The following is a 57,671-nucleotide window of genomic DNA, read 5'->3' as shown; positions in this document are numbered from 1 at the left end:
AGACCCGATGTATTGCCCACAGGTCGCAATTTTTACTCAGTAGATATCCGCGCCATTCCCACAGAAACCGCCTGGAGAGTTGGCAGAGTTGCTGCTGAAACTTTAATCGAAAGATACACCCAAGAAAACGGGGAATATCCGAAAACTTTGGGTTTGTCAGTGTGGGGAACATCCACCATGCGGACGGGGGGAGACGACATCGCCGAAGCCTTGGCGCTGATAGGAGTTCAACCAGTTTGGGATGGCCCTTCGCGCCGGGTGGTAGATTTTGAAATCTTGCCAGTTTCTGTTTTGGGGCGGCCGCGCGTTGATGTTACTTTGCGAATTTCTGGCTTTTTCCGCGATGCTTTTTTTAATTTAATTGATTTGTTTGACAGTGCGGTAAAAGCTGTGGCAGATTTAGACGAATCTGCAGAAAATAATCCTTTAGCAGCACAAGTTCAAGCAGAGATTCAGTATTGGGAATCTACAGGTTTGAGTCAGGAAGAGGCGCAAGGGCGATCGCAATTTCGAGTGTTTGGCTCAAAACCGGGTGCTTACGGCGCAGGACTTCAAGGCATAATTGAAGCTCAAAACTGGACAGACGACAGCGATTTAGCAAAAGCTTACATTAATTGGAGCAGTTACGCCTATACCTCCTCTAGTTCCTCAAATTTGCCGGGAGATGTAGCAGGAGTTAAACAGAGTGAATGGGGGTGTTCTGCACCCGAAGCATTTGAAAAACGCCTCGGCCAAATGCAAATAGTTCTGCAAAACCAAGACAACCGCGAACACGACATCCTCGACTCCGACGATTATTATCAATTTCAAGGCGGAATGACGGCCGCAATCCGCAATTTGCAAGGCAAAAATCCTGCAACCTATTTCGGAGACAACTCGATTCCTGAGAATCCGAAAGTGCGGCAACTGCGGGAAGAAATTGCGCGGGTTTATCGCAGTAGGGCTGTGAATCCCAAATGGATAGAAGGTGCGATGCGACACGGTTACAAAGGTGCTTTTGAAATTGCAGCAACTGTTGATTTTTTGTTTGCTTACGATGCTACGGCAAATTGTGTAGAGGATTTTATGTATGAAGGAATCGCAGAGGCTTACATTTTTGATGAGAAAGTGCAGGCATTTATTCAAGAAAACAATCCTTGGGCACTGCGAGATATGGCGGAAAGATTGCTAGAAGCCCGCCAGCGGGGGTTGTGGCAGAGTGCGAAGCAGGATACATTGGATAAATTGAGGTCGATCGCCCTGCAAGTCGAAGCAGTCATCGAATCCCATACTGGTTTTTAGTGTGAACGGAGAAATGATAGAATATAGTTAATATGAGAGGAATCCATGTTGCGCGATCTCACCATCCAAAATTATCGCTGTTTTAGAGATTTTCATATCGACGATCTAGCTAGGGTTAATCTGATAGTCGGTCAGAATAATAGTGGTAAAACTACTTTTTTGGAAGCCATTTATTTATTAGTCCAACAACAGAGTATTCAAGCTTTGTTTGATGTACTAAATGGTCGTGGCGAAATGAGTAACATAAAAACTCAACTTGCATCGGGTCAAGCAGTAAACCGCAGCAAGTATCAATTTGAACATATTTTTTACGGACATCAACTAACCCCAGATCGAAGTATTTACATTCAATCCCAGAAAGAAGAACAACTCTCACTCAAAATCCAAGCAAACCCTACAAACCAACAAGAGGTAATTCCGGTAGCTGAAGAACTAGAAACAAGATTTTTAGCATGGGAATTAATTGCTTACTACAATCAAAATTCCCGAGTCAAAATTTCAGTGCTGCGCGATGCGACTATTGCTAATATTAGTAGTTTACTTTCGGTTCAATCAACAGAGATACATGATAACTCTTTGTCGCTGGTTGGAGCCAGCAAAGATAATTATAATTTAATCAAAACTACGGCAATAACTTTTAACAAAATGGCTGGGCTTTGGGATGCTATTACACTGACACCAAAAGAAGAAAGCGTAGTAGCAGCAATGCAAATCTTAGAACCAGATGTAGAACGTATTAGTTTTACCAGTAATCCCACTAATAACAGTGGTATTTTGATTAAAATGAGAGGACAGAATCACCCAATTCCTCTAGGCAGTATGGGAGATGGTATGCAACGAATTCTTAGTATAGCAATGGTAGCAGTCTCATCAGAAAATGGGTTTTTGTTGGTTGATGAAATTGATACAGGTCTTTACTATCAAACCCAAACTGATATGTGGCGATTGATATTTGAAACAGCACAGCGATTGAACCTTCAAGTCTTTGCAACTACCCACAGTTGGGATTGTATAGCCGCATTTCAAGAAGCCTTAGAACAGTCAGAAGATAGTTCTGTTGGGAAATTATTTCGCTTGAGCCGGCGCGGCGAGGATATTCGTGCAGTTGAATACACTCCCGATGAATTGTCCGTTGCAGTGCGCCAAAGTATCGAGGTGCGCTGATGCCAACAGCACGAAAACCTCCTCAACCAAAACCTCAACAGTTATTGGTAGAAGGTAAGAATGATCGGCACGTAATCTGGGCTTTGTGCCAGCAATATCAACTGCCACAAACATTTTCCGTCGAAGTACCGCAAGAAGACGGTACAGAAGGAATTGAAGCGCTGCTAAATGGCTTGCCAGAAAGATTGAAAGCAGAGAATTTACGCACGTTGGGAATTGTGGTTGATGCCGATCGCAATTTAAGTGCGCGGTGGCAATCTCTTAAAGATAAACTGAGTTCGAGCGGCTATCGAGATATCCCCCAATCTCCCCCTCCCGAAGGCTGGGTTTGCACACCTTCAGATCCATACTTGCCTCGCGTCGGAGTTTGGTTGATGCCAGACAATCAACTTCCTGGAATGTTAGAAGATTTTGTCGCCTATCTCATCCCCCCTGGCGACACGCTGCGTCCGAAAGCCGAAGCAATTTTACAAGAGCTCGAACAAGCCCGACTTAACCGCTACACTTTAATTCATCATCCCAAAGCGCTAATCCACACTTGGCTGGCATGGCAAAAAACGCCTGCAATGCCGATGGGACAAGCAATAACAGCGCAGGTGCTTAGCTGCGATTGCCCCATCGCCTTAATTTTTATTGAATGGTTAAAACATCTGTTTGAGCTAATTGCTCCATCCCCCGGATAATTAGTAATATCTAGTAATATTTCGCGATCGCTGAAAGCTTTATGATTCGCCGCTACATTGCTAGCATCAGCACCAGCATCTTAAAACGTACCTGCGCCGCAACTGCCTTGCTAGCCTTTACTTTGGGATGTTCGTCTACCAAGCCGCCCAACACCGCAGCGCCATCGAGTTCGATCGAATCGGCAGTCCTAGCCCAGTCCCCAACGTCTCTGTTAGCCCGAAACCCCAACAAATCCAAAAAATCCGTCAGCGCTGCTTCATGCCCCCAAAACGATGGCTTCACGGAGGCAGTTAACTTTGCCACCCAAGCTTCTAATTTGGCTCAATCAGCCAATTCAAAACAAGACTGGGACGAAGTAGCCGCCCTGTGGGTGCAGGCCGTCGCTTGGATGCAAGCGGTTCCCCCAGGCAGTCCCAGACGGGCGTTTGCGGAGAAAAAAGTAATCGAGTACATGAGAAATCTGGTGTATTCCCAGCAGCAAGCGGGCACAACCAGATCCCAAGCCAGTACAGTCAGCTTCAGCAGCGATTTGCTAAACGAACAACTAGAACTTTACCTCTCCTACGTTGCTGCGGTCGGCCCGCCAGATGTTTTGATTGTCGGCAGTTCCCGGGCATTGCAGGGCGTCGATCCCAAACAGCTAAAACAATCTTTGGCCCAAAGGGGCCGTCCGGGCTTAAAAGTATTTAACTTTTCAGTCAACGGCGCAACTGCACAAGTAGTTGACTTTCAACTGCGGCGACTTTTGAAGCCGGGTCATTTGCCTCAAATGATTGTCTGGGCGGATGGTGTGCGCGGATTTAACAGCGGCCGGGACGATCGCACTTTTAATTCGATCGTCGATTCTGAAGGCAGCCAACTTTTAGCAGCAGGCATTCGCCCCGAACTGCCGTCGGATGAACCCAACGAGATTCCGCTGTGTTATAGATTCCCGCAGCCCTGCGCTAACAACACTTTCCGCAAAGCATTGGCATCTGTCGATCGACCTTTCAGGGGCGGGCAAGATGCCCACCCCACACTCAAATTCCTGTCCAGTGGAACGGGCATCTTGCCCGTTGCTGACACCCACCCCACAATCAAATTCCTGTCTAGTGGAACCGGCATCTTGCCCGTTGCTGAGAATGCTGCAAAATATGAGTTAAAACCGATCGCAGCGAATGCAGCAACTCAAAAAGCACAATTGATTCCAGTCTCGCGACGCACAACAGTAGCCATCAGACAACTCAACCAATTGGCAGATTCGATCGACTCTAACGGATTTATGGCTATATCGGGCACTTACAACCCCAACACTTATTATCGAGAACGCGCTTACGTTTCAGGCCAGTACGATCGCGACTACGAAAACTTCAACCTCGGAGGCAAACAAGCAACAGCCTTTAATTCAGTTGTAGCATTTACCAAAGCTCGCAAAATTCCCCTAATTTTCGTTAATTTACCCCTCACCAACGACTACTTAGACGGAACTCGCCTGTGGGCAGAACAGCAGTTCCGGCAGCGAATGCAGCAACTCTCGCGGCAAAAAGGCTTCGCTTTCCGCGACTTGTCGCAGCGCTGGCCGGGCCGTAACGACTATTTTTTTGACCCCAGCCACCTCAACCGCTTTGGGGCGATCGCAGTTTCTCGCCTACTCGCGGCCGATTCCAGCATTATCTGGCCGCGGCCCAAATCCAGCCGCAGTGACGGGTGAAGGAAGTTCGGCAACGAGCACTGTACAAGATGTAACGGATGTAACGGATGGCAGGAAGAAGGAAGATGTGGAAATGCAGTCATAATAATATTTCTTATTCCCGGCTTTCTTTTTACCAGGCCAATCTTGGTAACGCATATCCACATGCTCTGCCTCGCAATGCTCAAAAATAGTTTAAAATCTAACCTGATGTCCAAAACCAATTTGTGCGATCGAACATTTTAAGATATTTCACTCAGCTTAAAATCTAACAATCAAAAATCCAAAATCGATAGATTGTGAGGTCACTCTAAAATCTAACAATCGAAAATCCAAAATCTAAAATCTAAAATCGATAGGTTGTGCAACTAAAACAAGTAATTATCGCCCACAAAGCCAGAGATACCCTCAGCCAGCGGTGGGCAGAACAGTGTGCCCGCCAATTAGAAAGTCGCGGGTGTCAGGTTTTAATGGGGCCCAGCGGCCCGAAAGATAACCCGTATCCGGTTTTTTTAGCTTCTAGTAACAGCCCAATTGATTTAGCGGTAGTGCTGGGGGGCGATGGTACGGCCCTAGCTGCCGCGCGGAATTTGGCGGCTGACGGCATCCCGATTTTGGCAGCGAATGTGGGGGGACATCTGGGCTTTTTAACCGAGTCTTTTGAGGATTTCCAAAATACTGAGGAGATTTGGGACAGACTTTCGGAAGATAGGTATGCTGTGCAAAAGCGGATGATGTTGCAGGCAACAGTTTTTGAGGGAAACAGAAGCAATCTCGAACCCCAAAGCGATCGATTTTTGGCACTAAATGAAATGTGTGTCAAACCTGCTTCAGCCGATCGAATGCCGAGCTGTATTCTAGAAATGGAAGTTGACGGCGAAGTAGTCGATCAGTATCAAGGCGACGGTTTAATTGTGGCAACTCCCACCGGTTCGACTTGCTACACCGCATCTGCCAACGGGCCGATTATGCACTCGGGAATGGAGGCGATCGCCGTTACTCCGATTTGCCCTTTGAGTTTATCCAGCCGGGCGATCGTACTCCCGCCCGGTTCAGTCGTCAGCATTTGGCCTTTAGCAGATTACGAACTCAGTACCAAACTCTGGACAGACGGCATTTTAGGTACTGCAATTTGGCCAGGACAGCGCGTAGACGTGCGGAGGGCAGACTGCGAAGCCCAGTTTATTATTTTGCGGGAAAACTATTCTTATTTCAACACTTTGAGGGAAAAACTTCACTGGGCAGGAGCCAGAATTCGGTACAGCAACAATCACCGCAATTAATCCGAATCATCCACCAGGAAACTGCATTAACCCCTGGGACACGTAAGGGTGAAAAAACCTGTTATATCAAATCCGTTAGCATCGGAATAGTAAATTCGAGTTCACTGTTCACTGTCAACCGTCAACCGTCAACCGTCAACCCATAATCTCTGTACTTTGTTAAGATCGCTCAATATCTTGACAAACAGCCTGATCTATGCAGATTTTCAAAAAATCAACCCGACCTTTCAACCCTCAAGATACATATCCCTGTCCCGTGTGCCGCACCGGTCAAATTTCCACTCTAGCGCTGATGGACGCCCTAGCTTGCAACTTCTGCCAGCACATTTATACCGCAAGCGTTGAAAGACAATCGCTCCAAATGGCCGATCGCCAACCGCCCGTAACTTGGCACTGGAACGGCAAACAGTGGATAGGAGCACACCTCGAAGGCGTAGAATTCGGATGGCCCTACTTTGCAGCGGCTTTTGGTCTAATTTTCCTTCCCACTACCTTGCTGGGACTTTCAGCTTACTATTTTCCCCCGGTTCCCGGCAGCCGGTTGTCCTGGCTGCCTGTAGCTTGGACAGGCTTAGCTTTTTTGTCGCATTTAGGCATTGTGCTGTGGTTGGTAGGTGAATTTTATCAATTCCCGGTGGTCACTTACTTCAGAGCTTGGGGGCGCAGGATAAGCCGGCGCTAGCTTAAATGCTCTCAAAAACCCGATTGCTCCAGGACGTTGCACCGACATCGATTCAGGTAAAATTAGAGGCGATCGCAAAATTCAATTCCCAATCAGCACTTAAGCAGCTATAATCGTTAGCTATTCTAAATAGTCAGATACAAACGCATTGCGATTTGTGAGGAGACGAATGAACATACTTGGAATCTCGGCGTATTACCACGACAGCGCCGCAGCCTTAATTCGCGACGGAGAAATTATCGCCGCAGCGCAGGAAGAAAGATTTTCCCGCAAAAAACACGACGCCAGATTTCCCAAGAATGCGATCGCTTATTGCTTGAAAGAAGCGAAAATAGATTTGCGGGAACTCGATCACATAGTCTTTTACGACAAACCTTTAGTCAAATTCGAGCGCCTTCTTGAAACCTATTTAGCCTACGCGCCCCAAGGTTTTAGCTCTTTCCTAAAAGCCATGCCGATATGGCTCAAAGAAAAGCTTTACCTCAAAACCATGCTCAAAAAAGATCTGGCAGCAATAGCAAACTGCAAAACGAATAAACTGCCATCTCTGCTATTTACCGAACACCACCAATCGCACGCAGCATCGGCATTTTTTCCCAGCCCCTTTGAAAAAGCAGCCGTTTTGTGCATCGACGGCGTGGGCGAGTGGGCCACAACCTCGGTTTGGTTGGGAGACGGGAACCAACTGACACCTCAGTGGGAAATAGATTTTCCCCACTCCTTGGGTTTGCTTTATTCAGCTTTCACCTATTACACCGGCTTCAAAGTCAACTCTGGTGAATACAAACTCATGGGTTTAGCTCCTTATGGCGAACCCAAGTATGTAGACAAAATTCTCAACTATTTAATCGACCTCAAAGATGACGGAACTTTCCGTTTGAACATGGATTATTTCAACTATGCAGTTGGCTTAACCATGACCAACAAGAAGTTTGACGAACTGTTTGAAGGGCCGCCGCGTCAAGCTGAAGGAAAATTGACTCAGCGAGAAATGGACATTGCAGCTTCCATTCAAGTTGTTACCGAAGAAGTTGTTTTGCGGCTTTGCAGAACAGTTAAAAAAGAATTGAATGTCGATTATCTTTGTCTTGCCGGCGGCGTTGCTCTCAACTGTGTTGCTAACGGCAGACTCTTGCGGGAAGGTATTTTCAAAGATATTTGGATTCAGCCGGCGGCGGGAGATGCTGGCGGTGCATTGGGTGCGGCTTTGGCGATTTGGTACCAATATTGCGAACAAACTCGCACTGTGAGCGCGAATTCGACAGCAAATAGTATAGAATCCCTCAAAACTGAACTGGTCACTACAAACGCAGCGGTTGATGAGAGGACTGAAGTTCTCACTGCAAACCAAGCGGTGGCAACTGTGGCTAAGTCTGTTGCTCATTTAACTTGTCACGATCAAATGCGTGGCTCATATTTGGGGCCGAGATTTACTGACGCAGAAATTCTCGAATATTTGGATGCTGTCAAAGCCAGCTATCACCGATTGGACGATGCCGAATTAATGCCGCAGTTGGCGGAAATTTTGGAACAGGGAAATGTGGTGGGATGGTTCCAGGGGCGGATGGAATTTGGGCCGCGAGCTCTGGGCGGTCGATCGATCATTGGGGATCCCCGCAGTGCTAAAATGCAGTCCGTGATGAACCTGAAAATTAAATATCGGGAATCATTTCGACCTTTTGCGCCGTCAATTTTAGCCGAACGAGTTGCCGATTATTTCGAGATTGACCATTCTAGCCCTTATATGCTATTGGTAGCACCTGTCAAGTCCAGTCTCCGCATTCCGATGACTGCAGAACAAGAGCAGTTGTTTGGCATTGAAAAGCTCAACATTCCGCGATCGGAGATTCCGGCTGTCACCCACGTCGATTACTCGGCTCGCATCCAAACTGTTCACAAAGAAACCAATCCTCGCTACTATGACTTAATCAGCCATTTTGAAGAGCGATCGGGCTGTTCTATTGTGGTAAATACTTCTTTCAACGTCCGAGGCGAACCGATTGTTTGCACTCCAGAAGATGCTTACCGCTGTTTCATGCGAACCGAAATGGACTATCTGGTTTTGGAAAATTACTTGCTTCCCAAGTCCGAACAAATTCCTTGGAAACAAGATGATGCTTGGAAAAATGAATTTGAACTAGATTAGTCATTAGTTATTAGTTATTAGTTATTAGTTGGTACGAATAACTAATAACTAATAACTAATTCCCAATTCCCAACTCCCCATTTCTAATGAGCGACGAAATTAAAAAACTCGACAAAAAAGGCTTGCGCGATTTCGGGCTGCTAATTGGTGGCTTGATTGCAGTGCTGTTCGGTTTAGCAGTACCTTTACTGAGGCGACATTCTCTACCTTGGTGGCCCTGGGCGATCGGCGCAGTCCTAATCGTGCTAGCATTGGTGGCGCCGAAATCGCTGAATCCCGTTTATCACGCGTGGATGCGCTTTGGACTTATTCTTAACAAAATCGAAACGCCGATCGTCCTAGGGATAGTTTTTTACCTGATAATTTGGCCGATGGGAGTTATTAAAAGCCTGTTGGGCGAAGATGCCATGCGGCGAAAACTCAATCCGAAAATGGATACTTACCGCGTCCCAAGTAAAGCAAGAACAAAAGTTAGTATGGAGCGTCCTTTCTAAGTGTTTGAATCAACATTAGACTTTCTCAAAGATTTGTGGGCGTTTATGAGAGAACGCCAAAAGTATTGGCTGTTGCCGTTAATTGTGACTTTAGTCTTTTTGGGAGCTTTGATTGTATTGAGTCACGGTTCTGTGATTGCTCCGTTTATTTACACCCTGTTTTGAAAGAATGAGCAAGTTGAAAAATTTGGGTGTCAATTTAGGTTTGACACTCGGCGGTTTATTTATGGGGGTGGTAATTGGTGAAGTTGGGTTGCGAGTTGCTAGAGTTGAGGGATATCCAAAAATAGGAGATTTCGTAGAGTCGGCGCCAACTCGTTTCCACACTTCCGATCCAAATTTGGGCTGGAAGCTGAAACCGGGTGCGTCGGGGGAGTGGAATGGGGAAGGTGCGAGTTTTGTGCAGGTGAATAGCGAGGGTTTGCGCGATCGCGAACATACAAAAGCAAAACCTCCAAATACTTTGCGGGTGGCGGTTTTGGGCGATTCTTTCACCGAAGCAATTCACGTACCTGTCGAACAAACATTCTGGTCGAAATTGGAACGAAAGTTAGGCAACTGCGAGGCCGTTAAGGGACGCAAAAAAGTTGAGGTCATCAATTTCGGCGTGCAGGGTTACGGTACTGCTCAAGAATTAATTATGCTGCGAAAAAAAGTGTGGGATTACAGTCCTGATATTGTAATTCTTGCTTTTTTTATTGGCAATGATGTGATAAATAATTCTCCGAAACTGGAATACGATCGCTACCGACCATTTTTTGCTTATGATGCTAGCGGCAAGTTAGTACCGGATATGTCTTTTCGCAACCTGGCGCCGATCGATCGCAACGAAAGAGCAGTTTCCTTCGTAGATCGAATGCCCAGTTTGATCGTCAACAATTCGCGAATTTTGCAGGTCATAAAAAAAGTAGACTTAGATCGGAAAAAGCGGGAGTTATCGGGGGACTTTACCACTTTAAGTACCCTGAACCTCAAGGAACCTCAAGATGCAGTTTGGCAAGAGGCTTGGAAGGTGACAGAGGGTTTGATTGTGACGATGCGGAATGAAGTCGTGCAGAAAAATGCTGATTTCTTAGTTGTGACAATCGGCGATCCGATGCAAGTTCGACCGGAGGCCGAGAGGCGAAAAAATTTTATGGAAAAGAACAACATTCAGGATTTGTTTTATCCCGATAAGCGGCTGGAAAAATTGGGCGCACGCGAGGGTTTTCGGGTACTAAATTTATCCGAACAGATCCAAGGTTACACTGAAAAATATCAAGTTTGCGCCCACGGTTTTGAGAATTCTGTACCCTGTGGGGGTCACTGGAATGAACTCGGACACCGACTGGCTAGTATCCTGATCAACCGAAATTTGTGCCAAAATTTGAAGCAGTCTCAACTCCCCAAAAAACAACCGTAAGCCGTCAAATTCAAATTTCATGAAAGATTCAACGATATTCAAAAAAAGCAAAAATATCTTCATTATAATCGCGGTTAATTTGGCGATCGCCTTTATTTGTCTGGAAGCTTTGTCGCTAGCTTTTTATTTTATCAACCAAAAGCAGTTTTTTTATACCAGAACTAAAGCCAAAGAAAAAGTAGTAGAAGATATTGAAAGGATCGGCATTAGACTGGATGAATCTATCGTAGAAAGACTGCACCCACTTTTTGGCTATGTACTCAAACAAGGTGCTTTCACTAATGAAAAATTAAAGTTAAAAGTCAACAAACACGGCTTTTTTTCCCTCTACGAATATCCCTTTGTTAAAAGCAATAAAAATCAAGTTATTATCGGAGTATTTGGCGGTTCAGTTGCGAATAACTTTGCAGTAGATGAATACGTAACTCGTAGATTGTCTAACAAATTGAAAACTTATCCAGAATTTGCGAACAAGGAAATTATTGTTTTAAATTTTGGCAACGGTGGCTACAAACAGCCCCAACAATTATTAATTTTAAATTACTTTCTGGCTTTGGGTCAAGAGTTAGATTTAGTCATCAATATTGACGGTTTTAACGAAGTAGCACTGTCAAATTTAAATAACAAAGCCCAAGTAGAAATAGGAATGCCAAGCGTTCAGCACATACAGCCTCTGACTGGTTTAGCCAACAACAACTTGTCACCGGAAGCTATGAGCTCTATCGTGCAAATTAACGAAAATAAAAAACAGTTGAAAGCAGGTATTGACAAATTGCAAACTTGTCAGCTTGCTTTGTGTCACGCTGTTACCTCGCTACAGGTGCAACAATTAGTCAACAATTACCAGCAAGCCGTTGTCAAGTACGATAGGCAAGTCAAAGAATCCAACCCAAACACGGCAAATAGCGGTATAGTATACATTCCCAAAGCAGACTTTGTTTTGCAGGATGTCGCTGCTTTTGACAAAATGGCATCAATATGGTACGAATCGTCGATCGGGATGAATCAAATTTTATCAAGTAGAAAGATTAAGTATTTTCACGTTATCCAGCCCAACCAGTATTATCCCACTAAGCGAGCGTTTACCGCCAAGGAAAACGAAATTGCGATCGACCAGAATAGCCCTTACATTGAAGGTGTGAAAAAAGGTTACCCGGTGATCTTGTCCAAAGTCGATGATTTGCAAAAAGCTGGGGTTAATGTTTTTAACGCAGTGAATATTTTAGATAATACAAAAGAGACGGTTTACAAAGATGCCTGCTGCCACTATAATTCCGTCGGAGACGAATTATTGGCAAACTATGTTTCTAGTTCCATTATTAAAGTAGTAAGAGAGTCGAAATAGAGGTTTATGAAAGATTTAAAATTACTCAAAAAAGGACAAGAATTTCTCAAGATAACTTTGATTAATTTATTGCTTTTACTGGTTTTCCTCGAGCTTGGCTCCTTGGGATGGTATTTTGTCAAGCACAAGCAATTTTTCTATACTAGAGAAAAGACGCAAGATAAATCTGCCTTGGGAATTAATTTAGAAGGAGTGCGACTCAATGAGTCTATAGTCGAAAGATTTCATCCTTTTTTTGGGTTTATTCAGAAACCAGGCCTTGACTTTCGCCCCGGCTTTAAAAATAACAACTATGGGTTTATCTCACCTTACGATTACCCTTTCAAAAAGACTAAACCCAATCAATTTATTATCGGAGTTTTTGGCGGTTCTGTGGCTTCTAATTATGGAATATTTGAAGTTCAAAATAAAATTTTACCTCAATACCTCAAGCAGCTTCCGGGTTTGAAAGATAAAGAATTTGTAATTTTGTCTTTTGCTACCGGCGGCTACAAACAACCCCAGCAATTATTGATTTTAAACTATTTTTTGGCTTTAGGGCAAGAATTGGATCTGGTCGTCAATATAGATGGTTTTAATGAAGTAGCACTTTCTAACTTAAACAATAAAAATCAAGTCGATTTGGCGATGCCAAGCATTCAGCATATTTTACCGCTGACTAGCTTGGCGAATAATAGCCTTTCTACCAAAGCTATGAAAGCAACTATCAGAATCCAAGAAAATAAAGCTAGGATTAATCAGGGTTTGGAACGTTTGCAAAACTGTTCTTTCGCTGCGTGCGATGCTTTGACTTCTGTTTACGTTCAAAATCTAGTTAATAACTATAAAACCGATGTTATTAAATTTGAAAAAGAACGGAATAAACAAAAAAAAGATGACAGCGGCAGCGTTATTTACATCAATACTAATAAATCGGTTTTACAGGATTCAGTAGCTTTTCAAGAAATGGCGTTAAATTGGGCAAAAAGTTCAATTTTTATGCACAAAGTTCTGTCTGCTAGTAATGTGCCTTATTTTCATGTTCTTCAGCCTAATCAATATTATCAGACGAAAAGAGTGTTTCCTGAAGCCGAAAAGCAGATTGCTTTTAACAAGGATACTCCTTATGCTAAAGCTGTGCAAATTGGATATCCGGCTCTTTTCAAAAAGTTTCCTAATTTGGAAAAAAATAATATTAATCTAGTGAATGCTGTCAATGTTTTTGACAAGACTAAAGAGGCTGTTTATGTAGATAGCTGCTGCCACTACAATCAAGCTGGAGAGGTAGTTTTTAGCAATTATGTGGGCCGTTCTATTCTGGAATCTTTGCGGAAAGATGCGGCTAGAAGCAAAAAGAAGTAGGTCGGAAATATTCGCGGAATGGTCAATGTAGGGTGCGCCTAGCGCACCTTACCGCTGAGTTTAAATTTTAGGTTGTTGGTTGGGTTCTAGATCGATCGCCCGCTGAGTCGATCGGCATTACCAAGATTTTATCAACTCGGTTCCCGTCCATATCGACTACTTCCACGCGCAAACCATTCCACTCAAAATGCTCGGCTGCTGTGGGAATTTTGCCCAAATTAGTAATCACAAAACCGCCCATTGTGTGGTAACTTCCTTTGTGTTCTGCTGACAATTCTTCAATTCCAAACAACTCAAAAAAATCTTCGACTGCTAGCATTCCGTCTAACAGCCAAGAACCGTCTTCGCGCTGCACGGCTTGAGGCTCGTCTGCATCTTCAATAGAGGGAAAGTCCCCCACCAATTCGACTAAAATGTCGTTGACTGTGACCAATCCTTGAATCACCCCGTATTCGTCTACTACCAAGGCAATTTGATTGCTAGATTGTTTGAACAGTTCTAATACTTTTAAACCCCGCGTGCTTTCCGGTACAAATAACGGTCGCCGTAAAGAAGCGCTTAAATCGAGGGGTTGACCAGTTAAAGTCCGCGACAGCATATCAGTAACGTGTACTAAACCGACAACGTTGTCGAGTCCTCCCTGACACACCGGAAACCGAGAATGACCGCTGCCGAGCATTTTTTGGCGATTTTCTTCTACTGAGTCGTCGAGGTCGAGCCAGGTAAGATCGGGACGCGGGGTCATTAAGGCGCTGACTCGCCGATCGCCCAAACGAAAGACTCTTTCCACCATATCTTGTTCGGCTTCTTCAAAGGTTCCGGCTTCGGTTCCTTGCTCGATTAAAACTTTAATTTCCTCTTCTGTAACTTGCGGTTCTGTCGAGGGCGATATCCTCAGCATTCGCATCACCAAGTCAGTGGAATGACTTAACAGATAAACCGCAGGAGCGCCAATTTTTGAGAGCATTCGCATGGGAATGGCGACGCTTGAAGCGATCGGCTCTGGGTTGTTGAGTGCCAGCCGCTTTGGCACCAGTTCGCCGATAATTAAGGTCAGATAAGTGATGGTTAAAACTGCTACTACTGACGCGATCGTCTGAGAGTAGGGCGCCAGGGCCGGAACCAGCCGCAACAAAGGCTCTACCCTTTTAGCAATTGTCGTTTCTCCGAAAGCGCCCGACAGAATGGCCAGCATCGTAATCCCGATTTGAACTGTCGGCAAGAACTGATTGGGGGCATTAGCCAGATCCAAGGCTATGCGGGCATTGGCTGAACCTTGGTTGGCCATCTGTTGCAGTCTCACCTTCCGTACAGAGATGATGGCCATCTCTGACATCACAAACAAGCCATTGAGGAAAATTAGCAAGAGAACAATCAGAATATCGGTACTTGGGGACATTTCTAAAATTTTCGGTAGTAACGGCGAAGCGCTCTGCCCGGTTAAAGGAGAAGCCTGCAAGCTGCGAATCTCGATGGCAAAATCGAAATTTTTTCTAAACCTGTCACTAGATTAACGGAACTGGCTCAATCGCGATCGCAGGATCGAGATATTAAAGCAGAAATCTATCGCCAGTTAAGTTCCCAGGCGTCAACCGCAGAGCGGTACAATCATGGATGTTTGTCGTACAATCTCCTTAACAGGCAAAGGGAAAGAGCCGGAGCCGATCGGGGATTAAAATTAAAAGCGCATGACTTTCTCTTCAATAATTCGTACCCTGGGGCGATCGCCCCTAGCCACAGAACTTCTCAACAAGCTCAAACGGCATCGCTGCTTGCAACTGTCCGGCATCGCCCGTTTGCCTAAAGGTTTAGTAGCTTCCGCCCTCGCACAGCAAGAGGGGCGAAACTTATTGGCAGTAACAGCTACTTTAGAAGAAGCCGGTCGCTGGGTGGCTTCTTTAGAGGCGATGGGCTGGCAAACCGTACATTTTTACCCGACTTCGGAGACCTCACCCTACGAGCTATCTTACTCCGACGAAAATGAAATGACGTGGGGGCAAATGCAGGTGCTGGCGGATTTGGTGGATAAGGAAGAAAAAACCGCCAATCAGTCGAAGCCGATCGCGATTGTAGCTACCGAAAGAGCTCTCCAGTCTCACTTGCCGCCGCCTGCTGCTTTTGAACCCTACTGTCTGACGCTAAAGCGAGGTGCGGTTCAAGACTCGAAGATTTTAGACCGCCAACTTGCTTCAATGGGCTACGATCGGGTGGCTCTGGTGGAAATGGAGGGTCAATGGAGCCGTCGGGGCGATATTGTCGATGTGTTTCCGGTGGCGGCTGAGTTGCCGGTGCGGCTGGAGTGGTTTGGGGATGATTTGGAACAAATTCGGGAGTTTGACCCGTCTTCGCAGCGATCGCTCGATAAGGTCGAGCGATTAGTTTTAACTCCTACTAATTTTAATACAATTATTAAAGCAGTTTTAGCTGAAAAAAATATTGACGAAATCAACCGCGTAGGCTCTATTGACACAGAAGAAAATGAAACCGAAAAATTTGTCCGCCGGCTGTTGGGTTTAGCGTTTGAAAAACCTGCATCTTTGTTGGATTATTTGCCCGAAAATACTTTAGTTGTTATTGACGAGCCGCAAGGGTGCGAAGCTCACAGCGACCGCTGGTTTGAGAATGCACAGGAACAGTGGAATAATTGCAATCGCGAATCGGAAGTTTCTGGTGCGGGAACAGACAACTTGCCAATTGCTAATTTGAAAGTTCCGAAAATTCACCGCACTTTTGCTGAATCTATGGTCGATGTCGCAGCTTTCGACAGGCTAGAACTTTCAGAATTGGCAGAAGATTCTACGGCTAAAAAATTTCAAAGCTCTGCGGAGGGCGACCAACTACCGTCTGCGATTAATTTGGCTTCTCGGCCTGTGCCGGTGATGCCTCACCAATTTGCTAAGCTGTCTCAAATGCTCAGGGAAGAGCGCGATCGGGGTTTTACCATTTTTCTGGTTTCTGCTCAACCGAGCCGATCGGTTTCTCTGCTGTCGGAACACGACTGTCCGGCTCAGTTTGTGGTAAATCCGCGCGATTATTTGGCGATCGATAAGTTGCAATTGCAGCACATTCCGGTTGCTTTGAAGTACAGCGGCTTAGCAGAATTAGAAGGGTTTATTCTGCCGACTTTTCGGATTGTTTTAATTACCGATCGGGAATTTTACGGTCAGCATTCTCTTGCTACTTTTAGCTACGTCCGCAAGCGCCGCCGCGCTGCTTCTAAGCAAGTAGACCCGAATAAATTAAGCCCTGGTGATTATGTGGTTCACCGCCAGCACGGAGTGGGAAAATTTATCAAGTTAGAACGTTTGACTATCGATCGGGAAACTCGCGAATATTTGCTGATACAATACGCTGACGGTACTCTGAGAGTGGCGGCAGATCAATTGGGCGCTTTGTCGAGGTTTCGGACGGTAGGCGATAAAGTACCGGATCTAAACAAGCTGACAGGTCAAACTTGGGAAAAAACTAAAACAAAGGTTCGCAAAGCTGTTAAAAAATTGGCAGTGGATTTGCTGAATCTTTATGCTAAAAGAGCTAAACAAACAGGTTACGCTTTTCCTCCTGATATGCCTTGGCAACAAGAATTAGAGGATTCTTTTCCTTACCAGCCAACGCCGGATCAGTTGAAGGCAACTCAGGATGTGAAACGCGACATGGAGGGCGATCGACCGATGGATCGCTTGGTCTGCGGCGATGTCGGTTTTGGCAAGACAGAAGTTGCTCTGAGAGCGATTTTTAAGGCGGTTACGGCGGGCAAGCAGGTGGCTTTGCTCGCGCCGACGACGATTTTGACCCAACAACACTATCACACGCTCTCGGAGCGTTTTTCCCCTTATCCGATCGAAGTTGGTTTGCTCAATCGCTTTCGCACTGAAACCGAGCGCCGGGAGATTCACAAGCGTTTGGCGACTGGGGAATTAGACGTGATTGTCGGTACTCAAGCTGTTTTGAGCAAAGCGATTAAATTTCGGGATTTGGGTTTGTTGGTGGTGGATGAAGAACAGCGGTTTGGGGTTAAGCAAAAGGAAGCGATTAAAGCTCTCAAAACAGAGGTAGATGTTCTGACTCTGACAGCAACGCCGATTCCCCGGACTTTGTATATGTCGCTGTCGGGGATTCGCGAGATGAGTTTAATTGCGACTCCGCCTCCCAGCAGGCGCCCGATTCAGACGCATTTGGCTCCCTATAACCCGGAAACGGTGCGATCGGCAATTCGTCAAGAGTTGGACAGGGGCGGTCAGGTTTTTTACGTGGTGCCGCGGATTGAGGGGATTGATGAGTTGGCGGATAAGTTGCAGGAGATGGTTCCGGGGGCGAGAATTGCCATCGCCCACGGTCAAATGGAGGCTTCGGAATTAGAATCGATCATGCTGACTTTCAGTGCGGCGGAGTTCGATATTTTGGTGTGTACGACGATTATTGAGTCGGGTTTGGATATTCCGCGAGTCAATACCATTTTAATTGAGGACGCGCAGCGGTTTGGTTTGGGTCAACTGTACCAGTTGCGGGGACGGGTGGGACGCGCGGGGATTCAAGCTCACGCTTGGCTGTTTTATCCCAAGCAGAACCAACTGTCGGATGCTGCAAGGCAGAGGTTGCGGGCAATTCAAGAGTTTGCCCAGTTGGGATCGGGCTATCAGTTGGCCGTCCGAGATATGGAAATTCGCGGTTCGGGTGATGTTTTGGGTACTGAACAGTCTGGCCAAATGGAGGCGATCGGTTTTGATTTGTATGCTGAAATGTTAGAGGAGGCTATTCGGGAAATCAAGGGTCAGGAAATTCCGAAAGTGGAGGACGCGCAAATCGACCTCACTTTGACGGCGTTTATTCCTGCCGATTACATCGCAGATTTGGATCAAAAGATGAGCGCTTACCGGTCTGTGGCTTCTGCTAATACCCCTGAAGAATTACAGCAGATTCAGGCTGATTGGTGCGATCGTTACGGGCCAATTCCTCTTCCCGCCCAGCAACTTATCCGTATTGTCGAACTCAAACAAATCGCTAAAAAAATTGGTTTTTCTCGGATAAAACCGGAGAATAAGCAGCACATTGTGTTGGAAACACCTATGGAGGAGCCTGCTTGGAATTTGCTTAAGGCTAAGTTGCCGGAACATTTGCAAGCTCGTTTTGTCTACAGCAAGGGGAAGGTTACTATTCGAGGTATGGCTGTTTTGACGGCCCAAAAGCAATTGGATAATTTGATTGATTGGCTGGGTAAAATGCAGAACGCTTTGCCGGAAGCAAATCTTTAATTTTGATATATAATCGCCCAATCTAGCGCCCTGCCGAAACCACAGAATTATACCGATAGAACCGGAAAAAATATTACTGCTGTTTTCATGATTGTTTTAGCGACAGAAAGGATTAAAATCGTGAAAAGGTTAGTGAATGTTTTTTTGGCGATCGCCCTACTGCAAGGAGTGCCTATGGCGGTTCAATCTCAAGAAATAATTGACCCGATCGAGCGGGTTGTGAGTGCAGGGTTGATGAATAAAGATGCCAGTGGCAATTTTCATGCTGAGGGTCTTGTCAGTCGCGCTGATTTGGCGGTGATTTTAGTAAAAACTTTTGGTTTGGAACGGCGGAAAACAGCTCAGAAACCGGATCGGGAATTGCCGGACGTACCGAAGAGTTACTCGGCTTACAGTGCTATTCAAACTGTTTTGAAAACGGGAACAATGAGTGGATATCGCGACGGAATGTTTTTCCCAAATCAAAGGGTGACTCGCGCTGAAGCTTTGGCGATTTTTGCTCAAGCTTACGGGGTTTTTCAGTTTCCCGATGCCAGTATTTCCGAGATTTTAGCTAAGTATCCAGATGCAGGGGAAATTCCTAATTGGGCTAGAAAGTCTATTGCTACTGCACTTTATGAAGGGTTTGTTAATGTTGAACTCGGAACTAATAAGATTAATCCTTTGAAGCCGATGACTCGCTGGGATATCGCTTACGCTTTGAGCAAGTATTTGGAGCGGCAGATAAGGCCGACTTCTTTGCCTGTCCCGGACGAGCAGCCTCCCGATCGCGGCGTGGGAAGGTGATAGTGTTGACTTGTGATATTCTTTCCGGTTACACCGGAATGATGTTGACGGTTGACGGTTGACGGTTGACTGTCAACCGTCAACTCGAATTTACTATTCCGATGCTAACGGATTTGATATGAGTTAAAAAGTCGATCGCCCGCCATGCAAAATCCCGGAGATTTGGTGACTGTAAAAGCAGCCATCAAACCCCCAGGATTTAAAGTTTTCCTCTTAAACGAGGCTCAAATTATCCCCAGTGAGCTTTAACTCAATCAGCAGTAGCCAATTCGGTACTGCCACCACCGCGCTTCCGCGTCAGGGTATTGAAAAGCATCTGACCAACTGCTTTAATCAAATTGCCTTCTAACTCCATGAACATCTTCATGTTCATGCCAAAAGCTGCATTAGCTTCGTCAACAATTCGCTCTGCAGTTGCTTCGTCAATCGGCAGTTCATTCATTGCCTGACGGTAGTTAGCCTTGAATTCTTTTTCATCAGGAATATCCTGGAATTCATAGAAAGCAGTGCCTTCTCCATCGGAAAGATTCATCCCGCGCTGGGCAATTCCCTTCAGGATTTGTCCGCCAGATAAATCGCCAAGGTAGCGAGTATAAGAGTGAGCTACTAACAGTTCTGGTGCTGTCGCCGAAATCTCGTGAATTCGCTCCACATAAGCTTTAGCTGCGGCTGACGGAGCTACTTGTTCGCGCCAATTTGCACCGTAGTAGTAAAATAAATCTTGCTCTAAGCTTTGTTTGCGATTCAACTCAGAAAAGTAAATTTTTGAAACAACCGGATGCTGCTTTTGGCGTTCCATTTCCTCTTCGATTGCCGAGTAGACAAAGTAGAGGTTTCCTACTAACTTCCGGTAAGAAGTTTTTTCTACAACGCCTTTTAAAAAACACTTGACAAAACCGACGTTTTCTGCCATTGTGTGGGATTTTTTCGTTCCCTCACGCAATTTGGTCGCTAAATTGATGCTCATGCTATATTTGTCCAACCTTCTATTTTTGTGGTAGCTGATGGATGCGCCAAAAATCTAAAATTTACCTAAGTGTTTACCTTAGATCGATTTGATGAGAGATTGTATTAATTTTTATAACAAAACCTAGAAACATCAAACGGCCCTGATGCCCGATCGCCCGAAAGGGCAGAAGGCATCAGGACCACAAAAGTTTAGTCATTAGTCGTCAGTGGTTAGCTAACAGCTAATAGCTGAGGACTAATGGCTAATTTAGATGTCCAAGTCAAGGAGGTTGAGTTTCGGGCCGTAGGTTTCGATGAATTCCCGGCGGGGGGCGACACGATCGCCCATTAAGATCGTAAAGATGCGATCGGCTTCAGCAGCATCTTCAATTTCCACCCGTTTCAGCGTCCGAGTTTCTGGGTTCATCGTTGTATCCCACAACTGTGTCGGCATCATTTCCCCCAAACCTTTGAACCGCTGAACGGTGTAGTTAGCATTCGCCGGAAATTCGTTGCGGACGAGATTGTTCATTTCGCGATCGCTGTAACAGTAGTAATGATTGCGTCCGCGTTCCACTTTATAGAGAGGAGGACAAGCAATATAGATGTAACCTTGTTCTACAAGTGCGCGCTGGTAGCGGTAGAAGAAAGTCAGCAACAGGGTGCGGATGTGCGCGCCATCTACGTCAGCGTCAGTCATAATTACGATGTGGTGATACCGCAATTGCCCCGGATCGAATTCTTCGCCTTTGATACCCAAACCCAGGGCTGTAATTAACGACTGAATTTCGTTATTTTTATAGATTTTGGCATCGTCTGTTTTCTCAATGTTGAGAATTTTACCGCGCAAAGGCAGGATTGCTTGGAATTGGCGATCGCGCCCTTGTTTCGCCGATCCGCCTGCAGAATCGCCTTCCACCAGGTAGATCTCTGACAGGGCGGGGTCTCTGGAACTACAGTCCGCTAATTTTCCAGGCAAAGGAGACGATTCTAAAACGGATTTTCGGCGCACTAAATCGCGGGCACGGCGGGCGGCTTCAGCGGCCTTAAATGCCTGAATTGCTTTTTCCAAAATAGCGTCAGCTACTTGGGGGCGAAACTCTAAATATTCTGTCAATACTTCGCCTACCAAGGAATCGACAATTCCCCGAACTTCTGTATTTCCTAGCTTAGTTTTAGTTTGACCTTCAAATTCCGGGTCTGGGACTTTGACCGAAATCACTGCTGTCAAACCTTCGCGAACGTTTTCGCCGGCGAGGTTGGGCTCGTTTTCTTTGATTTTGTTACGCTTGCGGGCGAACGAATTCATCGTCCGCGTCAAAACAGCCTTCAAACCTTCTAAGTGCGTGCCTCCGTCGATCGTCCGAATGTTGTTAGCAAAACCGAGAACGTTGTCGCTAAAAGCATCGACGCACCACTGCAAAGCCACTTCTATCTGCACGTTGTTGCGTTCTCCTTGCACGTAGATCACTTCTTCGTGCAGAGGCTGCTTTTCGCGGTTCATGTAGGCGATATATTCCTTGATTCCGCCCTCGTAACAGTAGGTTTCGACGCGCGGTTCGCTACTTTTGAGCAGTTCCAAACGGTGATCGCTAAACGTAATTCTCACGCCCGCATTCAAGTAACCCAATTCTCGCAAGCGCCCGGCGAGTGTAGTGTAATCAAATTCAATGCCAGTGCTAAATATTTGAGTATCTGGCAAGAAAGAAACTGAAGTGCCGGTGCGAGTGCCTTTGTGGGGCTTGACATTAAGTTCCGTAACTGGATTGCCTCTTTCGTAGCGCTGTAAATGTTCTTTTTGGTCGCGCCAAACTGTCACTTCTACCCACTCGGACAGCGCGTTAACAACAGAAATACCTACACCGTGCAATCCTCCAGAAACCTTGTAGCCACCACCGCCAAATTTACCGCCGGCGTGAAGTACAGTCATTACTGTTTCTATTCCTGATTTGCCAGTCTTGGCAACTATGCCGGTCGGAATACCCCGGCCGTCGTCTGTCACGGTAACGGAACCGTCGGCGTTGATGTCAATCTCGATGTGAGTGCAGTGGCCAGCCAGCGCCTCATCTATGGAATTGTCCACAACCTCGTAAACTAGATGGTGGAGTCCTCGCGGGCCGGTGGTACCGATGTACATCCCCGGTCGTTTACGGACTGCTTCGAGACCTTCGAGAACTTGAATCTGGTCGGCGCTGTAGCTGCTGGTCATACAAAAATAGCTCCAATAATGAGGCCTCAAGCCCCGAAAGCTTCTAAAATGATAAAACTTCTAAAATTATAGCACAAAACCGTTAAAGGCGATGCTAGGGCTTTCTGAAGGGAAATTTATCGGGGGGACGGAGGGGAATTGTTTTGAGATTACTCAAAGGCTCCAGGGGCAGATCGCGGTGAATCAGTGGATGGAGAGAGGCGAAAGCCTGGATACGAGAAGATTTGAGAGTTTTTATAGGGAAATTTGCGACAGCTTATGCCTAGATTAATTACGATTTGCGGGGCGACGGCGACGGGGAAGTCTGGAGTGGCTTTGGCTTTGGCGGGGCGACTGCAATCCTCGATCCTGAGTGCGGACTCCCGTCAAGTCTACCGCGAATTTGACATCGGAACCGCAAAACCGACGGCGGTCGATCGCACTTGTGTACCGCATCACTTAATTGACATCTGCGATCCGACAGCAACTCTGACACTAGCAGATTACCAACAGCAAGCTCAAAAACTAATGGCTGATGTCGATTTTCCCCTGTCTCCCCCCCTGTTGTTGGTGGGAGGGACGGGCTTATATATTAAATCTATCGTGCGCGGTTTGAAAATTCCGAGAGTAGCGCCGATGCCCGAATTGCGATCGCAACTTGCAGAACTCGGACAATCTCAATGTTACGCGATGTTGCAGCAGGTCGATCGGTCTGCCGCTGAGAAAATTCACCTCAATGATCCAGTAAGAACTTTAAGAGCACTGGAAGTATTTTATGTCACCGGTCGCCCTATTTCCGAACAGCAGGGCGAAAATCCTCCCAATTATCCTATTTTACAAATTGGGTTGGATTGCGCGATCGATGTTTTGGTCGATCGGATCGAACAGCGCACAGAACAAATGCTAGAACGCGGTTGGATTGCCGAAGTAGAATATTTGTGTAAAAAATACGGCTGCGACTTGCCACTGTTGAACACGCTGGGCTATCAGGAAATGAAACAATATTTGGCGGGGGACATTAAGCTTGAAGAAGCTAAAGAATTAACAATTTTGCACACGAGGCAATTTGCCAAGAGACAGCGGACTTGGTTTCGAGCTTATCCTGAAATTGAATGGTTTGATGTTAGCACGCCAGATTTATTGGAGCGAGTTTGGCAGAGAGTGCAGGAGTTTGTCAATTGATTTTTATCGAGATTAAAGATTTTATTAACCGCAGATGAACGCTAATTAACGCTGATGTAATTTAAATTGATTTGCTAGTTTTTCAACTACAGCAATTCTGATTTTTGCGTTAACTTTGAGTCGGTAAGATTTCTCTAATTCTTTGCCGAAATAAACGCACAGCCGCCCGCTGTCCGATTGTTCTGCTTTGTTCGATGAGACCTGGAATTTCGGCAACGGGTAAAAAGGGAAAAGCTAAACTGCGATCGCACATTTTATATTTTCCATCTACAAGTTGATAAACTTGCAGAGATTCCCGCCGATACCTCCAAAGTTCGGGAACACCAAGAGCAGCATAAATTGTAAACTTATTGATAGAAGAATTTGTGTAATCTGACTCTATTGCTAAATCCGGCGGCGGGTCATTTGGCAAATTGATATTTCTGCCTCTAACTAAAGATTCATTTTGAATGTAGAAACAGGAATCAGGTTCTACAGCACGAGTTAAATCTTCTCGTTCAAGAGTCAGCGAACCAAGACTCCTAAGTTCAATTTCCAGTTCATCTACAATGACTTCAACAAAGCTTTCTATCAGTCGTTTGGGTTCTTCGTGTTCTTCCAGCGGCATCCTGATTTCTAATACTCCTTCATCGTAAGCAATTCTCCAAGCTCTATCGTCCCCAACATCTACCAGCAATGCTTTAAAAGTTGACCAACTGACACCTTTTAAAATAACTCGGTTTTCTGGGGTATTTTGCTGCTCGATGGGAGTTGATGTTGTTGTTACCATTTAACAAGTCCTTGGTAGCTTCATCTATTTTTATTATAGAGGATAATAGGAGGTTTTTTTTCTCGTTCCCAGGCAGAGCCTGGGAATGCCTAAATCCGATGCTCTGCCTTGCGGTAATAGGGAGGCAGAGCCTCCGGATCTGCTTTCCTAGGCAGAGCCTAGAAACGAGGGGAAATCCGTCAATTAACTGTACAAACTAGCTACATATTCGCCGTAACCGTTATAGGGCAAAGTCGGGCGAGTTTCCCACGACCAACTGTTACCGGGGCCGACTATCCGTTCGCTGGCCTGCGACCATCTCGGGTGCGGTTTGTCCGGTTCGACATTTGCTTCAAAGGCGTATTCGTTGGGACCGATTGTATTCCAAAAAGTGGCGGGCTGTTTTTCGACAAATTCAATTTTGACGATCGACTTTGCGCCCTTAAAACCGTATTTCCAAGGAATTACTTGCCGCAGCGGCGCACCATTTTGTTTTGGTAGTCTTCGGCCATACAAGCCTGTGGCAAAAAATGCTAAATCATTAGCCATTTCTTCAATTCGCAGACCTTCGGTATAAGGCCAAGGATAAAATTGCGACATCAAACCGGGGCCTGGAGTAATTTTTGGATCGTAAAATGAGGTAAAGCGAACGAATTTAGCCTTCGATTGCGGTTCGACATCTGCCATCAGTAATTTCATGGGAAATCCGACCCAAGGAACTACCATTGCCCACGCTTCTACACAGCGAAATCGATAAACTCGTTCTTCGATGGGAAATTTTTTGTAGAGGTCGTCAATATCATAAGTGCGGGGATTTTTTACTAAACCGCCTACTTCTACTTTCCAGTTTTCTGTTGGCAAAGCTTGAGCGGCTTGCCAAATAGATTTTGTGCCGCCGTATTCGTAAAAATTGTTGTATTTTGTAGCTAAGGCTTCGTCGGTAATCGCTCGATCGACTTTTGCAAAGGCGGGATTCCGGCTCAATTCCGAATATGCTTGGGTTGAGCTTTGCTCCAGAGCAGTTTTTGAGCTAGCATTGCTTTGACAGCCGGCCAGCGGCAGCAGCGAAGCAGTCACGCCGGCGCCAATTAAATTTGTCATGAAGCGGCGGCGGTTGAGAAATGCTGTTTCTGGGGTAATTTGGGGTTCGAGAATTTCCCAAGGTTTGGGAACGCGAATTAACGGCATAAGTAATAGTTAAAAGTTAGTAGTTAGTTTGGCAAAAGTTGCCTAATTTTTAATCTGTTAGTCGATTTGAGATTTGAGATTTGAGGTTTGAGATTGACTCCATAGAACAAACAAGTGCGGATATTTGGCAATGCCTCGCGATTGCTTTGGCAATGCTTGCGATCGCACTGAAAGTATTCGCAATGACAGTATAACGTAATTCGGTAACAGCAAATCCAGCCGAGCGACCGCTCGCGCGAGCACTCGATCGACCTATTAAACCTCGCTCGCAGGAAAGTCAGCAATTATTTACGCGCGATCGACCAAAGCCATTGTGGCGAAAATCTGGGAAACAATTATGATCAAGCAAAGATTCCAATTATTTAATTTGTCCACAGGAAGCGGCACGCACCGCCCCGCTTTCCTCCCCCACCAGCAATAATGTCGGACGGGGGTCTCCAGCGGAAAGACAAATGAGTTACTGCACCAATCCCCATTGCCAGAATCCCCAAAATCTCGATCGCGCGACAGTCTGCAAAAGTTGCGAGTCGAACTTGCTCCTAAAAGGTCGCTACCGAGTCTTTCACACCCTCGGTCAAAGTCTCACTTGCCGCACCTTCTTAGCAGTAGATGAAGACCAACCTTCGCAACCCCGCTGCGTTATTCAACAGTTCTGCGGTCCCGCAGCAGCCGCAGACGGTGGCACACAGCCAAACCGGATATTTCGCGGCTCAGCCTCAGTTCTCGACGAGTTGGGCAAACATCCGCAAATACCGAAACTGCTGGCATCTTTTGAACTCGAAGGCTGCCAGTATTTAGTGCAAGAATACATCGAAGGCCGCAATTTAGCCGATCGGCTTTCAGAAAAAGGTGTTGTTAAAGAAATTCAAATTTGGTATCTGCTGGGCGAATTGTTGCCAGTCCTGCAATTTGTTCACGAACATCAACTGATTCACGGAGATATCAAACCGTCCAATATTATTCACCGGAAAACTCCCCAAGCATCCCCAGCTTTGGCAGGGAAAGAGGATTTACATTTCGTGTCCCAAGAAAGTGCCTCTGGGCTAGTTTTAGTCGATTTCGGCGCGGCTATTCCGGCAAATAGCGGGCCGCTGAAAACAGAAACGGTCACAGGTTCTGCTGAATACGCGGCCCCGGAACAAATTAAAGGCCAAGCAATTAAAAGCAGCGACATCTACAGTTTGGGCGTTACTTGCATTCACTTGTTAACGGGAATGTCGCCGTTTGATTTGTTTGACATTAAAGCCGAAAGTTGGACTTGGAGAGATTATTTGAAAGTACCAGTGTCGGCGCGACTCGGCCGCATTCTGGATAAAATGGTGCAGCGAGAACCATCAAAACGCTATCGCTCAACCGAGGCAATTCTCACAGACATGAAATACGGCCCGGCACCGGTAGACGTGATTCTCAGCAAACCCAAGTGGAGTTTAGCCATGTGGGGAGCAAGTGCGGTTGCCCTGCTGTCCGTAGTGCTGGGTGTTCGCTTCCCATCTCCTGCACCGCAGGCTTTCACTTCTTCTGAGCCTGTTTCTAGCATTCCCGAAATTCGGTTCAATCCGCCCCCGATGCAGGATTTCAACGGTGAGGCATCGCAATCCCGGCCCGCAGTGCGGACTCTGGCGGATCAAGACAAAAACCCGGTTTGGGCGGTAGCAGTCGCTCCCAACGGTCGCGTGATTGTCAGCGGGAACAACGACGGCACAATTCACCTGCTGCACAAGCGTCACGGCAAGCTGCTCAAGGTTTTAGCAGGACATTTGGGACCGGTGTGGTCGGTGGCTGTCAGTCCCGACGGCAGGACGATCGCCAGTGGTGGCGTTGACGGTACGATTAAATTGTGGAATTTCTATTCTGGCAGGTTAATTCAGACTTTGGACGGACACCAAGACGGCGTGTTCTCGGTGGTTTTCAGTCCCGACAGCCAAACCTTAGCCAGTGTCGGTAAGGACAAAACTTTGAAGCTGTGGCAAGTCGAAGGCGGGGCCGAGTTGGAAACTCTCAAGCGGGTTTTTGATGAGGTGCAGTCGGTGGCTTTCAGTCCCGATCGAGAAACTTTGGCGATCGGCAGCAGCGACGGTAAGATCGGCCTGTGGAACTGGCAGACTGGGGAATTGAAAGAAACTCTGTGGGGTCATTCCGAGGGGGTTTGGTCTCTGGCCATCAGCCCCGACGGTCAAACTCTAGCCAGCGGTAGTTGGGACAACACGGTGAAGTTGTGGGATATCAGCGCAAATAATCAGTTCCGGCAGTCCAACGGTTCTCTGCTACGGACTTTGATCGGCCATTCCGACAAGGTTAAGTCCTTGGCTTTCAGTCCCGACGGAGACAAGCTGGCCAGCGCCGATTTGAGCGGGACTATCAAGCTGTGGCGGATGGGTTCCGGCGAAATCGCGGGCACGCTGAAAGGTCATTCTACCTGGGTGGAATTGGCTTTTAATCCTCAAGACAAAACTCTGATCAGCGGCAGTTTTGACGACACGATTAAGGTGTGGCGGCTGTCTCCTTGATTTTTGCGATCGCCCGGAGTTAGATATACACTTTTAAGAAAGGACAGTCTCAACAAACTCTGATTGGGTGGTGGGGCTGTCTTTTTCTTAGGTCATATCATTTCCGGTTACACCGGAATGATGTTCAGTGTTGACGGTTGACGGTTGACGGTTGACGGTTGACGGTGAACTAGAATTTACTATTCCGATGCTAACGGATTTGATATCAACCTTCATATATAACCTTTCTCAGTTAGAAATAAAAAATAATATCATGTGCGGTAAATTACCCATTATAGAATTCGTTTGTAGTAATGACTTTAGTCTTTATTAGCTAAAAGCTTTTACAAAGGACTCTTCTTCCTCACTACAAACTTATGATGCTTATATCGCCAGACATGATATAATCACTGACTAATAACTAATGATATCAATTCCGGTTGTATCGGAATGATTAAACCACAGAGGGCACAGAGGACACAGAGAAAGAGAAGAGAGAGATAATAATTCCGATGTCAACGGATTTGATATGACTAATGACTAATAACTAATAACTAATAACTAATAACTAATAACTAATGACTAAAACCAAATTCCCGATCGCCCTTCCGCTTTCCTGCATTTCGTGGGCGGCGACAATCTCATCTAAAGCAAACCGCCCAGCAATAACGTGGCGCAAAACTCCAGCTTTCAAACAAGTTGTAATATCTTCTGCAGCTTGTTGATGCGCTGCTTTGTCCATCATATAAACTAGCACGTAATGTACGGTAAGATTTTTGTAAATTAAGGAGTACACTGGAATTTGAGGCGCTACATCCGAATCCGAAGCATAGGTGGCGAGGGTGCCGTTGCGTTTGAGCGCTTTTAAATTAGTTTCCAAGTTGCTAGCAAAGTCAACTTCAATTGCGCGATCGACTCCTTCCCCTTTCGTAATTTCTTTGAGGCGCGCCGCCACATCTTCGGCTTTGTAATTGATAATATAATTAGCTCCTGCAGCTTTGGCAATTTCTACTTTTTCCGCAGAACTTACAGTCGCAATTACAGTTGCTCCGCCCCATTTTGCTAATTGAATTGCATAATTTCCAACAGCACCCGCGCCGCCCGTAACTAATATTGTTTTCCCCGTAACAGCACCATCTTTAAAAACGCAATTGTGAGCTGTCATTGCGGGTACTCCCAAACAAGCACCTTCTACAAATTCTGTATTATCTGGCAGAAAAACCGCTTGTTCGCTGGGTACAACCACATATTCCGCCGCCGTACCCAATCGCCGGGGCAATGTAGCTTCATAAATCCAAACACGTTCGCCAATTCGTGACGGCGGCACGCTTTCTCCTACTGATTCAATTATTCCTGCACCGTCGTTGTGGGGAATGACTCGCTGGTGTCGCATTGTGAGTCCGCCCCAACCGCTGCGCTGCTTGACATCGGAGGGGTTAATGCCGGATGTGTGTACTTTAATCAGCACTTCACCTGCACCCAATTCGGGAACATCCATTTCGCCAATTTTGAGTACATCTTTGGCGTTGCCGATTTGTTCGTAGTAAGCAGCTTTCACAGTTGTTTGCTCCTGATGTTTTTAATCTTCCTAAACCCGCCCCGCGTTACTTTAGGCAGTCCCGCCGTTAACGCGGATATTTTGTCCGGTAATCCACCGGGCTTGGTCGCTGCACAAAAAAGCCGTCACATCGGCAATATCTTCAACTTTTCCGAGTCTTCCCAAAGCAGCCATTTGAGTAAATCTTTGTATTTGTTCGGGGGTTTTGCCGACTGTAAAGAGTTCTGTATCCGTTGGACCCGGAGAAATCACATTAACTGTAATTTGGCGATCGCCCAATTCCTTAGCCAGCGATCGAGTTAGCTGTTCCACCGCGCCTTTTGTCGCCACGTAAGCCCCGTAAGTTGGCAGTAGCATCGCCGTTGTCGAACTGGAAAAATTGACAATTCTTCCTCCGTCTGCCATCCGTTTAGCAGCTTCTTGACAAGCAAAAAACGTGCCTTTGACGTTAATTGCAAAAAGATTATCAAACTCTGCTTCCGTAACTTCCGCTACAGGTTTGTAAAGAATTACTCCTGCATTATTGACTAAAATATCGATTTGTGAATATGTTTCCAGAGTGCGATCGAACAAATCGCGAATTTCTGCGGTTTTGCTGACATCGGCTTGCACGGCTAATGCTTTGCCGCTTGCTGCTTCAATCGCTGACACAACCTCTTTAGCCTGTTCTACGCCTCTGGCGTAGTTGACGACCACTGATGCGCCTTCTTGGGATAATCGGAGGGCGATCGCGCGTCCAATTCCCCGCGATGCACCAGTCACAATTGCCACTTTTCCTGCTAGTGATGCCATGAGATTTCCTCTGCAATTAGTGTTGATGCTAGTTCAAAATAATCATACTATTTTTTCGCCATTCCGGTACACAAACAAATTTAAAATCTCACACATTTAGAATATCACTCGAAATGGCGGTTGCTAACTAACAGTTGTGGTAAAGTAGTATCGGCTGTTAAAGTAAAATCTATGACCGTAAATTCCGAGTTAGCAGAGCAGTATTTGTCAACGGGCGAGACCCTCCAGAAATCAGGAAAACTTGAGGAGGCGATCGCTCAATATCAAAAATTACTAGCCATTCAGCCGGATAGTGCGATCGCACTCAACAAGGTAGCTGAAATCTATTATACCCAACAGAAATATGTAGAGGCGATCGCCTCTTGTTACCAAGCACTTCGCCAGCAACCCAATTTCGCCCCCGCCTACAAAACTCTAGGCAATATCCTGCAAGCCCAAGGTAAAATAGACGCGGCGATTCGCGCCTACTCCAAGGCGATCGAATTTGATCCTAATTTTGTCGAAGCCTATGTTAACTTGGGCAGTATGTTTTACAAACAAGGCCAGCTCGATGACGCCATAACTTACTATCAAAAATCTATTGTTATTCAACCAGATTTAGCCGTCGCTTATTGGAATTTAGGCAAAAGTTTGGAAGAGCAAGGTCGAATCAATGAAGGTTTATTTTATCAAAAAAAAGCTCTAAATTTACAGCCGGAGTTAGAAGGTAGAAGCAATTCAGTAAAAAATCACACTTACTGAAGAGGAATGTTATAGTCAAAATAATTCAATCATTAACGATGCAAGCTGGATCAACATGGAAATTAGCCAGAACCCGCTCGAATTCCTAACGGCTAAAGTACAAGAAACTGTTGCCGATACCCAAAACTTAGCCAACGAAATCGCTGCTAAAGTTGAGGAAAATGCAACTGTATTAACGGCGTGGGTACAATCAGCGCCAAGTTCAATGGTTAGTGCTGGGGCGATCGCCACTCAAGAAGCTTTTAAAATAGCACACAACATCGGTTTTGAGAACCTGCCAATAAATCTGCAATCGAAATTTGCGAGGGCTGGAATGCGTGACGGCATCCGAAATGTGCAAGAAGCAGCAAAAGTATTTGAATCAATACCCGCCCAAATTCGTGCCCAAGGCCCAGAAGCAATTCGCAACTTCTGTCAAGATAAAGATTGGAGTCACATCCAAGCGCACGTCAATGGAGGCGGAAGCGAAGCTGCTAACGGGATTTTTGAACATTTTCGGGTGAATCGTGCTCGCGGTGGTGCAAACATGACTGCCGCAGAATTAGCAGTCGCTAAGCAAGTTTTAGCAGATGCAGCGTTTAAAGCAGCAGTTGCGGAAATCGTTGGGGCTGCAATGAAAGGGGCGATCGCCGCAGCAGTAATTGAGTTAATATTTTCTATCTTAGAAAACTCGCTATTGTGCGTTGAAGGTAAAATTACGCAGTCAGAGTTAGTCGAACAAGTTGCCAGCGCCACCGCCAAAGCGGGCATTGCGGGCGGTGTTATTACTGGCATTCTCTTAACACTGTGTATGATATTTCCCCCCATTGCTGCGCTTTTAGGTGCTGCTGCGATGCCCTTGGCGGTTGCAGGTATTGGTTTTATGGGAATTCGCGCCTGGGAAATCTTTTGTCACGGCGATCGACTATTTGGTATTACTCAACAAACACAAAAATTTCTGGGGATGACTGAAGCGACAACATAAGTAAAACTCTCACTCTAATTAGATACCAGGCTTCTTGAAGAAGTCTGGTATCTGGGTATTCTAAATGATTGGGAAACATAAATAGTATGGATTCAGTAGAAAAAACTCAAGATCAGCAGCATCCGCAATACAAGCGCGATCGACTCAGTGTCGATACTTTATTAGCAGGAGAAGCAACGGACTACAATTTATCGGAATTAGCAAGATTAATAATCCGCTACCGAGGCTTTCCCGGTGCTAGAGATATTCAATCAGACTTAAAAAAAGTCTTGCAAAAATGGAATCATACCGAAGACAGTCTTTACGAACAAACCCGTAAAATTCACGCCACAGGTGAAGTTTACAGGAAACAAAAAAGCGATCAAGAAGATTGGGTCTAATCTCAAATCTGCAACTTCCAGGAAGAGCCTGGAAGTTGCAGTTAACAGTCAACAGTCAACAGTCAACAGTTAACACTGAACTGTTAACTATTTTCAAACCATCTCTGGCGAAACTTGCATTGCCGGCTGCGGCTGGAACTGGAACAGCGAATAAACCACATTGCGACGGATATCCGTCATCATGTCCAAAAACAGCTCGTAACCTTCAGTTTTGTACTCGATCAGCGGGTCTTTCTGACCGTAACCGCGCAGCCCTACAGACTCGCGCAAAGCATCCATTTGCTGCAAGTGTTCCCGCCACAAAGTATCAATTTGCTGCAAAATAAAGAACCGTTCTGCATCTCGCATTAATTCAGCTCGGATTGCATTAACTTCCGCTTCTTTCATGTCGTAAGCGTTGCGGACTTGTTCGTGCAGGAATGTTTTAATTTCCTCAACGGACAAATCTTCTAGCTGATCCGGTGTCATGTCAGCCAGCAGATAAACAAATTCCTTCACCTTGCTCACAAGTTTGTCGATTTCCCATTCTTCCGAAGGTAAATCGGGATTGATGTATGCTCCCACGATGTCGTCCATCGTCTGTTCGGCATATCTAATTACCTGTTCTTTGGAGTCCAAACCTTCCAATACTCGGCGGCGTTCCGCATAGATTGCTCGACGCTGATTGTTCATCACTTCGTCGTATTCAAATACCTGCTTCCGGATATCGTAATAGTAGGTTTCGACTTTTTTCTGAGCGCCTTCGAGGGAACGAGTCAGCATTCCAGATTCGATCGGCATATCTTCCTCAACACCGAAAGCCTTCATCAAACCGGCCACCCGTTCGCCGCCGAAAATCCTGAGCAAATTGTCTTCCAAACTCAAGAAAAACCGCGTCGAACCAGGGTCTCCTTGCCGTCCCGCCCGGCCGCGCAACTGATTGTCGATCCGGCGCGATTCGTGACGTTCCGTACCGATGACGTGCAAGCCTCCCAACTGCACGACTTCATCGTGTTCGGTGCTGGTAAAAGCATCGTACTCCCTGCGAGTTAAATTGTAAGCTTCCCGCAATTTTTGAATTACCGGGTCTTTTGTCGGCGCTTTTTCCGAAGCTATAGCCACGATATCATCGGCTTGCAATTCCGAGAGCGATCGCTCGCCGTACTCTTTCACTGCCAATTCCACCGCCGCTTTGAGCATTTGCTCGGCCTCTTTCGATAGCTGCGTCGGGAAAATCTGCGCCGAAGCTTTCCAAGACTTTACCTTTTTCGCAGTCGGAGCAAAACCTTGAGGTGCGGGACGGCCACTAATACCAGGCACTTGCACCACCGAAAACCCCTCGTCATCCTCTGGTTGCACGATCCGGGGCATAAAATACTCCCGCAACTTGAGGCGCGCCATGTACTCAGAATTACCGCCCAAAATAATATCTGTACCGCGTCCCGCCATGTTTGTGGCGATCGTCACAGCGCCTTTGCGTCCGGCTTGAGCGATAATTTCTGATTCCCGCTCCACATTTTCCGGTTTAGCATTAAGCAAATTGTGAGGAATTTTCCTCTCCTGCAGCAGCCGCGACAGCAACTCCGACTTTTCCACACTCGTAGTGCCCACCAGCACCGGCCGACCGATCTCGTGCATTTCCGCGCATTCTTGGGAGATGGCATTCCACTTCCCAGCCTCCGCCTTGTAAACCATATCCGAAAGGTCAGTACGGCTGGTAATCCGGTTAGTGGGAATCAGCGTCACTTCCAGATTGTAAATCTTCTCAAACTCCGTCTCTTCAGTCTTTGCCGTCCCAGTCATCCCCGACAGCTTCGGATAAAGCAAAAAGAAATTCTGATAAGTAATCGTCGCCAGCGTCTGAGTTTCCGGCTGAATTTCCGCCCGTTCCTTCGCTTCGATCGCCTGGTGCAAACCGTCACTCCAGCGCCGTCCCGGCATCACCCGGCCGGTAAACTCATCGACAATCACGACTTCGCGATCGGGAGTGACGATGTAGTTAATATCCTTAATAAACAATTCCTTCGCCTTAATCGCATTAAAAATGTAATGCGCCCAAGGGTCAGCCGGGTCGTACAAATCCGTAACACCCAACAACCGCTCAGCTTCACCAAAGCCTTCATCGGTTAATAGCACATTCCGAGCCTTTTCGTCAACCTCGTAATGTTCTTCATTTTCCTTTCTCAGAGCAGCAGCTACCTCAGCCGCCCGTATATACTTCTCACTGGGGCGTTCCACCTGACCGGAAATAATCAAAGGCGTCCGTGCTTCATCAATCAGCACCGAGTCAACCTCGTCAATCACGCAGAAATTAAAAGGACGCTGCACTACATCTTCCATGACAGTAGCCATGTTGTCGCGCAAATAATCAAAGCCGACTTCGCTGTTAGTGGCGTAGGTAATATCGCAGCTATAATTTTTCTTTCGTTCCACCTGATCCATGCCCTGCTGAATCAGTCCCACAGTCAATCCCAGGAAGCGGTGTACTTGTCCCATCCATTCCGCGTCCCGTCTGGCGAGATAATCGTTGACGGTAATGATGTGTACGCCTTTACCGTTGAGGGCGTTGAGGTAAGCCGGCAACGTGGCAACGAGAGTTTTGCCTTCACCGGTTTTCATTTCGGCAATTTGGCCTTTGTGCAGGATAATGCCCCCGAGGAGTTGGACATCAAAGTGGCGCATTCCTAAAACCCGTTGTCCCGCTTCCCGCACCACTGCAAAAGCCTCCGGCAAGATTTCGTCTAGGATCTCTTTCTCCTCGTTGAGAGATTTAGCTTTTGCCAGACGTTCTTGAAACTCCGCCGTTTTCCCTCTGAGGCCGTCGTCTGAGAGTGCGCGGATGTCTTCTTCCAAAATATTGATATCAGCTACCCAAGGCTGAAATTTTCTCAGTTTGCGCGCGTTGGGATCGCCTAGCAGATTTTTAAACATGGCAGGAGAGGCAGATTTTTAATAATTTAGCTATTAGCTTTCAGGGTTACGGGCTGTAGTGTTAGCCACAACATATACCCTCCCCGATTGTAGCAACCATTGACCCTCCTGGGCCGTCGCTGGGGGCGATCGACCGATTTTGGATTTTCGATTTTGGATTTTCGATTGAATATTCGATCGATTTTGGATTTTGGATTTTGGATTTTCGATTGAATAGTTGACCTCTGTTCCCGGTTATTAAGGGGATGGCGGGCCCTAATCGTCAAACAGCAGACCGATCGCATTTTTGGTGAAAAGTCCGGAAGTGCGATCGGGTTTTACTCGCCCAAAAGCTACATACTTCTAAAAACCCACGGGCGATCGATTCCCCTCACCCGCCACCAAATCCCACAACACATCAATACCTAAACCGACATATTCTGTATCCTGATGGCGATCGATCCATTGGATGACAGCAGGCAAAACGTCACTAGATTTGAGACCCAACTTACCCAAGGCTCCTACTGCCAAGCTACGCACTAAGTTATCCCCATCTTCGAGACGTTGCAGCAGAGCATTGATGACAGTTTCTGAAGCATTTCCCAACTTGCCCAAGGCAGAGACTGCCAAGCTACGCACTAAGTTATCCCCATCTTCGAGACGTTGCAGCAGAGCATTGATGACGGTTTCTGAAGCATTTCCCAAGTTACCCAATGCCTCTGCTGCCAAGGCACGCACTAAGTCCTCCCCATCTTTGAGACCTAGTAGCAGAGCATTGATGACGGCTTCTGAAGCATTTCCCAAGTTACCCAATGCCTCTGCTGCCAAGGCACGCACTAAGTTATCCTCATCTTTGAGATCTAGTAGCAGAGTATTGATGACGGCTTCTGAAGCATTTCCCAACTTGCCCAAAGCCTCTGCTGCCGACCTACGCACTGAGTTATCCTCATCTTCGAGACCTAACAGCAAGCCACTGATGACGGCTTCTGAAGCATTTCCCAAGCTGCCCAAGACAGATGCTGCCGAGCTACGCACTGAGTTATCGGCATCTTTGAGACCTGGTAGCAGAGCATTGATGACAGTTTCTGAAGTATTTCCCAAGCTGCCCAAGGCAGATGCTGCATCAAGACGCACCCACTTATCCCCATCTTTGAGACATAACAGCAGGGCGTTAATGACCCTTTCTGAAGCATTTCCCAACCCGCCCAAGGCTTGTGCTGCCTCACGACGCACTGATTTGTCCCCATCTTCGAGGCGTAGTAGCATGACACTGATGACAGCTTCTTTTTCCCCTAAAGCTGCTTGATATTTCCACAAGCGATTTTCATCCACGCCCCTTGCTTTCAAAAGTTGCAAAGTTTGCGCCTCAAACTCAGTCTCATTCATACTGCAAAGGATTTGAAAAACCTGAGAGCGAACTCTGCGACCAACCTGCTCCTCATCCCTTACCTCCAATTCAACCAACTTCTCCAAAATCCTTACAGTTAGACTAGAATCGGCTGCCTTTAACTCTTTAATATTTTCAGCAAGGCAACTGCCTGCAAAAAATAAATCGCGGTGCAACCATTGCTCATGCTCGCTATTCGCCGTCAAAATTGCTTGCATCGCTTTAGCCACTTTCTTCGGTTTTTGTTGAGCAATTAACAACAGCAATACTTCCCGCCAGTGGGGGTCATGCAAATGCTCTCGAATATGATTGAGAACAATCTCAAAATCATCCTCATCATCTGCCTGATAGCCGATTTCCTGAGCGCACAAATATTCTTGAAAAGTCTTGTGTACAAAAGCGTACAAATCTTGTCCTTGTTCGTTGAGCAATCCCGTCCGCTGTTGAAGAAAATCAACACATCGTTTAGCTTCCTCTTTTGCCTGGAACCGTTCAACCTGTTTTTTGGTTTTAATATTCTGAGTTAACTGCTCTAACAAATCATCCTTAGCAATCAGAGTCCCGCCTTCCTTAGCAATCAGAGTCCCGCCTTCAGGATTATCCGTACTACCCTGAGTGTGAATCCAATAGGCGAGAATTTCCATCAACCGCCGTAAATCATCTACATCTAAACATTTGAATCCCGACTGCTCAGTCAGGTTTTTGTTAGCATCCCAACACTTTAACAGCGTCTCCACAGCTTTTTCATAAAGCTTGTGGCGTGCCCTCGGCAGTACCGCTTGATAGCGGTGAATCAAAGCAATGATTGTCAGCAATAGCGGATTTCTCGCCAACAATTTAATTCGATCGTTTTCATCCAGAGCTTTTTTAATGCTATCTTTGCGACGTTGAGCTTCCGCCGCATCGGGAACGCGGCTGTCGTACCAGCGATTAATAAACTCATCAACCTTAGCATCATCAAACAGTTGTAACTGATAGTGTTCAAACTCCGAAGTATTAAAAAAATCGCGTTTGTAACCAGCAGGGCGAGAAGTAATAATTGCCACATTTTGATGATACTGCCCCAAAAAACTCTCAATGTGCTGCACCACCTCATAGCGCTTGGATTCTTCCACAACCTCATCCAATCCATCCAACAAAATCATCGCCCTACCGTCTGCCAGCCAATACTCAAAAAAGCCTTCTGGTAGCGGTTTCACGGACATAGTTTTCTCAGCAAACTGGCGGGCATAGTCGAGGAGATTGATATCTAAAAGCCTAGCAAAATCCCGAATTTTAATCAAAATTGGCAAGCAATCCATCTCAGCATCCCAGCCGAGTTTTTCTGGATTATTCTGAGCCAACATCACCGCAAAAAAGCTCAATAAAGTTGTTTTGCCAGAACCAGGAGCGCCCAGCAACACAAATTTATTTGATTGATTTTGATTATTCAATAATTGTGATGCTAAAAACTTTCTTCCTGAGTGGCTTTCTAGCTGCAATACTTGCCAACTTTCGCCTTCTTCTAAGTCTAGGACATCCAATTTAACATAAATATTTACCTCTTCCAAGACATCGGGCATCACAAAAATCTGAGCCAATTTTTCCGACTTTTCGATTTCCTGACCTTCGACTGCAATGCCTGCAAACTTAACATCATCAAACCAGTTAGCCAGTTGCTTCAAATAGTCGGTTTTGGCAAGTTTAAACCTTAAATAACTACTTGTTTTCTGGAAATAGGTTTCAGCAAAAACCTCCAACCAATCATGCAGTCTTTCGGGTGCGAATCGGTCTTGAATTTTCTTGTGTTCTGGGACTGTCGCATTAAAGGCTTCAACTAAAAAATTAACTTGAGGCTTTTCTTGGTCGTTGAAAGGTTTCAGGAGTTCTGGAAGTGCTTTACCCGTCAAGAAACTTTTAAGAAAATCTTCGACTACACCCTGTTCGCAAGCAGAGAATAATTTATTTTTATCGGCAGCTTCGATGCCACAAATACAAGCTTTTTCAAAATCGCTAGGATTCAATTTTTTCATAGCTTCTTTGAATCCTAATTCTGCAAGTTTGGCGCCAATTCCTGGTGCTATTTTTAAGGCGGCTGCTCCAAATTCAATCATGGTAATTTTAAATATTTGTGTTTAAGTTGGTGGACATAATTGCGTTTATATCCACCAACATTGATAATCTCAACTATCTCTAAATTTAGGACACAATTCAAACGCTAATTGTGACCCATAAAAACAAACATCAAACTCAGTAAAAAAATTAGTTCGTCCTAAAAGAATCGGAATATTATTCACCCTAGTCCATGCGAAAACTAACTGAACTGGATCAAAGTCCCCTACTTTTGCCAAGACTAATAACCCTTTCGTTTCAGCACTCGCTAAATTTCCCGCTAAAGTAACAGAAAATCTTTGATCTTCCCAAATGGCCCCTAATTGCACCCCAACATTATAGGGCAAAACATTTACACTAGCTCCTGTATCCAGTAAACCCATAACCTCAACAGAACGATTTTGATAAGTTAGTGTTAAAGGCAAATACGGAACATCAGCTAAAACACCTGATTCATCTCGTTTAGGTTGAAAAGAATATCGCCTACCATTAAACATTTTGAGTTTGTTTTTGTTCTGTTTCTAGTAACTGCATCAATTGCTCTGCAGCACTATTAGAAGTATGCACTGAATATATAATTTCAGCAGATTCATTACCCATTACAATTCCTTCTTCTTTCGCCAATTCTGCTATTAAAAACAGCATCATTTGAAACTTGTCAGCACGAGACAATTGCCGAAGTTGGGCTAATAATTCCAGATTTGACATAAAACGCCATCAATAAAATTAGTTTTTATATTTTACCATGACCTTGAGATTTCAACCACTCCAAAACAGCACAGCCAATGCGTAAATTTTGATCGGACCCCAGAACCCGCCCGATCGCCCTTATTGAAAATCCTGTCACATCTCAGTTCAGATTCATCTCACATCTTGCACCATTCTCAAGAACAGGCAAGATGCCTGTTCCACAAAGAGTGAATTTTCTTGTGGAACAGGCATCTTGCCTGTTCATAAAAAGCTTATGGAAAATGCTGTCACATCTCAGGCCAGATTAACCCTAGTTTTAAACAGGGCGCGGCACTTCGTAAGTCAAAAAGTCATAGGCCATTTTCGTATTCGGAAAAATAGCCTGCGCTTCCTTGAGCAAATCATCCAGGACGATCGCATTCCCCGGAGCGTAACGCGGGCTAAAATGCGTCATAATTAGCTGTTTCGCCCCAGCCGTCAAAGCCACTTGAGCCGCCATAGTCGAAGTTGAATGCAGGCGATCGAAGGCCATTTGAGCATCTTGATGAGCAAAAGTAGCTTCATGAACCAACAAATCAGCATCCTTCGCCAATTCCACCGCCCCGTCACAAAAAACAGTGTCAGTACAATACACAAACTTGCGCCCGATTTGATCCGGGCCGCAAAAATCCGTACCTTTAAACTGTCGCCCGTCCGATAACTTTACCGTCTTTCCTTGTTTTAATTGACCGTAAAGCGGCCCGGAAGGAATACCCACAGCCTTCGCTTTTTCTACATCAAAATGTCCCGCACGATCTTTCTCAGTTACTCGATAACCAAAAGCAGTAACTCGGTGCTTCAAAGGGCCGCAGCTAACAATATATTCGTCATCTTCATAGATGACTCCTTCGTGAATTTTGTGTACCTTAACCGGGTAAGAAAAATGAGTTTGAGAATAACGAACACCAGCTTGCAAATATTCTTCAAGTCCCGGAGGCCCGTAAAGATCGATGCGCTTGACATTCCCCGCCAAACCGCAGCTAGCGAGCAAACCCATTAAGCCGAAAATATGGTCGCCGTGCAAGTGAGTGATGAAAATGCGGCTTAGTTGGCTGACTTTGAGATCGCTGCGGAGAAACTGGTGCTGAGTTCCTTCGCCGCAGTCAAACAGCCAGAGTTCGGCTCGCTGGGGCAAGCGGAGGGCGATGCTGGAAACGTTGCGCGATCGCGTGGGGACGCCTGAGCTAGTTCCGAGAAATGTAATCTGCAAGAGTCAAATCACCTCAATTAAGTCTTAAAAAATATGTTACATATATCCAGAGTGCGACAAATCCGACATATAGGAAATAGTCGCAGGCTGGAACCGGGATAAATCGCTGTTCCTGCGAACATCTCTTCGCTAAAATCATTTTTGACAAGCGTACAGAGCGATCCACCCAATTCTAACGTTTTGTTTCTTCCGTTCCCCTTCCTTTTTCCCTTGCCTTCCCTTAAAAATTCTTAAACTCATACAACACAGGAGGAAAATTTTCAAATGCAGTCAGGAGTATTTTTTGCTTCCGTTCTTTCGACATTAAAAAAACGCTACTTTTGGATTTCGCTGTTGTTTTGGCTGGCAATGGTAGCCCCAGCACAGGCCGCGCTGATCTTGCGAGTTGCGGTACAAGACGGGGCAAGTCAGATAAAAGTGGGCAGTTCTACAAAGGCTGCAATCCGGGACGGTAGCGGGCGCAATTTGGGCGAACTGTCGGCAAACAGTTCTCAGTCGGCTCAATTTCGATCGGGAACAGTGGCAATTGGTCGCTGGGCTGCCAACCAAGTTTGGATCGAGCCGACGGGGAACGGTTATGTTTGGATTGGCGATCGCTGGTATCGGGGACGCACGCTTCTAGTTCCCGAAAAAGGAGGTTTGACGGCCGTCAACTACGTGGATATCGAACAATATCTCTACAGTGTTCTCGGCGCCGAGATGAGCGGCAATTGGCCTCAAGAGGCTTTGAAAGCCCAAGCCGTCGCCGCCCGTTCCTACGCTATCCACCAGCGCCTGAAAAGCGAAACCGACCTTTACGACGTGGACAGCACTCAGTCTTCGCAGGTTTACAAAGGACTGCAAACAGAATCTTCTGGCACTTATTCCGCAGTCGATGCAACGGCGGGTCAAGTTATGGCCTACAACGGTCAGATAATTTTAGCCGCTTTCCACTCTGCGTCTGGGGGCCATACTGAAAATGTCGAGGATGTTTGGACGGAACCCCTGCCCTACCTGCGTGCTGTTCCTGACTTCGACCAAGGGGCGCCGGTTTACCAATGGAAAGAAAATTTTTCTCGGGCTCAAATCAGCAGTAAGATTTCTGGCGTGGGCAATGTGATCTCGATGAAGCCAGAACGCACTACCGCTTACGGCAGCGTTTTGAGGATGAAAGTAGTTGGAGATGCCGGTTCTAGGGTCATGACTGGCGCAGATTTACGCCGGGTTTTAAATTTGAGGAGTACGCGGTTTACCGTGATTCCTCAGTATGGGGGCGGTGGGAACCCAAGAAACAGTGCCCAAGCTCCTACCGGTTTTCAAGTTGCTGGCAAAGGTTTCGGTCACGCTGTAGGAATGAGCCAGTGGGGGGCCTACAATTTGGCTAGACAGGGATATGGCTACCAGCAGATTTTGTCGCACTATTACCGGGGTGCTACTTTGGCTAGAATTGCAGTGCAGTAACTGCTGGGAATTGGGAATTGGGAATTGGGAATTGGGTCGAAAAGCATTGGTAATTGGGAGCTTGGAAGTGGGGCGAAAAGCATCTTCGCCGAAAAGCATTGGTTATTATAGCCAACAACAAATAACCAATAACTACTAACTACTGCCAACTGCCAACTGCCAACTGCCAACTAACTAAATTAAGGATTGCTATGCAAAAGTGGGAGTATTTATTTGTGGATGCGAATATGTATCCTTTTGGAAACAAGCTGATTAGTTTATATGTAAACGGTGAAGAACAGCGAGATTGGAAACAAGGCTCGCTGCATCTATTTGTCAACCATTTGGGCGAGGAGGGATGGGAACTTGTGGCTCTGGATCACGACTCGAAGTATGACCAAAATTGTTTAATTTTTAAACGCCCTAAGCTTATTTAATAAAAATCGGAGTATAAAAAATTATGACATCAATAAAAATTGATATTTTCCACAATTATTAGTAGTAACGAGCTAACAGCCATGCCAGTTCCCCAACAAAAATATTTTATTGTGGAACAGGCATACTGCCTATTATTGAAAAAGGTGCAAGATTTTAGTGTCACCTAACTTAACAACAAACAACTATTTTTTTCATTAGTATTACAAGTTGTCCGAGCGATCGATCCTGCGCTGCCATTCGGCATCTATTTTTGTTGACTGTTCTAGTTCTTGTTGGGTTAATTCGGTTTCTGTTGTATAAGCTAAGTCTTCTCCTGTCAGAACGTGTTCTGCTGCAAATTCCCGGGCGTAGGCCAGTTTTTTGAGCAAGTTGGCATCGGGTTCGTTTAATAACATTGCTCGCTGCTGACGCTCTTGATTGCGGGCTTCTATCCGGCTATTTTCCCACTGAATCCAGAAGTAGCGAATTAAAGGAATTGCGAGAAATCCGACGCCGTAAATCAGGATCGTGGGATAAACAGCGCTGACGAAACCGATAAATCCACCTGCGATTAAATTATTAGTTAATAGATTCCCCAAAACTAGCGCACCGACAAGATTGACGGCTCCTAACCCTGCTGCGAGCATGATTTGGCCGGAACTGGCGTTGCTGAAACGCCACAGCATTTCTCGCAAATAAGCTGCTACTGGTTCTGAATTTCTCTCGGTGGCTGTGGTTTGCAATTGCGGGAAGTGGTAGACTATTTGCCCTTCGGGACTGACTTCGGGACGGCCGTCAAAACGGGCGAGGGCTGGTAACATATATTCTTCGTATTCTCGGGCGTATCCTTGTCCGAGATTGTCTAGATATGGGGCAATTTGTTCGGCGGCGACGGCGCCTCGGTTGTTGCGAATTGCAGTCGCAATATCGCTCCACTTACGCTCTTCTAGATTGTAATTGGGATTGCCGTCTCCAAACAGAAAAGAGAAAACTGCTTCTAGAAAACTCATCTGGGGTTTTTGGCCAGTTAAGCGCGATCGCTGCTGGTAGTATGGTTGGTCATGGTTCCAGTAAAATATCCAGATTAAGTCGTTCCAGAAGTAGGGAAAAAACAAAAAGCCGCCACCTCTGCCGCCCCCGCCGCCACCCTCTCCTCCTCCTCCGCCACCGTTATTGCTGTCGCCGCTGGAGAGTAAAATCGTGATAGCAACAAAAATTAAGAGGATGGAAGCTACCAGCACTATGCCGAAAGATATCCTAATCAGATAAAATAAAATGCGCCAGATTTTTTGCCACCATTCCTGCAACTGCAAGCGCAAGAACTTGTTTCGCAAAATATCTCGAAAGTTCTTGGGAAATAGGTAGGCAATGTCGCCGGATTCTGCTACTTGCAGGTTGCCGCCTGCTTCGGAGGCGAGGCTTAACAGTTCTCGCTGGGCAAAATTGACATCTAATCCAGCTTTTGCCGCCACGTCTCCAACCGTAACGCGGTAGCCAAGTTGTTCGACGGCTTGCATAATGGTGGGATTCGGAGCCATAGGTTTCTCTCTGTGAAAATTACCCGGTTATTTTTATTATATATTGCGGGAATTCGAGCGGGTTTTGGCGATCGCCTTTCTGATTTTTTTGAAGCCGCCCTTGACTTTGGGACAAAATATTGCTAGTGTTTTGCCGAATAACTTTTAAGTATGGGCTGAACTCGGATAGCTTAATAAAACTTTGTGATTGAATTTCTTCTCGGCAGGTTATTTGCTTGTTTGCTCTGAGGGTCAACGACGGGGATGGTGAGTACAGCTAGTAGGGTAAGGTGCGCGATCGTCGCCCGTTGGTGTTAGCTTTCGCGATCCGAAGGAAAGCCATCGCAGAGGATTGTCCCTGCACCCTCCAGCAGAACTTTTGCCACCGTTGCGGGTTTTTGTAAGTTTTGTGTAGAGTACGAGAGAGAGGTTAAAGAAATCTGGTTTTTTTGCAAGTCTTGCAAGACTTATATAAAATAGATAGAACTTGCGAGAGTGTTAAACCCAAGGGCGTGTTTTAAGGTTCGCAGTTGCGATCGACTAAACTTTTTAGCGCCCTCAACACAACGGTCCACTACAACAGTGGCGCAATTATTAATAGGAAAACTTTACAGGCTAATTTTTCTGATTAGCCGCTAACCAAAGAATCGCATATGCCAAGAACTCAACGCAACGATAACTTTATTGACAAAAGTTTCACGGTAATGGCTGATATCATCCTAAAGATTATGCCAGCCAAAAAGCAGGCGAAGGAAGCTTTTGCTTATTACCGGGATGGTATGTCCGCTCAAGCAGATGGCGAATATGCTGAAGCGCTGGACAATTATCATGAAGCCCTGAAACTGGAGGAAGATCCTTACGATCGCAGTTATGTCTTGTACAATATGGGGCTGATTCATACTAGCAACGGCGAACACGATAAAGCTTTGGAATATTACAGCGAGGCTTTGGATCTCAATCCGAGAATGCCACAAGCACTGAATAATATTGCTGTGATTTACCACTATCAAGGGGAAAAAGAAAAGGAAGCGGGCAATCTTGAAGCGGCGGAAGGGCTGTTTGATAAAGCTGCGGATTATTGGAAGGAGGCTATTCGCTTGGCCCCGAACAATTACATTGAGGTACAAAATTGGCTGAAGACGACAGGTCGATCGCAAATTGATGTGTATTTTTAACTATGATGGGAATGGGGCATAGGGCATGGAGCATTAGTTATTTGTTCTATGTTTGTTGTTTGTTATTGTTTGTAATAAGCAATTCCCACTTCCCCATTCCCAATTCCCCATTTCCAATTCCCCATTCCCAATTTTTATGATTGACAGAGAAGAAGTTCGGAAAGTAGCGAATTTAGCGAGATTGGAATTAACGCCGGAAGAAGAAGAGCAGTTTACTGGTCAACTTAACGGTATTTTGGATTATTTCGAGCAGTTGAGCGAACTGGATACGAGTAAGGTGCAGCCGACAACGCGGGCGATCGATGTTAGTAACGTGATGCGATCGGACGATTTGCAACCTTTTCCTAAACGAGAAAGTATTTTGGAGGGAGCCCCCGATCGCGATGGGGAGTTTTTTAAAGTGCCTAAGATTATGTAGGGTTCCCCCTACGCATCTAACTCAGGAAAATCACTTGAGGGGCTGGCTCCCATGCCAACCCCACAAGCAGATTAAACTAAGTGTGGAACAAGTAATAAGTAAGCCCGGTAAAAGCCACCCCAAAAGCAGATTAAACTGATAGAAACTCAAAACAATCTCACTAATAGGGATAAATCTGTAAAGTTCATTCTTGGGGTGACAAATAGTCATGTACATATTAATTGGTGGAGCAGGAATGATGGGGCTGGGTTTAGCCCAGCAGCTATTAAAACTCGGTCATACGGTTGCAATCATCGATGTCGACCCGCTTGCGTGTCGCTTTGCTCGTGAAAAAATCGGAGTGATGGCATTTGAAGGCAGTGCGGTGAGTACAACGGTTCTTCTGGAAGCGGGAATTAAACAAGCAAACGCAGTCGTTGCAGCACTCAGCGATGATGCACTGAATTTAGCGCTGATCACCCTATCCAGAAGCTATGGCATTTCCCATATAGTGGTGCGAATGCGCGATCGCGAATTCATGGAAGCCTATCGCCTTGCCGGAGCCAGTCACATCATCAGCACGATTGATTTGGCAGTCGCAACAATGGCAAATGCGATTGAATATCCTCAAATCGAATCGATGATGCACTTTGAACAAGGACAAGTCGAGGTGCTCAAGCTGCCCGTTCCAGGCGATTGCAATGTGGCAGGTCGCAGCGTTGCTCAAATTGCTCAAGACCCTGGTTTTCCAACAGGTTCGCTGATTATTGGTTATCAATGCCATGCCTGCGCCAATCTGGAGATTCCAAACGGCAATACTGTTCTAGAAGCAGGTTCTACCATTCTCGTCGTCACCCGTCCAGAGCTAGTTCACCAGATGATTGATTACCTCGGCATTCGCGCTAGTCATCTGCCAACGTTAGAAGTTTCTCATCCAAATCTTTGATGTAAGGCTCAACCAGATCCTCTGGAACAATTCGCTTGCGGAGGGCATCGCTAACAGCTCCTTTTTCTGCTAGGAGCAATCGCCGTCGAATCGTATCTAACCCGCTGCGATCGCCCTGTACTTGCCCTGCCCGATGTTTATTGTAGAGATCGCGCAGCACTCGCTCAGAGTGTGCTACTCGTGCTTGATATGATGCCCATAACTCCTCGTAAACTGCCTTCGGCAACACGCCAGATTTCAGCAAACTATCTAGCTCATCTTGAGCCGCTTTGGAAGCGATCAACTGAATCTGTAACTGCCCAGCTTCCTGCATTACATCAGAAACACGGCTTATTTTTAGTCGTTTTACCATCCACGGTAAACTTAATCCCTGTCCGACTAAGGAGAATAAAACTGCACCGAAAACCAGGGCAATTATGTTATCGCGTCCTGGTAGAGTCAAGGGAATCGCAACAGCTAAGGCCATTGATAGAGACCCTTTAATATTCCCTAAAACTAAAATGTGCTGCCAGCGTAGCGGAATGGGACGATCGAACCAGCGCAGCCCGGCTAAGAACAAATAGACCGAAAGAATTCGTCCGAGTTGATAGGCCAGAATGACGAATAAAATGGATGGCAAAATTCTCCACAGCGTTAGCGGGTTAATTTCAATCCCAATCAGCAGGAAAATAAACGTATTGACGCCAAAACCAGCGTATTCCCAGAAACTCAGCAAGGTAATCCGATCTGAGGCAGACGAACTGCGAGGCAGCCCGAGGTTGCCAAAAACAAGTCCGGTGATAACCACCGCCACTGCGCCCGATACGCCTAAAAATTGTCCGATTTGGAAGGTTCCCAATGCGAGAGCGACGGTTAGCAAAAGGCTACTCAACGGATCGTTTAAGCGAACAAATATCGGCACGCTCAAATAACCTAAAACACCCCCGACCACTGCCCCACCTAAGGCAACCACGAGCAGTTCCTTCACGCCTTGTATAGGGGTGAGATAGCCTGTCGCATAAATGACCAAAACCAAATTAAATGAAATTAGAGCAGCCGCATCGTTAAACAGAGTTTCTCCTTCCACGATGGTGGATAGCCGGGAAGGCACACGGATCTCTTTAAAAACCGCGATCATTGAGACTGTATCAGTGTTTGCCAGAATGACTCCGATCAGCGACGCTGGAATCCAGTCTAGCCCCAGCCCAAATTTAACCAGAACAGCGATAATTGCTGAAGAAAAGATAGAGCCTGGACCAGCCAGCAGGGCGATCGGCTTAAATGTACTGCGGAGACGGCTGATATCGGTATTGATAGCTGCTTCAAAAATCAGAATTGGTAGAAAAAGATTTAATACTAAAGATGGGTCTAAACCAATTCGACGCGACAAAACCTCCGTAATCGGCAAGCCTGCTAACACTAAGCCCGTTACATAGGGAATTCGCAACCGTTGAGTTACGAGTGCAACAACAGTTGCAATCAGCAGCAGAATGATCAAGATGATGACCAATTCAGGAATGACTCCTGCCGTTTGGCTATTTGTAGCAGGCTCGCTGCCCAAGGGAGTTTGTTGCGCTACAATCGACTCTATCACCGATACTCCTCCCATAAACTCGTTTTCCTCAAAGAAATTAACAGATTAACTACCGTTTTAGTCTACAGGAGACGGTTCACTCTGTTGTAGGCGTAACTGCAATTTATGTGGTGTATTTGGATGAATGCTGAAGAAGCTGAAACAGGATTTCTGGGTTGGTTGGGTGATCTGATCGTTTTTAAAGAGCAGTTTTTTTGGTAGATCTGGATGATTTCCAAACCCTTACAAGATGCTAATTGCTCTTAATTGTGCTGGTTTTTAATTTTTTTAAACAGTCTCTTCTGAAGTGTTGCCGACCCGATCGCCGTTGCCGCTAAGGCGGGTACTGGAAGTTGTCGATCCGTATGTCAGGAATAAGAGAGCAATGCCCAAAATCATCGACCTTCCAATTTTTGAGTGGGTTTTGGACGTTCTGATTCGCGGGACTAAATTCCTCGAAGGTAATCGTCCTTTCTGACATTGAATTTAGGTAGCATCACAGACACGCCATGTCAGAATCTCCCAACGTTTAAGGACAGGTTCAGCAATCACGATCTCATTTTCTCTTGCCTCTATGACGAGCAAATAATCTCCCTGGTTAAATCTGTCATTGTACATTCTTGCTTGTTCTTCTGGCACCAACCATCCTTGAAGCGCGCCACATAGACCGCCAGCAGTTGCAGCAATCCCACTTCCAAAAAAAGTTGCTAAAATGCTTTCCACCGCTAATGCCTGACCAATACCGGGGATTAGCAGGCTGCTGAGTCCAACAATTAAGGCTAGCGAACCTAGTCGTATGCTGCCTAAGATCGCGCCTACTTGTGCGCCTGCTGCTCTTGTCATTAAAATTTGTTTCACGCCCAGAGAGTCCAAATCATTATTGTCAGAAGGTTTAGCAATCACTGAAATCTTGTGCATGGGGAAGCCTCTGCTTTTTAGCTCAACTAGCGCCTGCTTTGCGTTTCGATGATTAGTAAATAGGCCGCTAGCACGTTTGAGATTTTGGTAATTCATGAGAAATATTCAATGTTAAACGCTACAAAATTGGTAAATAGTGTGTGAATTAGCTTGCAATAGCCTCATCACAAAAACTACTTAGTTCAGAGGTGCAAAACGTTTTAGCAAAGCTGATAAAGGAATCATTGGCAGTCCGAATCCGATACAAATTAAGCCTTGGATTAGGCTCAAAGCTTCAGTGTCGAATAACTGATTCATAATGCCCCATTGGCTAAACAGGAATTGGAGAATGAAAATAGCCCCAATGCCGATCGCCACAGCATAGCCAACTGATTCATCTTTACCGCGCAGTTTGGCGATGATCGCCGGAATGAAGCGACTGATGCTTAATAGGTAAAAAGCTTCGGCTGCAACCAATGCTTGAATTGCCATCGTCCGGGCTAGAGCTTCATTGCCTGTGGTTTGGACGATCCATTCAAACATCCCAAAGATCGCAATCCAGTTAAATACCGAAACTGTCAGAATCCGAGCCGTCAGCCTGCGAGACAGAAGCGGTTCATTGGCAGGTCGAGGCGGCTGTTGCATGACATCGGGAGAGGGCGGCTCAAACGCCAACGGTAAGCTCAACGCAACTGAACTGACCATATTCAGCCAGAGAATTTGTACTGGCAAAATGGGTAGCGGGGTTGCCAAAAGTACGGCAATCAAGATGGTCATGGACTCTCCACCATTCACGGGTAGGATGAAGGCGATCGCCCGCAGCAGATTCTTATAAACCGTGCGTCCTTCCTCAACTGCTTTCTCGATCGAAGCAAAGTTGTCATCCGTCAGAATCATATCTGCGGCTTCTTTTGTGACTTCAGTGCCCGTGATGCCCATCGCTACCCCAATATCAGCTTGCTTCAGGGCGGGAGCATCATTAACTCCATCTCCAGTCATCGCCACAATCTCACCCTTAGACTGAAGTGCTTCGACAATGCGGAGCTTTTGTTCTGGCGCTACACGAGCAAACACGCTGCTTTGTTCGACAGCATTGGCTAATTGCTGCTGATTCATTTGAGCGAGTTCTTGACCCGTAAAAACGGGAGCCTCTTGGGTTTGATTTAGTCCCATTTGGTGCGCGATCGCTGCGGCTGTTTTGGCATGGTCGCCGGTAATCATCTTCACCTGAATTCCCGCAGACCGACAGGCTTCAATCGCTTGAATCGCTTCGGGGCGAGGCGGGTCGATCATGCCTTGCAGCCCCAGAAAAGTTAACCCTTGCTCAATATCAGAATGCTCAATAGAAGATTGAGAAGCGGGTACAACTTTCTTGGCAAGTGCTAGAACTCGTAGCCCTTTTTTCGCCATCCTCTCGACGGCTTCCTCGATCTGCACGGGGTTGAGGGCGATCGTCTCTCCCTCTTCATCGAGCATCTGGCGACACCGCGTGAGAATTGCCTCAATTGAACCCTTGACATAAATCAACCGTTCTGGACGATCGTCATGTAAGGTTGCCATGTATTGAAACTGAGATTCAAACGGCAGTGTATCGAGCCGGGAAAGCGCTTCCTCCAGTTGCTCAGTAATTAACCCCGCTTTTTGGGCTACCGCAACCAGCGCCCCTTCCGTGGGACTACCGATCGCAGTCCAGTTCCCGTCTTGCACGTCTAGATAAGAATCGTTGCACAACAGTCCTGCTTGCAGGCATTCATATAAAGCAGGTGCGTTTGCCAGGTCAACGGAATGTCCATTTACAGAAATTTTCCCGTCTGGTGCATATCCTCCACCGCTAACCCGATATCGCTTTCCACCGGCATCAATTTCCTGAACAGTCATTTGATTCTGAGTCAAGGTTCCGGTTTTGTCGGAACAAATCACGGTGGTGCTGCCCAGCGTCTCAATTGCCGGAAGTTTGCGAATAATGGCGTGTTGCTTTGCCATTTGGGAAACCCCGATCGCCAGTGTCACCGTTAAAATCGCGGGTAAGCCTTCAGGAATTGCGCTGACGGCAAGGGCCACAGATGCCTTGAACACCTCAACCCAAGAAAATCTCTGGGCAATGCCTGCGACAAAGGTGAAGGCAGCCAAACCTAAAATGACATAGAGCAAGGTTTTGCTAAATTTGTCAATTTTGCGGCTCAGCGGGGTTTCCAGTGTGCTACTTTGCTGCATGAGTTGGGAGATGTGTCCGGTCTCGGTCATGTCACCAATGCTGACGACCAGTCCGCGTCCCTGTCCAAACGTTACCAGGCTTCCGGTATATGCCATGTTCGTGCGATCGGCCAGTGCAGCGTCTGCCTCTAGCGCCTGGGATTGCTTCTGGACCGGGACAGATTCTCCCGTTAACGCTGACTCATCGACTTGTAAGTCACGGACTTCGATCAGCCGCAGATCCGCAGACACTTTATCCCCAGAAGACAGCAAGACGAGATCGCCGGGAACCAGTTCGCTGGATGGAACCACTTGCTTTTGACCGTTGCGGAGAATGGTTGCCTCAGTTGCAACAGATTTTGCTAAGGCGGCGATCGCATTCTCTGCCTTTGATTCTTGAACGAAACCAATGGTGGCATTCGTCAGAGCAACCCCAAAAATTACCCCTGAATCAATCCACTCTTTCAGAAAGGCTGTCACTATGCCAGAGGCTAACAAAATGTAGATTAGCGGCTGATTCAGTTGCTGAAAAAATCGCAACCAGGCACTTTGCGGCTTCTGAGCCGTTAGTTGATTGGGCCCGATGATCTCGCGCCGTTGGGCTGACACGTGGGAAGATAGACCTATTTCCAGGTCAGTCTCTAAAAGCCGAGCTACTTTCTCGGCAGAGAGGTGATGCCAAGAGTGTTCTACTAATTTTTCTACATTGGTTGCAGTCATAACGCTTCTTGTCAAGCCAAGTGCTTTTCTGTTGGTTCGTCTTGTTTCTAGCGTCATTGATGAATGTGAGCTAAAAGTGATGGACTGATTTCTGTTACTCACATTTGGATCACATTTGCTTCCTATACCTAGGAAGAGAACCAATTGAGATAGCTTATGGACTGGCAAACCTTAGTTCGCTGGATTTGATTTATTGTTGCCTTTGATTAATAGGGTTGTCAAAAGCATTACTTTTGATAGATGAACTATCGTACATTCACTTGTTAATTTGAAAGGCTAAAAGACTTGATGCTGAGTTTTATCGGCAAAATTGCGTTTCACAACAAACACAACAAACAAAGAATATGCAATTATTAAAGCTATTTGTTCAAGGAATCAGCGTCAGCACTGTTGCAATTTTGGGTTTAGGTGCTTGCAACCCGCCCAATACTTCACAGACAACAGTTCCATCTACTTCTGCTCCCACAACTGCCACTGGAAATACGACTGCTCCAACCGCTTCTGCGCCTGCAACCACGACCGCACAGACGCCTCAGAATCAAGACATTGACGATATTGCCGATCGCGTAGAAGACGCTTTAGACTCGGATGCCACCCTCAAGCCATTCGATTTGGACGCAGACGATCGGGATAATTCGATTGTGTTAACAGGGCGCGTTCAAACGGCAGAACAAAAAGCATTGGCAGAACAACTCGCTCGGCAAGTTGCAGCGAATGTTTCCATCAATAACGAAATCGTCACTCAGTAGTTCCTAACAGTGAAGTGGCAAGCGCCAAAGGCGCTTGCCACTGAAAAAAAAATGCGCGATCGCAGCCAGAAAATCAATGGCTTAGCCAACATTATTTAACTGGATGCGATCGCTATATTGAAACAATAAACTTATTCAACGATCTCGTAACGGACTAACTGGCGAACATTTTGACGCGATAACTGTAGTTCTTGCGCGATCGCTGTCTCTATCTGGGTTGCGTCAGTCATTGGCAATTCTAATTGCAATCGCTTCAAAATGGGTTCTGCTGTTTCTACCGCAACCAGGGTTGTTCCTTGTTTTCGGTTAATCACCGCGTTGATGAGCAATATATTGACAGAAACCGTTGCTTTAAGCTGGGTATCTGCCTGAAGTTTATTCTTTGCGATCTGGGGTTGTTGTAATTCTTGAGCCATTAGGAAACTGGAACCAACCCAAAACGCGATCGCCACAAACGGCAATGGCATCCAAAACTCTGCGCCTGATGCTTTTAACCAACGTCTAATCATCAGCTATTCTTTCCCATCCGTTTTGAGGCTCCTACTATCTTTTTGCACTTTAATACAACTTGCTCTATCCTAAAATCTAGCTTAAAGAAGATGCGCGAATCGCCTCAAACTCTAATGCTGAAAACTGCAAGCTGTGAAGGAAGCGAGCCGAGATATGAGAGTTTTGCTGGTGGAAGATGACCCAAAGCAACTGATGCCGCTGCAAACGGTACTAGCTCAAGCAGGACATAGCGTGGATGGGGTAAAAGATGGAGAGACGGCACAGTGGCTGTTATCAGAAAAAGATTATGATTTGTTGATTTTGGACTGGATGTTGCCACATATCAGTGGGGTAAATCTCTGTCGTCAATATCGAGCCGCAGGGAAAACAGCGCCGATTTTGATGATCACCGCAAGAGACACCACCCCTGAAAAAGTGACCGGGTTAGACGCAGGCGCAGATGATTACCTGGTGAAACCGATCGATCTGGTTGAATTCATGGCACGAGTCCGGGCATTAAGACGGCGATCGCCCCTTTGGCAAGGAGATACGCTCAGCCTTGAGGATCTGCACCTCCACCTCGATACTCTTACTGTTGAGCGACAAGGTGCAACCGTTTCCCTCTCCAGTCGCGAGTTTCAGTTGTTGGAGTATTTTATGCGTCATCCTCGACAGGTTTTGAGTCGGAATCAGATTGAACAAGCGGTGTGGGAATGGGGGACTCAACCAGAGAGCAATGCGATCACCGTTCTAGTTCGCAAACTCCGCCAACGCTTGCAGGCTGTAGGATCGGCAGACTGGATTGAGAGCATTTACGGTATGGGTTATCGCCTTACTTCCCCTGAACAGTAACGATCGTAAAGGCAAGCCGTGTTCAATCAAAGTCGTCGCAATCTGGCTCGTTGGTTCACCCTCTCAATGGGAAGCATTCTCGTGCTGTTTGCGGGGGTGATTTACCGGATTGAGGTAAAAGATAAATTGGAGGCACTCGATCGACTCCTCTATGACAAAACTAGAGTCATGGCTGCCAGCGTGCATTATGAAGTTCGCCAAAACCAGAACCAGGTCGATCTGAGTCATGTCCCTTTGTTAGGCAGTGGGTCTCATCCCCTTGCAGAAGATCTGATTTATGTGCGCTGGTTTAACGCCCAAAGGCGGCTCGTTCGTTTTTTTGGGACTCCTCCTTCAGAGCAGTTAAATACGCCCTTTGGTTATCTCACAGTTCGATCGACCGATCCACTTTTGGGAAAAGGAATCTGGCTGCGTCAGGTGACATTACCCGTTGAAGGTAGAACAGGGGTACTCGGTTATCTTCAGGTTGCAACTCCCCTGACAGAAACTCAAAACAGGCTCACTGAACTTCAGATTGTGCTAACTTTCGCTGTCCCGATCGCACTGGGCTTAATTGCCATCACAGGTTGGTTTCTCAGCGGGCTGGCCATGCAACCGATTCGGCAAGCCTATCAACAACTTCAACGCTTTACAGCCGATGCCTCTCACGAGTTGCGATCGCCCCTGTCTGCCATTCTCACTAATGCCCAGCTTGGGTTGCTCATCGCGGCTGATGATTCGCGTTACCATCCTCCCTTAGAAAACATTGTAGATAGCGCAAAATCAATGGGAGCGCTGGTGAATAATTTACTGCTGTTGGCTCGTCATCAAGGGCGACTTACGCCGGAATCGCTCAAGTTAATCAATCTCAACGAGTTGCTGAGCAATTTAGCAACCCAGTTTGTCGCACTTGCAGAACCCCAAAATATCAAACTGACCTGTGAATTACCGGCACAACGGATTGAATTATTGGCTGACCCTGATTTGCTACGGCAAGTGGTCGAAAACTTGCTTTACAATGCCTGTAAATATACTCCCGTTGGCGGAACTGTAAAAATACGCCTAGTTCTTCCTTCCAATTTGGCGGTCATTCAGATAATTGATACTGGAATCGGTATTCCAGAAGCGGACTTACCCTATATTTTCGATCGCTTCTATCGAGTAGACACCGAGCGATCGCAGGAGAGTGGAGGCTTTGGGCTCGGGTTAGCGATCGTCCAACAGATTGTCCAGGCTCATGGTGGAAAAATTTATGTGACGAGTGAAGTGGGCAAAGGCTCAACGTTTCAGATTGAACTGCCGCTCAAACCTTATCACTAAGCCGCCTCAAACGAGAGAGAAGGTGTACTCTGCTTTAGACAGAACTGCAATGTATGTGGTGTATTTGGATGAAGGCCGATGAAGCTGAAACATGATTTCTGGGTTGGTTGGGCGATCGCCGCGATCGTCATTACCTCTTGTTCTGAGCAAACTACCTCACAAAGGCAACAACCTGATACAAAACGTGAAACCTCACTGAGATCGGTTACCTTAGATAAAACAAAGGTTGTGATGGGACAAACCCTATATGTCCCTATTTACTCGCATATTTATCACTACAATAGCCAGGATGAGGTGATGGAGTTGTCAGCCACGCTCAGTATTCGCAATACGGATCTGACAAATTCGATTATTATCACTTCTGTGCGTTACTACGATACCGATGGGAAATTGATTAGGCAGGATATTAAGAGTCCTGTAGAACTCAAGCCGCTTGCTTCCACACACTTTTTTATTGCAGCAAATGATACAAGTGGAGGCTCAGGTGCCAACTTTATTGTGGAGTGGGTTGCAGAAAAAACGGTTTATGAGCCTGTCATTGAAGCTGTCATGATCAGTACCTCTTTTTCTCAGGGCATTTCATTTGTTAGTCCCGCTAAAGTTCTCAAGCAACACAAAATGCCAAAATGATTTTAGAGGATTAAATTCTTGCTTTACAAGGTAGTTTTAGACTACCATAAGAGGAGCATCTTATATTTGTAAGAACACTTCTTCTGGCTTCTTACTTCTGACTATTTTCTCGTGACTCCTAACTCCAATTTCTAGCTCTGCTGCTTTCATTGAGATCCTCGCATTTTTAATTTTTAACTTGGTACATCACTATAATTGGTCCAGTATAAAACGATAGTATTACTGTGCATAACTACCAACTTTTTTATGTTAAGATTAGAGAGTTTGAGGGTGAATGCTAAAAATATAAATGAGGACTTAGGGTATGCAAAAGCGACAATTGGGGACATCACAAATTCAGATTACCCCGATAATTATGGGGACTTGGCAAGCTGGGAAGCGGATGTGGGTGGGAATTGAGGATGCTGAAACTGTAAAAGCAATGCGCGCCGCTTTTGAGGCAGGTATTACCACATTTGATACGGCTGAGGTTTACGGAGAAGGGCATTCGGAACAAATTATCGGTCAAGCACTTTCAGATGTGCGATCGCAAGTAGTTTATGCTAGCAAAGTTTTCGCCAACCACTTGAAACCGGATTTGTTAATCGAAGCGTGCGATCGATCGCTAAAAAACCTCAACACCGATTATATCGACCTTTACCAAATCCACTGGCCCGCTGGCACTTGGAATTCCGAGTTAGTGCCAATTGCAGAAACAATGGACGCCCTGAACAAGTTAAAAGAACAGGGAAAAATTCGGGCGATCGGCGTTTCCAACTTCTCCCGCGCCCAAATAGAAGAAGCGGCTCAATACGGACGCATCGACAGCTTGCAACCGCCATATTCTCTGTTTTGGCGCTGGGTAGAAAAAGATGCTATGTCCTATTGTGTGGACAATCATATCTCCATCATTGCCTATTCATCTCTAGCTCAAGGAATATTGACAGGTAAATTCGGGCCAGAACACAAGTTTGAAGAAGGCGACCACCGCGCCAAAAATAAGCTGTTTATAAAAGAAAATTACGACCGAGTGCAAACAGCATTAAATCAACTCAGGCCAATTGCCGATGGCCACCAGACAAGCTTAGGAAATTTAGCTTTAGCTTGGTTGATTTCCCAGCCACAAACAAATGCAATTGTCGGGGCGCGCGACGGCGAACAAGCAGCCGAAAATGCGAAAGCTGCTGAGGTAAAATTGAGTGAAGAGGAATTAAAAGAAATTGACGCGATCGGGCGCACCGTCACCGATCATTTAGACGATAACCCCGTTATGTGGAATTTCTAAAAGAGTTAATTCAGGACTAGCAAAACCTCTATATGTAGGGTGCGCTATTGGCGCGCACCTTACCCCTATAACCCACATTCCGCAGATGTGGGTGGAATTTTTTTATCAGTTGTGAAAAGTTGGAACCCCAAAGTTTTTCCGTTTA

General features: G+C 46.1%; 46 protein-coding genes (1 of these 46 running past the window's edge). 29 read left to right on the top strand and 17 right to left on the bottom strand.

Annotation, left to right across the window (positions count from 1 at the left end):
• From cobN to QUA53_RS15055, 12 genes are all read left to right on the top strand, one after another.
• On the top strand, nt 1–1,281 hold the 3' end of the coding sequence (gene cobN / locus QUA53_RS15110; RefSeq protein ID WP_333098148.1) for a cobaltochelatase subunit CobN. Its footprint begins 2,541 nt before the window's first position; only the last 1,281 of its 3,822 coding nucleotides appear in the window; its start codon lies beyond the left edge, outside the window; its stop codon occupies nt 1,279–1,281.
• A gap of 45 nt (nt 1,282–1,326) precedes the next feature.
• Nucleotides 1,327–2,445, top strand: a complete 1,119-nt coding sequence (locus tag QUA53_RS15105) for an ATP-binding protein (protein WP_333098149.1) — start codon at nt 1,327–1,329, stop codon at nt 2,443–2,445.
• Nucleotides 2,445–3,128 (top strand): DUF3226 domain-containing protein, encoded by a 684-nt coding sequence (locus tag QUA53_RS15100; RefSeq protein WP_333098151.1) that lies wholly within the window; start codon nt 2,445–2,447, stop codon nt 3,126–3,128. Before QUA53_RS15105 ends, QUA53_RS15100 begins: the two co-directional genes overlap by 1 nt.
• A 41-nt stretch (nt 3,129–3,169) precedes the next feature.
• On the top strand, nt 3,170–4,819 hold the full coding sequence (locus QUA53_RS15095; protein ID WP_333098153.1) for a hypothetical protein: 1,650 nt from the start codon (nt 3,170–3,172) through the stop codon (nt 4,817–4,819).
• Between the two features lie 341 nt (nt 4,820–5,160).
• Entirely contained in the window at nt 5,161–6,081 is a 921-nt protein-coding gene (locus QUA53_RS15090) for an NAD(+) kinase (RefSeq protein ID WP_333098154.1), read from the top strand.
• 196 nt (nt 6,082–6,277) lie between these two features.
• A complete protein-coding gene (locus QUA53_RS15085) occupies nt 6,278–6,763 on the top strand; it encodes a hypothetical protein (protein WP_333098156.1) in 486 nt (161 codons plus the stop codon).
• Between the two features lie 169 nt (nt 6,764–6,932).
• The gene (locus QUA53_RS15080; protein ID WP_333098158.1) at nt 6,933–8,909 is read left to right on the top strand and encodes a carbamoyltransferase; all 1,977 of its coding nucleotides are present in this window, start codon (nt 6,933–6,935) and stop codon (nt 8,907–8,909) included.
• A gap of 86 nt (nt 8,910–8,995) precedes the next feature.
• Complete coding sequence (locus QUA53_RS15075) at nt 8,996–9,403, top strand: SxtJ family membrane protein (RefSeq protein WP_333069520.1); 408 nt, start codon at nt 8,996–8,998, stop codon at nt 9,401–9,403.
• On the top strand, nt 9,404–9,568 hold the full coding sequence (locus tag QUA53_RS15070; RefSeq protein WP_333069521.1) for a DUF5989 family protein: 165 nt from the start codon (nt 9,404–9,406) through the stop codon (nt 9,566–9,568).
• Between the two features lie 4 nt (nt 9,569–9,572).
• Entirely contained in the window at nt 9,573–10,805 is a 1,233-nt protein-coding gene (locus QUA53_RS15065; RefSeq protein WP_333098159.1) for an SGNH/GDSL hydrolase family protein, read from the top strand.
• A gap of 19 nt (nt 10,806–10,824) precedes the next feature.
• Nucleotides 10,825–12,150, top strand: a complete 1,326-nt coding sequence (locus tag QUA53_RS15060; protein ID WP_333098161.1) for a hypothetical protein — start codon at nt 10,825–10,827, stop codon at nt 12,148–12,150.
• A gap of 6 nt (nt 12,151–12,156) precedes the next feature.
• Entirely contained in the window at nt 12,157–13,491 is a 1,335-nt protein-coding gene (locus QUA53_RS15055; RefSeq protein WP_333098164.1) for a hypothetical protein, read from the top strand.
• Between the two features lie 67 nt (nt 13,492–13,558).
• Here the strand turns inward: QUA53_RS15055 and QUA53_RS15050 are convergent, their stop codons facing one another.
• The gene (locus QUA53_RS15050; protein WP_333098166.1) at nt 13,559–14,890 is read right to left on the bottom strand and encodes a hemolysin family protein; all 1,332 of its coding nucleotides are present in this window, start codon (nt 14,888–14,890) and stop codon (nt 13,559–13,561) included.
• A gap of 289 nt (nt 14,891–15,179) precedes the next feature.
• On the opposite strand from QUA53_RS15050, the gene mfd reads away from it, so the two are divergent.
• Together mfd and QUA53_RS15040 are read left to right on the top strand one after the other, a co-directional pair.
• The gene (gene mfd / locus QUA53_RS15045) at nt 15,180–18,743 is read left to right on the top strand and encodes a transcription-repair coupling factor (protein ID WP_333098168.1); all 3,564 of its coding nucleotides are present in this window, start codon (nt 15,180–15,182) and stop codon (nt 18,741–18,743) included.
• Between the two features lie 132 nt (nt 18,744–18,875).
• Nucleotides 18,876–19,529 carry an S-layer homology domain-containing protein gene (locus QUA53_RS15040; RefSeq protein WP_333149153.1) on the top strand — a complete coding sequence of 218 codons (654 nt, stop codon included), beginning with the start codon at nt 18,876–18,878 and terminating at the stop codon, nt 19,527–19,529.
• Nucleotides 19,530–19,779: 250 nt separating this feature from the next.
• Here QUA53_RS15040 and QUA53_RS15035 read toward each other — a convergent pair whose 3' ends face one another.
• Together QUA53_RS15035 and gyrB are read right to left on the bottom strand one after the other, a co-directional pair.
• A complete protein-coding gene (locus QUA53_RS15035; RefSeq protein WP_333069533.1) occupies nt 19,780–20,496 on the bottom strand; it encodes a heme oxygenase (biliverdin-producing) in 717 nt (238 codons plus the stop codon).
• 249 nt (nt 20,497–20,745) lie between these two features.
• A complete protein-coding gene (gyrB, locus tag QUA53_RS15030; RefSeq protein ID WP_190734614.1) occupies nt 20,746–22,686 on the bottom strand; it encodes a DNA topoisomerase (ATP-hydrolyzing) subunit B in 1,941 nt (646 codons plus the stop codon).
• 258 nt (nt 22,687–22,944) lie between these two features.
• On the opposite strand from gyrB, the gene miaA reads away from it, so the two are divergent.
• A complete protein-coding gene (miaA, locus tag QUA53_RS15025) occupies nt 22,945–23,847 on the top strand; it encodes a tRNA (adenosine(37)-N6)-dimethylallyltransferase MiaA (RefSeq protein WP_333098170.1) in 903 nt (300 codons plus the stop codon).
• Nucleotides 23,848–23,956: 109 nt separating this feature from the next.
• On the opposite strand, the gene QUA53_RS15020 is transcribed toward miaA, so the two are convergent.
• Nucleotides 23,957–24,616, bottom strand: coding sequence for a Uma2 family endonuclease (locus QUA53_RS15020; RefSeq protein WP_333098171.1), 660 nt, complete (start codon nt 24,614–24,616; stop codon nt 23,957–23,959).
• Between the two features lie 183 nt (nt 24,617–24,799).
• Entirely contained in the window at nt 24,800–25,783 is a 984-nt protein-coding gene (msrP, locus tag QUA53_RS15015; RefSeq protein WP_333098172.1) for a protein-methionine-sulfoxide reductase catalytic subunit MsrP, read from the bottom strand.
• 452 nt (nt 25,784–26,235) lie between these two features.
• Between msrP and QUA53_RS15010 the strand changes: the two genes are divergently transcribed.
• Entirely contained in the window at nt 26,236–28,290 is a 2,055-nt protein-coding gene (locus QUA53_RS15010; protein ID WP_333098174.1) for a serine/threonine-protein kinase, read from the top strand.
• Nucleotides 28,291–28,837: 547 nt separating this feature from the next.
• Here the strand turns inward: QUA53_RS15010 and QUA53_RS15005 are convergent.
• The gene (locus tag QUA53_RS15005) at nt 28,838–29,827 is read right to left on the bottom strand and encodes an NADPH:quinone reductase (protein WP_333098175.1); all 990 of its coding nucleotides are present in this window, start codon (nt 29,825–29,827) and stop codon (nt 28,838–28,840) included.
• A gap of 51 nt (nt 29,828–29,878) precedes the next feature.
• A complete protein-coding gene (locus QUA53_RS15000) occupies nt 29,879–30,619 on the bottom strand; it encodes an SDR family oxidoreductase (protein ID WP_333098176.1) in 741 nt (246 codons plus the stop codon).
• Between the two features lie 171 nt (nt 30,620–30,790).
• On the opposite strand from QUA53_RS15000, the gene QUA53_RS14995 reads away from it, so the two are divergent.
• From QUA53_RS14995 to QUA53_RS14985, 3 genes are all read left to right on the top strand, one after another.
• Nucleotides 30,791–31,360 (top strand): tetratricopeptide repeat protein, encoded by a 570-nt coding sequence (locus QUA53_RS14995; RefSeq protein ID WP_333098177.1) that lies wholly within the window; start codon nt 30,791–30,793, stop codon nt 31,358–31,360.
• A gap of 55 nt (nt 31,361–31,415) precedes the next feature.
• On the top strand, nt 31,416–32,324 hold the full coding sequence (locus tag QUA53_RS14990) for a hypothetical protein (RefSeq protein WP_333098179.1): 909 nt from the start codon (nt 31,416–31,418) through the stop codon (nt 32,322–32,324).
• Nucleotides 32,325–32,410: 86 nt separating this feature from the next.
• A complete protein-coding gene (locus QUA53_RS14985) occupies nt 32,411–32,704 on the top strand; it encodes a DUF3288 family protein (protein ID WP_333098181.1) in 294 nt (97 codons plus the stop codon).
• Between the two features lie 93 nt (nt 32,705–32,797).
• Here QUA53_RS14985 and secA read toward each other — a convergent pair whose 3' ends face one another.
• From secA to QUA53_RS14960, 5 genes are all read right to left on the bottom strand, one after another.
• Complete coding sequence (gene secA, locus QUA53_RS14980) at nt 32,798–35,614, bottom strand: preprotein translocase subunit SecA (protein ID WP_333098183.1); 2,817 nt, start codon at nt 35,612–35,614, stop codon at nt 32,798–32,800.
• Nucleotides 35,615–35,956: 342 nt separating this feature from the next.
• The gene (locus QUA53_RS14975; protein ID WP_333219566.1) at nt 35,957–39,073 is read right to left on the bottom strand and encodes a HEAT repeat domain-containing protein; all 3,117 of its coding nucleotides are present in this window, start codon (nt 39,071–39,073) and stop codon (nt 35,957–35,959) included.
• Between the two features lie 69 nt (nt 39,074–39,142).
• Nucleotides 39,143–39,568 (bottom strand): retroviral-like aspartic protease, encoded by a 426-nt coding sequence (locus QUA53_RS14970; protein ID WP_333098188.1) that lies wholly within the window; start codon nt 39,566–39,568, stop codon nt 39,143–39,145.
• Nucleotides 39,561–39,779, bottom strand: coding sequence for a hypothetical protein (locus tag QUA53_RS14965; RefSeq protein ID WP_333098190.1), 219 nt, complete (start codon nt 39,777–39,779; stop codon nt 39,561–39,563). Before QUA53_RS14965 ends, QUA53_RS14970 begins: the two co-directional genes overlap by 8 nt.
• Before the next feature lie 298 nt (nt 39,780–40,077).
• Nucleotides 40,078–41,010: a ribonuclease Z gene (locus QUA53_RS14960; protein ID WP_333098192.1), complete on the bottom strand. Its 933-nt coding sequence runs from the start codon at nt 41,008–41,010 to the stop codon at nt 40,078–40,080.
• A gap of 264 nt (nt 41,011–41,274) precedes the next feature.
• Between QUA53_RS14960 and QUA53_RS14955 the strand changes: the two genes are divergently transcribed.
• Nucleotides 41,275–42,450 carry a SpoIID/LytB domain-containing protein gene (locus QUA53_RS14955; protein ID WP_333098194.1) on the top strand — a complete coding sequence of 392 codons (1,176 nt, stop codon included), beginning with the start codon at nt 41,275–41,277 and terminating at the stop codon, nt 42,448–42,450.
• Between the two features lie 191 nt (nt 42,451–42,641).
• Nucleotides 42,642–42,866 carry a hypothetical protein gene (locus tag QUA53_RS14950; RefSeq protein ID WP_015174403.1) on the top strand — a complete coding sequence of 75 codons (225 nt, stop codon included), beginning with the start codon at nt 42,642–42,644 and terminating at the stop codon, nt 42,864–42,866.
• 201 nt (nt 42,867–43,067) lie between these two features.
• Here the strand turns inward: QUA53_RS14950 and QUA53_RS14945 are convergent, their stop codons facing one another.
• Nucleotides 43,068–44,384: a hypothetical protein gene (locus QUA53_RS14945; protein WP_333098196.1), complete on the bottom strand. Its 1,317-nt coding sequence runs from the start codon at nt 44,382–44,384 to the stop codon at nt 43,068–43,070.
• 632 nt (nt 44,385–45,016) lie between these two features.
• Here QUA53_RS14945 and QUA53_RS14940 point away from each other — a divergent pair.
• The 3 genes from QUA53_RS14940 to QUA53_RS14930 all read left to right on the top strand — a co-directional run bounded on the left by QUA53_RS14940 (nt 45,017) and on the right by QUA53_RS14930 (nt 46,881).
• Nucleotides 45,017–45,538 (top strand): photosystem I assembly protein Ycf3, encoded by a 522-nt coding sequence (locus QUA53_RS14940; protein WP_332954237.1) that lies wholly within the window; start codon nt 45,017–45,019, stop codon nt 45,536–45,538.
• A 136-nt stretch (nt 45,539–45,674) separates the two neighbouring features.
• Nucleotides 45,675–45,956, top strand: coding sequence for an Asp-tRNA(Asn)/Glu-tRNA(Gln) amidotransferase subunit GatC (gene gatC / locus QUA53_RS14935; protein ID WP_190663714.1), 282 nt, complete (start codon nt 45,675–45,677; stop codon nt 45,954–45,956).
• A 208-nt stretch (nt 45,957–46,164) separates the two neighbouring features.
• Nucleotides 46,165–46,881: a TrkA family potassium uptake protein gene (locus QUA53_RS14930; protein WP_333098198.1), complete on the top strand. Its 717-nt coding sequence runs from the start codon at nt 46,165–46,167 to the stop codon at nt 46,879–46,881.
• On the opposite strand, the gene QUA53_RS14925 is transcribed toward QUA53_RS14930, so the two are convergent.
• The 3 genes from QUA53_RS14925 to QUA53_RS14915 form a co-directional block, all read right to left on the bottom strand.
• Complete coding sequence (locus tag QUA53_RS14925) at nt 46,838–48,469, bottom strand: sodium:proton antiporter (RefSeq protein ID WP_333248935.1); 1,632 nt, start codon at nt 48,467–48,469, stop codon at nt 46,838–46,840. The two genes, QUA53_RS14930 and QUA53_RS14925, sit on opposite strands and share 44 nt — an antisense overlap.
• Before the next feature lie 450 nt (nt 48,470–48,919).
• The gene (locus QUA53_RS14920; RefSeq protein ID WP_333098200.1) at nt 48,920–49,447 is read right to left on the bottom strand and encodes a hypothetical protein; all 528 of its coding nucleotides are present in this window, start codon (nt 49,445–49,447) and stop codon (nt 48,920–48,922) included.
• Nucleotides 49,448–49,528: 81 nt separating this feature from the next.
• Nucleotides 49,529–52,243, bottom strand: a complete 2,715-nt coding sequence (locus QUA53_RS14915; RefSeq protein ID WP_333098201.1) for a cation-transporting P-type ATPase — start codon at nt 52,241–52,243, stop codon at nt 49,529–49,531.
• Between the two features lie 344 nt (nt 52,244–52,587).
• Between QUA53_RS14915 and QUA53_RS14910 the strand changes: the two genes are divergently transcribed.
• Nucleotides 52,588–52,992, top strand: a complete 405-nt coding sequence (locus tag QUA53_RS14910) for a BON domain-containing protein (protein WP_333098202.1) — start codon at nt 52,588–52,590, stop codon at nt 52,990–52,992.
• Nucleotides 52,993–53,123: 131 nt separating this feature from the next.
• Here QUA53_RS14910 and QUA53_RS14905 read toward each other — a convergent pair whose 3' ends face one another.
• Nucleotides 53,124–53,501, bottom strand: a complete 378-nt coding sequence (locus QUA53_RS14905) for a hypothetical protein (protein WP_333098203.1) — start codon at nt 53,499–53,501, stop codon at nt 53,124–53,126.
• 154 nt (nt 53,502–53,655) lie between these two features.
• Between QUA53_RS14905 and rppA the strand changes: the two genes are divergently transcribed.
• The 4 genes from rppA to QUA53_RS14885 all read left to right on the top strand — a co-directional run bounded on the left by rppA (nt 53,656) and on the right by QUA53_RS14885 (nt 57,526).
• Complete coding sequence (gene rppA, locus QUA53_RS14900) at nt 53,656–54,333, top strand: two-component system response regulator RppA (RefSeq protein ID WP_333098211.1); 678 nt, start codon at nt 53,656–53,658, stop codon at nt 54,331–54,333.
• Between the two features lie 18 nt (nt 54,334–54,351).
• The gene (locus QUA53_RS14895; protein WP_333098204.1) at nt 54,352–55,632 is read left to right on the top strand and encodes a HAMP domain-containing sensor histidine kinase; all 1,281 of its coding nucleotides are present in this window, start codon (nt 54,352–54,354) and stop codon (nt 55,630–55,632) included.
• Between the two features lie 78 nt (nt 55,633–55,710).
• Nucleotides 55,711–56,262, top strand: coding sequence for a DUF3124 domain-containing protein (locus tag QUA53_RS14890; protein WP_333098205.1), 552 nt, complete (start codon nt 55,711–55,713; stop codon nt 56,260–56,262).
• 304 nt (nt 56,263–56,566) lie between these two features.
• Nucleotides 56,567–57,526 (top strand): aldo/keto reductase, encoded by a 960-nt coding sequence (locus QUA53_RS14885; RefSeq protein ID WP_333098208.1) that lies wholly within the window; start codon nt 56,567–56,569, stop codon nt 57,524–57,526.
• Nucleotides 57,527–57,671 lie beyond the last annotated feature (145 nt).

This window comes from Microcoleus sp. Pol12B3 (assembly GCF_036701355.1).
Taxonomy (GTDB): Bacteria; Cyanobacteriota; Cyanobacteriia; order Cyanobacteriales; family Microcoleaceae; genus Microcoleus.
Note: the sequence above shows the minus strand (reverse complement) of the source record. Positions and strands in the feature narration are given on the sequence as shown.

What these genes read in the sequence shown, in the direction of transcription:
- QUA53_RS14940 (WP_332954237.1), top strand. Translation starts at nt 45,017, where the DNA reads ATGCCAAGAACTCAACGCAACGATAACTTTATTGACAAAAGTTTCACG.
- QUA53_RS15010 (WP_333098174.1), top strand. Translation starts at nt 26,236, where the DNA reads ATGAGTTACTGCACCAATCCCCATTGCCAGAATCCCCAAAATCTCGAT.
- QUA53_RS14885 (WP_333098208.1), top strand. Translation starts at nt 56,567, where the DNA reads ATGCAAAAGCGACAATTGGGGACATCACAAATTCAGATTACCCCGATA.
- QUA53_RS14975 (WP_333219566.1), bottom strand. Translation starts at nt 39,073, where the DNA reads ATGATTGAATTTGGAGCAGCCGCCTTAAAAATAGCACCAGGAATTGGC.
- QUA53_RS14970 (WP_333098188.1), bottom strand. Translation starts at nt 39,568, where the DNA reads ATGTTTAATGGTAGGCGATATTCTTTTCAACCTAAACGAGATGAATCA.
- QUA53_RS15075 (WP_333069520.1), top strand. Translation starts at nt 8,996, where the DNA reads ATGAGCGACGAAATTAAAAAACTCGACAAAAAAGGCTTGCGCGATTTC.
- QUA53_RS15000 (WP_333098176.1), bottom strand. Translation starts at nt 30,619, where the DNA reads ATGGCATCACTAGCAGGAAAAGTGGCAATTGTGACTGGTGCATCGCGG.
- QUA53_RS15055 (WP_333098164.1), top strand. Translation starts at nt 12,157, where the DNA reads ATGAAAGATTTAAAATTACTCAAAAAAGGACAAGAATTTCTCAAGATA.
- QUA53_RS15080 (WP_333098158.1), top strand. Translation starts at nt 6,933, where the DNA reads ATGAACATACTTGGAATCTCGGCGTATTACCACGACAGCGCCGCAGCC.
- msrP (WP_333098172.1), bottom strand. Translation starts at nt 25,783, where the DNA reads ATGCCGTTAATTCGCGTTCCCAAACCTTGGGAAATTCTCGAACCCCAA.
- QUA53_RS14995 (WP_333098177.1), top strand. Translation starts at nt 30,791, where the DNA reads ATGACCGTAAATTCCGAGTTAGCAGAGCAGTATTTGTCAACGGGCGAG.
- QUA53_RS14945 (WP_333098196.1), bottom strand. Translation starts at nt 44,384, where the DNA reads ATGGCTCCGAATCCCACCATTATGCAAGCCGTCGAACAACTTGGCTAC.
- QUA53_RS15100 (WP_333098151.1), top strand. Translation starts at nt 2,445, where the DNA reads ATGCCAACAGCACGAAAACCTCCTCAACCAAAACCTCAACAGTTATTG.
- mfd (WP_333098168.1), top strand. Translation starts at nt 15,180, where the DNA reads ATGACTTTCTCTTCAATAATTCGTACCCTGGGGCGATCGCCCCTAGCC.
- QUA53_RS14965 (WP_333098190.1), bottom strand. Translation starts at nt 39,779, where the DNA reads ATGTCAAATCTGGAATTATTAGCCCAACTTCGGCAATTGTCTCGTGCT.
- QUA53_RS14910 (WP_333098202.1), top strand. Translation starts at nt 52,588, where the DNA reads ATGCAATTATTAAAGCTATTTGTTCAAGGAATCAGCGTCAGCACTGTT.
- QUA53_RS15050 (WP_333098166.1), bottom strand. Translation starts at nt 14,890, where the DNA reads ATGTCCCCAAGTACCGATATTCTGATTGTTCTCTTGCTAATTTTCCTC.
- QUA53_RS15065 (WP_333098159.1), top strand. Translation starts at nt 9,573, where the DNA reads ATGAGCAAGTTGAAAAATTTGGGTGTCAATTTAGGTTTGACACTCGGC.
- QUA53_RS14930 (WP_333098198.1), top strand. Translation starts at nt 46,165, where the DNA reads ATGTACATATTAATTGGTGGAGCAGGAATGATGGGGCTGGGTTTAGCC.
- QUA53_RS15020 (WP_333098171.1), bottom strand. Translation starts at nt 24,616, where the DNA reads ATGGTAACAACAACATCAACTCCCATCGAGCAGCAAAATACCCCAGAA.
- QUA53_RS15085 (WP_333098156.1), top strand. Translation starts at nt 6,278, where the DNA reads ATGCAGATTTTCAAAAAATCAACCCGACCTTTCAACCCTCAAGATACA.
- QUA53_RS14915 (WP_333098201.1), bottom strand. Translation starts at nt 52,243, where the DNA reads ATGACTGCAACCAATGTAGAAAAATTAGTAGAACACTCTTGGCATCAC.
- QUA53_RS14905 (WP_333098203.1), bottom strand. Translation starts at nt 53,501, where the DNA reads ATGATTAGACGTTGGTTAAAAGCATCAGGCGCAGAGTTTTGGATGCCA.
- QUA53_RS15060 (WP_333098161.1), top strand. Translation starts at nt 10,825, where the DNA reads ATGAAAGATTCAACGATATTCAAAAAAAGCAAAAATATCTTCATTATA.
- QUA53_RS14955 (WP_333098194.1), top strand. Translation starts at nt 41,275, where the DNA reads ATGCAGTCAGGAGTATTTTTTGCTTCCGTTCTTTCGACATTAAAAAAA.
- miaA (WP_333098170.1), top strand. Translation starts at nt 22,945, where the DNA reads ATGCCTAGATTAATTACGATTTGCGGGGCGACGGCGACGGGGAAGTCT.
- QUA53_RS15035 (WP_333069533.1), bottom strand. Translation starts at nt 20,496, where the DNA reads ATGAGCATCAATTTAGCGACCAAATTGCGTGAGGGAACGAAAAAATCC.
- secA (WP_333098183.1), bottom strand. Translation starts at nt 35,614, where the DNA reads ATGTTTAAAAATCTGCTAGGCGATCCCAACGCGCGCAAACTGAGAAAA.
- QUA53_RS14990 (WP_333098179.1), top strand. Translation starts at nt 31,416, where the DNA reads ATGGAAATTAGCCAGAACCCGCTCGAATTCCTAACGGCTAAAGTACAA.
- QUA53_RS14925 (WP_333248935.1), bottom strand. Translation starts at nt 48,469, where the DNA reads ATGGGAGGAGTATCGGTGATAGAGTCGATTGTAGCGCAACAAACTCCC.
- QUA53_RS14890 (WP_333098205.1), top strand. Translation starts at nt 55,711, where the DNA reads ATGAAGCTGAAACATGATTTCTGGGTTGGTTGGGCGATCGCCGCGATC.
- gatC (WP_190663714.1), top strand. Translation starts at nt 45,675, where the DNA reads ATGATTGACAGAGAAGAAGTTCGGAAAGTAGCGAATTTAGCGAGATTG.
- rppA (WP_333098211.1), top strand. Translation starts at nt 53,656, where the DNA reads ATGAGAGTTTTGCTGGTGGAAGATGACCCAAAGCAACTGATGCCGCTG.
- QUA53_RS15095 (WP_333098153.1), top strand. Translation starts at nt 3,170, where the DNA reads ATGATTCGCCGCTACATTGCTAGCATCAGCACCAGCATCTTAAAACGT.
- QUA53_RS14920 (WP_333098200.1), bottom strand. Translation starts at nt 49,447, where the DNA reads ATGAATTACCAAAATCTCAAACGTGCTAGCGGCCTATTTACTAATCAT.
- QUA53_RS14950 (WP_015174403.1), top strand. Translation starts at nt 42,642, where the DNA reads ATGCAAAAGTGGGAGTATTTATTTGTGGATGCGAATATGTATCCTTTT.
- QUA53_RS15105 (WP_333098149.1), top strand. Translation starts at nt 1,327, where the DNA reads ATGTTGCGCGATCTCACCATCCAAAATTATCGCTGTTTTAGAGATTTT.
- gyrB (WP_190734614.1), bottom strand. Translation starts at nt 22,686, where the DNA reads ATGACCAGCAGCTACAGCGCCGACCAGATTCAAGTTCTCGAAGGTCTC.
- QUA53_RS14985 (WP_333098181.1), top strand. Translation starts at nt 32,411, where the DNA reads ATGGATTCAGTAGAAAAAACTCAAGATCAGCAGCATCCGCAATACAAG.